This is a genomic window from Glaciimonas sp. Gout2 (assembly GCF_035018905.1).
In the GTDB taxonomy this organism is placed as follows: domain Bacteria; phylum Pseudomonadota; class Gammaproteobacteria; order Burkholderiales; family Burkholderiaceae_D; genus Glaciimonas.
This window is the reverse complement of the sequence record NZ_JASJXA010000023.1, coordinates 1-57,671: the sequence shown is the minus strand read 5'-3', so window position 1 is coordinate 57,671 and position 57,671 is coordinate 1. Positions and strand designations below refer to the sequence as shown.

The window sequence follows — 57,671 nt, the reverse complement described above, 5'->3', positions numbered from 1 at the left end:
TACACGCTTTGCTGCATGGAAAATCTACATATTAAGCAGCAATAGAACTTTTCGCCACACCGTGCGCTTCCGGCGAAGGGTGATCAAACTCCTTGATTAACTGCTGCTCTTTCACCTTTGCTGCGGCTAAATGCCGATCCTTAACATGCCCATAACCCCGAATTTCTTCAGGAATACTGGCAATCGCCACTGCGCTTGCCAGATTTTCCGATGTCAATCGGGGAAGCAACGCGTCGATCGTTTGACGATAATGCGTGATCAGATCGCGTTCTTCTTTACGTTCTGCTGTGTAGCCAAAAATATCCAGCTTGCTGCCACGCAGAAATTTACACTTTGCCAGTACGCCAAATGCACGCATCATCCAAGGGCCAAATTCCTGCTTGATCAAATGTCCGTTGGCATCATGCTTGGCAAATAGCGGAGGCGCGAGATGGAATTTAATCTTGTAATCGCCTTCAAACATCCCAGCAATTTTTTGACTAAAGGCACCATCGGTATACAACCGTGCGACCTCATACTCATCTTTATAGGCCATCAATTTAAACAGATAGTTAGCGACGGCCATGCTTAAGCGTGACGACTGTGATGATCCCCGACTTCCGCCATTTAGCTGCAATTGATGCTCAGCCTGCTGAACGCGTCCAACAAAGGTCCGATATTGCTCTGCGTAAGCAGCATCTTGATATGCAGTCAAAAATGCCACCCGGCGCGATATCACATCGTCCAACGTTGGGGCCCGCTTAAACGCGATCACTTGCGCCGGACTATCGTTGATACGCGTACGCTGATCAAGGCCAATCGGATCACACGCTGCCGTGCGGCCCCATAAGAACGCTTGTTTATTAAACGCAACTTGTAGCGCGTTCAATTCAATCGCCTGCAACAACGACGCCTCGGTCAGCGGCACCCAGCCTTTTTGCCATGCGTAACCCAACATAAACATGTTGGTCGCAATTCCATCACCCATCAACACCGTCGCGATGCGACCTGCATCGATAAACTCAACGCGATCATTACCGCAAGCTGCACGAATATCTTTCTCGGCGGCTGCATCCGGTGACTGCCAGTCCGGATTTTTTACAAATGCTGCCGTGGGCGTACGCGTGGCATTGATCGCTGCAAACGTGCGTCCTTCGCCCATCCGCGACAAAGCATCTCGGCTAGCGGTCACAATTGCATCGCACCCGATAACGAGATCAGCATCGCCGGTACCGACACGGGTCGAATGCAAATCGTCGGGATGATCGGCCAGCCGCACATGCGACATCACCGGTCCACCTTTTTGTGCCAGACCACTCATGTCCAGTACCGAGCAACCTTTACCTTCAACGTGGGCGGCCATCGCCAGAATCTGTCCGATAGTGACCACGCCGGTACCACCGATTCCTGTGACCAGAATGCCGTAGGGCTTTGTCGTTGTTGGCAATATTGGCGTCGGCAAACTCGCGACCGCTTCCACCGTTTGCTTTGCAGAATCGGTTGCTAAAGGTTTGGCGACAAGCTTGGCCGGTTTCTTCAAATTGCCGCCTTCAACAGTAACGAAGCTCGGACAAAAACCAGTGACACAAGAAAAATCCTTATTGCAGGATGATTGATTAATCTGACGCTTACGACCAAACTCGGTTTCGAGCGGTTCAACCGACAGACAATTGGACTGCACACTACAATCACCGCAACCTTCGCAGACTGCCTCATTGATCACTGCACGTTTGGCTGGATCTGGATACTCGTTGCGTTTCCGGCGGCGGCGCTTTTCTGACGCGCAGGTTTGATCGTAAATCATGGCAGACGCACCGACAATTTCCCGCAACTCACGTTGCACCGCATCCAATTCGCTGCGATGCCGGATAGTCACGCCAGGTGCCCAATTGGTTGATGACGGATATTTATCCGGTTCATCGGTCACAACAATGATCGGTGATACGCCTTCGGCGGCGATTTGGCGTGAAATCATCGCTGGGTCAAGCGGCCCGTCAAACGCCTGACCGCCCGTCATCGCGACCGCATCGTTATATAAAATTTTATAGGTGATATTTACTTTGGCCGCGACCGAGGCCCGGATCGCTAACAACCCTGAGTGGAAATACGTACCATCGCCGAGATTGGCGAAAACGTGTTTTTCGCTGGTGAACGGCGCTTGACCAATCCAGTTGACGCCTTCGCCGCCCATGTGCGTGAAGGTGGATGTTTCGCGATCCATCCACAACACCATGTAATGGCAACCGATACCGGCCAACCCACGACTACCTTCTGGTAATTTTGTCGAGGTATTGTGCGGACAGCCAGAACAAAAATGCGGCACGCGATCTTTGTTAGGGTCAGGCTTGCTGCTGATATTAAGCAGCGCTTCTTTCGCTTCCAGATAAGCCACCCGCTCCTTAACGCGCTGTTCAACTGGATGACCGGCAAAGTATTTTGAAATCCGCGTGGCTATCGCACGCGCAATTTGCGCCGGATTCAACTCATAGGTTGCAGGCAACAACCAATCACCGTGACCCGCGCCATGATTGCTCCATTCGCCGGTGTCATCAAATTTTCCGACCACGCGCGGACGCACATCATCGCGCCAGTTGTACAACTCTTCTTTCAATTGATACTCTAAAATTTGGCGCTTTTCTTCGACCACCAGAATCTCTTCAAGACCTTGCGCAAATTCGCGCACACCTTCGGCTTCCAGCGGCCAGGTCATACCGACCTTGAACAATCGAATGCCGATATCGCGTGCAATTCCCTCATCAATCCCCAGATCGGCGAGCGCCTGCCTCGTATCAAGATAGGATTTACCAGCGGTAATGATACCGATTCGGGCGCGCGGACTATCCCAGATAATTTTATTGAGCTTGTTGGCGCGTGCATACGCCAGCGCGGCGTACCATTTGAAATTGTTCATGCGGGCTTCCTGACCCAACACGGTATCCGGAAGGCGTATATTTAAGCCATCCGCAGGCATTTCAAAATCCGTTGGCAATACGATTTTCACGCGATCAGGATCAAGCTCAACCGAAGCACCCGACTCAACCACATCGGTCACGCATTTCATTGATACCCACAGCCCGGTATAACGGCTCATGGCCCAGCCATGCATACCGTAATCGAGATATTCTTGCACCGATGATGGGTATAAAACAGGAATCCCGCATGCCTTCAGAATATGTTCACTTTGATGGGCGGTCGTGGACGATTTTGCTGCATGATCATCGCCTGCCAGGACAAGTACGCCACCATATTTCGAGGTGCCCGCCATATTGGCGTGTTTGAAAACGTCGCCGCAGCGATCTACACCCGGACCTTTGCCGTACCACAACCCAAATACGCCATCATATTGCGCACCGGGAAACAAATTGACTTGCTGCGTGCCCCATATACTAGTGGCAGCGAGATCTTCGTTCATGCCAGGATGAAATTTAACGTTGTGTCCGTCGAGATATTTTTTTGCCTTGGCCGCCATCAAATCGACGCCGCCTAATGGCGACCCGCGATAACCGGTAATGTATCCGGCGGTATTTAGGCCAGCCAAAACGTCGCGCTGATGTTGCAACATCGGCAACCGCACGATCGCTTGCGTGCCGGTCATAAACGCCCGTCCGCGCTCAAGCGTGAATTTGTCGTCTAGCGATATGGGAACAGAATGGGAGATGGAAACATCGCCAGATTCAGGGGGAGTCGCTAAAGGCGAGTCAGTGGTCAGCAATTCTGCTGTTAGTGGTGCGTTCATTCAGTCTCCGTGCCAAAAATTATGTTTTTGATTGCACTACGCCTGTGTATGTATCTTTGTAAGGATCTGGATAAAGATCATGTACACGCACAAGCATGATTAAAACGTCTTCGCCTTATGAGCGAATCATTCTTTATGTGCATTAATTTTGCTGCATTTCCATGATAAGCCAAGTTTCGTCCTGATGCACTATAGGGGCTACGAGATTGCGGAGTATTACGGCCAATAATACTGGTCCAAAGAAAACTTGGCATATGGTAACAACTGTAACAAGGCGTAAGTCCCGTGGAAAACATCAAGTGTTAAGGGTGTAATGATGTCTTGTTTGGAGCGGCTGATGACCTCCCCTGGACCGGTCGCTTCGGATAAACCTCCCTCTAGTGTTCCCTTATTCACTAGTTACGGATTCTGCCCACCGCGGCAGAATCCGTTTTTTTTGTCCATGGTTTTGCAATCCGCGATGCCTTTTTAAGCGCTTTATAACGCCGTTAAGTTAGTTATGCGGCAGATTAGTTTCACCCATTTGTAACGCATTCGCTGGCAGCGGCTCCATAGAGGCTATCCCTTGATAAAGTGGCAAGAAATCTGGTGCCGTTTCATCAAATAACTGCTGAAAATCACGAATGACGAAATAGGTTTCCTGATACGAATCGATTTTGTATAAGGTGCGCATAATCCGTTCCAGGTCGAACGGAATCCGCCTTGCAGCAGGGTTGGTCAGGCTGTGTTCAATCTCTCCACCAGACGACAAAATACCCGCGCCATACACACGCAAACCTGACGGGCTCTCGATCAAACCAAATTCAATCGTGTACCAGTACAACCGTGCCAACATTGCCAGACCATCGACTTTTAAAGCTTTCAAACCGCCTTTGCCATACTCTTGCAAATGGTCGGCAAAAATAGGATTAAACAGCAACGGCACATGGCCAAAAAAATCATGAAAAACATCCGGCTCAACAATATAGTCAAACTCTTCTGGCTCGCGCAGCCACACGGTCACGGGAAAGCGGCGGTTTGCCAAATGATCAAAAAAAGTGTGATCAGGGATCAGTCCCGGCACGGCTACCAAACACCAGCCGGTTGCCTTCAATAACAGTGCTGACGTGTCCTCAAAACGCGGAATGCCATCGCCAATATTCAAACGTTCCAGACTCTCGATAAAGACGTCACACGCACGTCCCGGGATGAGCTTGGCCTGACGCTGGTACAGGCGTCGCCAGAGCGCATGTTGTTCCGGTGTATAGGCGTCCCAATCCTGCTGAACCACGTAGTTGGCATCGATTTTTCGGTAGTCGCCGCGAAGGCCCACTCCGTCTGACTTTTCAGCAACTGTTGCAAAAAAATCTGCTGTATTTACGCCATGATCTGGCTTCGCGTCTGCCGTCACGTTTGCTTTATTGCTGACCGCATTAATTAGTGCGTCATCATCCGCACTGGCCACGCTCAGGACATCATTGTTTGCACGTGTGTTCATCATCAGTTCCTAAAAATCATTGGATATCGGTATCCATTATTAACTCAATGCGGCGGGGTTACAGTCACGTCCTTAAGCACGCCTCGCTTGATTTGATCCAGCTCAATGGACTCAAACAGCGCCCGGAAATTTCCCTCACCAAAACCTTGATCCCCCTTACGCTGAATAATCTCAAAAAAAATCGGCCCGATCACATTTTGCGTAAATATCTGCAACAGCAACTCTCGCTCAGTGGCATTACTGGTGCCATCAATCAGAATGCGCAAACGTTTCAAATCATCCAGTCGTTCACCGTGCGCAGGCAAGCGCCGGTCCACAATATCGTAATAGGTTTCTATCGTGTCCTGAAACGCGACATCGCGAACTTTCATGTCGGTAATACTGGTATAAATATCATCCGTTCCCAGCGCAATGTGTTGAATCCCTTCACCATGATACAGGTCAAGATATTCTGCTATTTGTGATTTATCGTCGGACGATTCGTTAATCGGAATGCGAATTTTTCCGCAAGGCGAGGTCATCGCTTTGGACTTCAATCCGGTTAACTTACCTTCAATATCGAAATATCGCACTTCGCGAAAGTTGAACAAATTCTCGTAAAAATCCGCCCATTCTTTCATACGACCGCGATGCACGTTATGCGTCAAATGATCGATGTATGTCAAACCACATCCGGTCTGCTTTGTTTCCGCGCCAGGGATGGCAATGAAATCGACGTCGTAAATACTGATATCGCCAATTCCGCCTGTGGTGTTCTTGCCGTGCCAACGGTCCACGAAATAAATCAAGGAATCGCCCACGCCTTTGATTGCAGGGATATTTAACTCCATCGGGCCGGTGCGATTGTCAAAACCCCATGCGCCCAGTTCCAGCGCGCGCTTATAAGCAAAGGCGGCATCCTTGACGCGTAACGCAATCGCGCAAACCGACGGTCCATGCTGACGTGCAAAACGCTGTGCGAAAGAATCCTGCTCGGCATTGATTATAAAATTAATGTCACCTTGACGATACAAGGTGACGGCTTTATGGCGGTGGCGGGCAATCGCTGTGAAGCCCATTTTTTCAAACAACGCCGCCATCGCTGCGGGATCTGGTGCTGCATATTCGATAAATTCAAAGCCATCGGTCCCCATAGGATTATCCCAAGGTTGAAATTCCATGCCTGTCTCCTCAATGCGTTATTGATCTGATAAGTGACGTGAACCTGACTTGAATGCCTCGAACAGCCCGCATAAACGGTATTTTGATTTTACAAACAAAAATGCTATCCACGTCGCGTCTATCGCTACTCCTACATCCAAGTATAAGTGGACGGGGCTAGCAGATAATTGCAAATAAGCTGTAAAATCTTTAATTACAGCACTAATATTGCTCAAATTATTCAATTCAAGGTATTTTATGGCTGCGATAAACTTTGATAAAACTGATCGTAAAATTCTGGCAATTTTGCAGGAGGATGGACGCCTCACCAATCAAGAGGTCGCTGAACGCGTAAACCTGTCGCCCTCCCCTTGCTTGAGACGTATCAAACGTCTGGAAGAGGCGGGCGTCATTCGCCAATATGTCGCATTACTCGCACCGGAAAAAATTGGATTAGGTTTACTAGCTTACGTTAATGTCCGACTGGAAAAACATGGCGCTTCGCAACCCAGCGGCAGTCGCCCCAATACGCCCATTACGCATTCCCCACGGGATGATTTTTCGGCGTCGGTAACGCATTGGCCAGAAGTCGTAGCCTGTTACGCGATGACTGGTGAAATGGATTATTTGTTGCGGGTGCACGTTGAAGACATGACGCATTTTTCGCGCTTCATGATGGAGACGCTGCTGCGCCATCCGGCGGTGTTAGATGTTAAATCGAGCTTCGCACTACAGCGATTAAAGGATACGACTGCATTACCACTGCTTTAATATTATTTTTCATTTACGACAATTGAACTCGGTCTTGCCAGGCTTACCGGGCTTACACTATTTACGCTTGAAACCCGGCAAATTGCCCAGCCACTTCAACGCAGCGCGCACGTTCGCTTTTAAGGTGTAATCAAGCGTCGCCACCTGCTCTTGCATGGCCTCTTGAATAACCGTCGCTGGACTGGCCGGTAATAACTTGAGATAAGCGTCAGCCTCGCCATAATCGCGATGAATCGTCATCCCGGCTTTTTTTGCAATATGCATCATGACCTTGTTGGACGACAGGCAATGCACATATAACGTATCGATATCGGCATTCCGGCAATGAATCGCAGCACGCTCAAACAAGCGCGTACCAACGCCCATGCCGCGTGCAATCGTCGATACCGAGACACCAAACTCGGCGACCCGCTCTTTGGTGGTGGCGGCGCGCATGGATGGCAACGCTTCTCGTGGAGCAAATGCCAGATGACCCGCGCCGAGCAATCGTAATTTGCGGTCGTACACGCCAAAAATAGTATCGCGATCAAAATCTAAACCCTCGACATAACGCGTCACCAATGTATCCGGCAATACTGAGCCAAACCGCAATAGCCGATCGCCGCTATCCAACGCTAAAAAGTGACGCAACAATCGCTTGCGCGCATGCCGCGACAACTCCTTCACATAGATGGTGGGTCTTGGCATTTTGACGATTACTGGATTATCCGCAGCACTCATGAGGTTTCTGGATCCGTGGTGTGTGGCGGTTTCGGCAAGGTTGGTCTCGCCAACAATATTGTCGCTTCTACCGCAGCAGTCCGCGCAGCGTGTAGCGCGTCCGGTATACGTTGCGGCGCATGCGCGAAGCCACCAGCAATTTCACCGGCATTCACCGATTGCGCCGCACGCAATACCGCTTGCAGGAACGGCTTTTGTGGAAATGGTAGGTCTCCATAACCGGTTCTGCCGCGATAGTCGCATTCTGTTGCATCGAGCATAGCAAGAAATCGCTGTGGCTTACGAAACGCATCACAACGCCCGAATAAAGTAACAATGGTCTTCGCCCGTAACGCGAAAGCACGGCCAATGTTGCCGTGTTCGCGCGTGGTCATAACTGCCAGATCGCGTACTTCGCTCTGCACCTTCAAGCGCTTACAAACCTGCTCAACCAACTTCACACCGAGACCTTCATGCCCATGATGGCTTGGCCATTCAGAGACTGGCGTCACACCCTTACCAAGATCATGCATCAAAGCCGCAAAGCGCACTGGCAATGGCATGTTTTCTTTGGCAGCCATATCAATCACCATCATGACGTGCTTGCCGGTATCAATTTCAGGATGATATTTTTCCGGCTGCGGAACACCCCAAAGAACATTGAGTTCAGGTAAGATTCTTGCCAATGCGCCGCACCCGCGCAACACCTCGAACATGCGTGACGGACACGCGTCCATCAACCCGCGTGATAACTCTTGCCACACCCGTTCCGGTACCAAAGCATCCACTTCCCCCGCGCCCACCATTTGCTGCATCAGCGCGTTAGTTTCGGGGGCGACTGAAAATTCGGTAAATCGTGCAGCAAATCTGGCGACGCGCAGGATGCGCACCGGATCTTCTGCAAATGCATCCGACACGTGGCGAAATATCCGCGCCTGCAAATCTGCTTGTCCACCAAAAGGATCAACTATCGCGCCATCGTCACCACGGGCGATCGCGTTGATCGTCAGATCGCGGCGGATTAAATCTTGCTCAAGCGTGACGTCAGGGTCGGCGTGAAATACAAACCCCTTATAACCGGGTGCAGTCTTACGCTCGGTCCGCGCCAGCGCATATTCTTCCTGCGTATCGGGATGCAAAAAGACCGGAAAATCTTTTCCTACCGGGCGAAAACGGCGCGCCAACATCTCTTCCGGCGTGGCACCAACCACTACGAAATCGCGGTCTTTAATCGCAAGACCAAGTAACTCATCGCGCACCGCGCCACCCACTACAAATATTTTCATCGTCGATATAGTGCAACTGCATAAACTGAATGCCGAACAAACTCAAAAAAAGCTTCAGATAACATGTACATCAAGGATGGAACCGCCATCATCAACCGTGGTCCGGCAAGACTTCCGGCTCTTCGATTGCTTCACGCACCCATTGAGCAACAGCAGGATGCGCTTGTACGCGCTCAACATAGGCTTGCAACGCTGGCGCCAACGAAACACCAAAGATGCGAAACCGCATGACCACTGGCGCGAAAAAAGCATCCGCAATTGAAAAATCGCCGAACAAGAAACGATGGTGACCGAACTCCGACAAACAGTCTTCCCATATCTCGCTAATCCGTCCAATGTCTCCTTGCGATTGCGGCGTGCGACCCTGACCCGGGTGACGGGCGCGAATATCCATCGACATCGCAGAACGAAGACCAGCAAAACCAGAATGCATCTCAGCACAAACCGACCTCGCAACTGCCCTTGCGGCGCTATCTTTTGGCCACATACCGGCTTCTGGAAACTGCTCCGCCAGATATTCGCAGATCGCCAGTGAATCCCAAATATGCAAATCGCCGACTATTAGCACGGGCACTTTCCCTGCCGCAGAATAGCGCGAAATATCGTTCGCCGTGGTCGGTTGATCCAATAAAATCCGGACTTCATTAAAGGGAACACCAAACGCCTTCAGAACGACCCAAGGACGCATCGACCAAGACGAATAATTTTTATTACCGATCACCAGCGTCATACCCGGCTTACCGGCATTTTTCAATACTTCAGACAAAGTAGCGTCGCGTTGTGTAGTTTGCATAGCTTATCTTTCAGCGTTGTTTACAAATAAAAATGTCCATATCGCCACCACCGTTCCTTAAGCTTATGGCAACGCCGATACTGTGATACCTTTCGGTGCCACACTTCCCAAACGCGCCTTCAGCGATTGCGGACGACCATCAAATAACGCCGCATAGTAAGTGGCATTGGAAAGCACATTTTTCACATAACCGCGCGTCTCATTAAATGGAATCGACTCAGCGAAGATAGCGCCTTCGACGCTACCGGGCAACGTTGCACGCCATGACCGCGGTCGTCCCGGACCGGCGTTATAGGCAGCGGTCGCCATGGGTAACGAGCCGTCCAGATCATTGAGGACCATGCTTAAATAATTGGTACCCAGCATGATGTTCGTATCGACATCGTTCACCTGATCCGCCGTAAAACCTGTCACGCCTACTTTTTTAGCCACATATCGTGCGGTTGCCGGCATCAACTGCATCAGACCCGATGCACCAACATGTGAACGCGCCGTTTTAACAAAACGCGACTCTTGGCGAATCACGCCATACACCCACGCCATATCCAATCCCAGCGCGCTTGTATTCGTGGTCATGATTTCGCGATGCGGCGAAGGAAAGCGTTGAGTGAAATCGACTTCGATTTTAGTCCGATCCGAGGTATTGACCATCCGATCCAGAACGTCACTCTGACGCGCAAACTCGGCCGCCGCCAATAACTGGCGATCAGTCATTTTTCGCAACTCCCAGTTCCATTCGCGCGTGCCTTCAAACCGCAGTCCCATATCGAAAAAGCGGAAGGCGCGCTGAAAACCAGCATTTTTTTGCATCGGTGCCAATTCGAGCGGTGTGATCACTGAAGGCGTTCCGATGACAACTATTTTTTTTCCCATCTCTTCCAGCGCCAATTGTCCGTAGAAATTGGTTTGATCTGCAATCGACTGAAATAGTTTTTGCGCTTGTTCGTTGCGTCCATCGGCCATCAACGAGCGGCCTAACCAATAAACCCAGGCCGGATCGTCGCGCAAGGGCAAAGGCATTGCTTCAATACTGCTTTTGACCAATTTCCAGTCACCCGCGCGCAGCGCCGAACGCACGCTCCATTGATACCCATCCTGAGAGAGCGGTGCGCCCTGTGCAGCTCGCCAATAATCCACGGCTCGCGGATCAAGCTTTAATGCCGCTGGCAACGCGATCTGCGACCAACCAAGTGAGCGTTCCGATGCCTTCAACTGATCGGCAGAAGCAGTCAATGCAGCAGCGGCTTGAGATGGATCATTTTTAGCTACGCGGCCTAACGCAATGATAAAAAGCTCATGCCCCACGCGGTCAGCACCCGGTCCGCGGGCGACAACAGACGCTGATCGATCAATCGCCTGCGCTATTTGCGCGTCAGTAGCGTCCATAAAGGGAGCCATCCGACGAGCCACGCCACCAAAACCGGACTCAACCGCCTGCCGCACCTGAAACCATAAATCGGTTTGCGTAAATTGAGCATTTTGCGCCAGCGTGCCGATTAAATCAGTGCAACCTTGCCCTAAATCCTTCGGCGTAATCAACAACGCACGCGCCTCATCGGCAACATTCACGCCTTTTAACGCTTTAGATGTCAGCGCGTAGCATTTAAGCTGAGTATCGTCGTCCAGTGCAAACAACGGATATTGTTGATCAAACGTATTCCAGATACCGGCCTTGCCGAGTTCAAGAAGCCAATCATTACGTAAGCGATCCGCAATCGCCGTACCGTCATAACGCGCCAAATATTCACGTATCTCTGGTTCCGGCGCGACCAAATCCTTGATGCGCGGTTTCAGACGATAATAGTCAACATACGAAGGGATGTCATAATTGCTTAACACAGACGCCAATGCATCCACTTTATCAGTCTTGTTGGCGCGCGAAGCATCGCGGAGGGCGAGAAACGTTGCATCCTGATCGCCAACGTTACTGACATTGCCAAGAGTGGTTGTGGAGTTCGTTTGTGCCGTGGCCGCTGGCACTATCGCCACCGATGCCGCAGCCGAAAACATTACACTAACTACCCATTTTGTTGCGAATTTTGCTCTATACATACCTTAACAACCCTCAATCTGCGAGTACCAATGACCAACCCAAGCATAGCATGTGATGCGTCTGATTCGGGCCATGAAAACGTTGCCGAAAAGGGACTTTTACGCATCGCGCTGCTGGCTGCGCGTAAAGCCATTTCAGCAGATCAGCGCCTAACGTTCGATACTGCCATTGGCGAACGGGTTATCGACTGGGCAACGGCCTTATCAGACGGCAATTCTGAAGTCACATCGGGCAGATTTCCGGTATCGGGCGTACTAGGCGTCTATTGGCCGATACGCGACGAACCGGATTTGCGACCAGCCTATAAGACATTGATCGCACGCGGTGTGCAGTTGGCGTTGCCAGTCGTCGTTGGCAAAAATGCGCCGCTTCAGTTCATCCGATGGCAACCAGGTGAAGCCATGATCAAAGACAGCTTTGGTGTGGCAATCCCGGCGAACGGAGAAGTAGTCATTCCAAGGGCGCTATTGATACCGTGCGTCGGCTTTAACGCGCAACGGCTACGCCTCGGTTATGGCGGTGGATTTTATGATCGCACCCTCGCAATAGAACCACGACCAATCGCACTTGGCATTGGCTATTCAGCTGGATTGGTGGGCTTTGATGGCGCGCATCACGATATCGCTTTGGACCGGATTTTTACGGAGAGCGCTTGCTTTTAAGAATGATTAATGTGTCAGAGAATGCGTTAAATAATACGTCAAATAACGCATTAGACTTTTTTCGGAACCGTACCCTCAAGGTTCTACCAAGAAGCCCAATCGCACGCTGGTGCGGAGCACAGCAGGTTCCGAAAAATTTACTTCAGGCGCTGCCAGATTGCAGTCGTAGCCGCAGCATTGTTAAGTGTGTAAAAATGCAAACCCGGTGCACCGCCAGCAAGCAAGCGCTCACATAACTGCGTCACCACATCAAGACCAAATGCGCGTATCGACTCGGTATCATCACCGTAAGCGGCAAGCTTTAGGCGAATCCAACGCGGAATCTCGGTACCGCACATATCCGAAAAACGCATTAACTGCGAATAGTTAGTAATGGGCATGATTCCGGCAATAACGGGCACAGTCGCGCCTAATTTTTGCGCTTCCTCTACAAACCGAAAATAGGCATCAGAGTTGTAAAAGTACTGCGTAATGGCACCGTTCGCGCCAGCTTTTACCTTGGCGGCAAATCGTTGCACATCGTCTTGCGGCGATTTTGCCTGCGGATGCATTTCGGGGTAAGCCGCCACTTCGATATGAAACCAATCGCCTGTTTCGATACGAATAAACTCGACTAACTCATTCGCATAACGAAATTCGCTTGATGAAAAATCCACGCCGCCGTAACCGCTCGGGGCATCTCCACGCAAGGCGACTAAGCGCTTAATACCGTTCTCTTTGTACTGCGTCAGGATGGCACGCAAGGATTCGCGAGAACTGCCCAGACAAGAAATATGCGGAGCGGCATCATGTCCCTCGCCACGAATCTCCAGTACGGTGTCAAGCGTTCCTTTTTGCGTTGAACCACCAGCGCCGAACGTGACCGAAAAATATTTCGGATGCAGTTCAGCCAGTTTTGCCCGCGTTACGCGTAGTTTCTCTGCGCCTTCTGGCGTCTTTGGTGGGAAAAATTCAATGCTGAAATTATGAGAAGACATTTAATTTTTTTTCAGTAACAAAGTAGACAAGGCCCACGAGACGATGCTGTACAAAATGGCGCCGCCAACTGCCGCCCAGAAACTGGCAACATGAAAGCCACCAACCAATTGCGCAACCACCCAAAACATCAAGCCGTTGATGATAAAAATGAACAAACCCAACGTCAATACCGTCGCTGGCAAAGTCAATACCAATAAAATTGGACGAATCAACGTGTTCACGAAACCCAGAATCAATGCAGCAACCAGCGCAGCACCAAAACTATCGACCGACACTGAATGCATCAAATATGGCACCGCCAGCAGCGCCAGCGCGTTAATTAACCACGTCACCAACAAACGCATTCATTTCTCCTATTTTGTAACTTGTATGATGCCTATATTCGCACAACCAATCAGGCCAATTACCCCGGCTGATTGCCAGTTCCACCCCCCAAACGACACGATTTGAAGCCGTCTGGTGTGAAAATCGGAATAGCTTGAAGCATCTCTTCGCTATTCCTTATCTGATATCAAAGCCAGCTTTAAAAAGTCATTCTTCTCGAGTGTCACCACTTAAATAATCAGGACAAATAAGACAAATAGCGATTTAACGCGTAGCGCAGAATTGTTCACACAGGCCGCTGATTTGGCCCTGTTTCGTCAATATTAATAACGATATTGTTCCGGCTTATAAGGGCCGGTTTGTTTCACGCCGATGTAGGCCGCTTGCTCTTCCGTGAGCACACTAAGTTGTGCATTCAGTTTTTGCAATTGCAAGCGTGCGACCTTTTCATCCAAATGCTTCGGCAACGTATAAACACCGATTGGATAAGCCTTCGTATTGGCGAATAATTCGATTTGCGCGATGGTTTGATTCGCAAACGACGAGCTCATTACATACGATGGATGGCCAGTACCGCAACCCAAATTGACCAAACGACCTTCAGCCAGCAAGATGATGCGTTTGCCGTCGGGAAAAATAACGTGATCGACTTGTGGCTTGATGTTTTCCCAAGTATATTTCTTCAATGCAGCGACTTCGATTTCGTTATCGAAATGGCCAATATTGCAGACAATCGCCTGATCTTTCATCTTCGCCATATGGTCGTGGGTGATGACGTGATAATTGCCAGTACAGGTAACAAAAATATCACCGTGCTCCGCCGCATAATCCATGGTCACAACGCGATAACCTTCCATCGCTGCTTGCAGCGCGCAGATTGGATCGATTTCTGTCACCCACACTTGGGCCGATAGCGCCCGCATTGCTTGCGCAGAACCTTTACCCACATCGCCATAACCGGCGATGACGGCAACTTTACCGGCAATCATGACGTCTGTTGCACGCTTGATACCGTCAACCAATGACTCACGGCAGCCATACAAGTTATCAAACTTTGACTTGGTGACTGAATCGTTAACGTTGATTGCAGGGAAAGCTAATTTGCCTTCCTTGTGCATTTGATACAAACGATGCACACCGGTTGTGGTTTCTTCGGTGACACCTTTAATTTGTGCCAAACGGGTCGAATACCATTGCGGTGACGTTGCCAGCTTTTTCTTGATGGCGTTGTAAAGGCAAATTTCTTCTTCCGAAGTAGGATCGCTCAACACTGACGCGTCTTTTTCTGCACGCGTGCCGAGATGCAACAACAAAGTAGCGTCGCCACCATCGTCGAGAATCATGTTGGCTTGCTCTTCGCCCGGCCATTCAAAAATGCGATGCGTGAATTCCCAATACTCATCCAGCGATTCGCCTTTAAAAGCGAATACCGGCGTTCCAGCGGCAGCAATTGCCGCGGCCGCGTGATCTTGGGTTGAGTAGATATTGCATGATGCCCAACGCACTTTGGCGCCAAGCGCTTCCAGCGTTTGAATCAACACTGCGGTTTGAATCGTCATGTGAATCGAACCGGTGATGCGTGCGCCTTTCAGCGGTTGCGCCGCCGCAAATTCTTGACGAATGGCGATCAGACCTGGCATTTCGGTCTCGGCTATGCGGATTTCTTTATCGCCCCAACCAGCCAAGCTGATATCGGCAACCACATAATCGGAAGAAACAAGAGTAGTAGGGATGGATTTCATTACAACGGCGTTCATCACGCCCTCCTTTCGTTAGAAAAAAAGTAACGTGAGCGCGGTTGCTTGTAGAGACGATACCAAGCCTGGCAGACTGTGTCTGTCGCAACGCTCCTTGGCACGAAGTCAGTATTCTAAATCAAATTGCCATTGCTTTCATGGCTTTGCGATTGGATCATGCCAAATGCGCAAAAATAAAGTTTATTGACACTTTTTGGAAAGGTGTCTGTAACAATTTTCAGTGCTTATTCGATACTTATTCAGTTCTCGCTGACTGTTTATTCGATATTTATTCGGTACTTAAAAAGAAAACAATCATTGTCTAGCCACCCTCAAACCCAGCCCATTTCGTAAAGTTCGCTTTTAATATAAGCGTAATAAACCGGTGCTGCCACCAATCCGGGCAAGCCGAACGCTGCTTCAGCCAGAACCATCATTAGCAACAATTCCCAGCTACGTGCATTAATTTGCGAACCGACAATCCGGGCGTTTAAAAAATATTCCAGCTTATGAACCACAATCAGAAATACCAGTGCGGCCAATGCAACGTATAAAGAAACTGACAATGCCACAACAACGATCACGGAATTCGAAATTAAGTTGCCGATTACAGGAAGTAATCCAGCCAAAAAAGTGACTACAATCATTGTTTTGGTCAATGGCAAATGGACGCCCGCCAAGCGTAATATCACCAGCAAAAAAATTGCCGTCAGGGTGGTATTGAGCAACGAGATCTTAATCTGCGCAAATACGATGCGACGAAAAGCGTCGGCCAGCAATCTTGCGCGTTCTAACAACTCAGAAGCCAAGGGCTGTAGTACCGGCAATGGATGTTCTGCAGTCATTGCGACCATCGCTCCCAATACCATACCAACCAACACATGAATAAAGACTTGTACCGCTTCTTTTCCCGCCAGCTTAAGTTCGCCGCTATGGGATTCTATAAATTCGGTGACCATTTGCCGAGTACCAACGATATCATCCGGCAAAAATCGTTGCAGTACCGTCGGCATCTGCGTACGCGCCTGATCGATGACATCCATCAACTTGGATTGAATGACCAACATGCGATCAGGTCCACCGTGGAAGAACGCTACCAAACCCAGAATAATGCCGGTGAGAACGCCAATAATAACCGTAGAAAGCAACACAACTGCTATAAGATGTGAGCGCTCACTGGTGAGGCGTCGCTCGATCAGTGGCGTCAATGAACGCACCAATTGATACACCAGCAATCCTGCCAATAACGCGGTCAGCATATGCAGCGTCAAGACCAAAACTAAGACCACAATCGCGATCAGCCAAGCAGCAATGCGAAAAGAAGACACCCCGCTTGTCACTGGACGGCGTCTGGGCGGCTGCATTTGAACGGCAGTCGTCTGTTTGGCGGAAGATTTGATTGCGGCCATGATAGGTAAAACCCGATAAGCACAAACTACAAAATGAAATATGCACGGCAAAGCGACCGATGCTGCTGAATGAATCTTGCAGAAGAAACAACTCAGTGTATCAAGTAGTTAGGTATCCGCAAAGCATCAATTAATCAGTATTTTGCGCCTGTTCTGAGGCAATTGGACGGTATAAATCAAAAACAAGACAACGCGAAAGCAGGACATCCAGCCGAAACGTTTCCGTTTTAGCCGAAGCCTACTTCCCGTCGATTCCGCGCTAGCTAACGCGAGTGATTAGCATAGGCGGTAAATGATGGCGTTACAAAATCGTCACGCTGCTACTATCGAAACACAATCAAATTGCTGCTTTGAGCGCCGCTGCTTTGTCAGTGCGTTCCCAGGTAAATTCTGGCTCTTCACGACCAAAGTGTCCGTATGCAGCAGTTTTTTCATAGATTGGACGTAACAGATCAAGCATTTGCACGATACCTTTTGGACGCAGGTCAAAATGCTCCAATACCAGCTGGGCCAGTTTTTCATCGCTGATCTTGCCAGTTCCGAACGTCGTTACCATCACGGAGGTCGGTTTAGCAATACCAATCGCATATGACACCTGAATTTGGCAACGCGTCGCCAAACCGGCTGCAACGATATTTTTGGCGACATAACGGCCAGCGTAGGCGGCAGAACGATCGACCTTTGATGGATCCTTGCCCGAAAAAGCGCCGCCGCCGTGCGGTGCGGCACCACCGTAAGTATCCACAATAATTTTACGACCAGTCAATCCACAATCCCCTTGCGGTCCACCGATGACGAACCGCCCCGTAGGATTGATTAGATAACGCGTGTTTTGTAGCCATTCTTTCGGCACGACTGGCTTGATAATTTCTTCGATGGCGGCTTCTTCAATAGCCCTGTGTTGCATTTCAGGCGCATGCTGTGTTGACAACACAATCGTGTCAATCGCAACGGGTACACCGTCAACATACTTCAGCGTCACCTGTGATTTTGCGTCCGGACGCAGCCATGGCAAACGCCCGTCTCTGCGCAATTGCGACTGGCGCTCAACAATCCGATGTGCGTAATAAATAGCGGCTGGCATCAGTTCCGGGGTTTCGTCACAAGCGTAACCAAACATCAAACCCTGATCGCCCGCGCCCTGATCCAGATCCAGTCCCTTGCCTTCATCAACACCTTGAGCGATGTCCGGCGATTGCTTGTCGTACGCCACCAGCACCGCGCAGCTTTTGTAATCGATACCGAAGTCAGCATTATCGTAACCGATGCGCTTGATGGTCTCACGTGCCACGTTGATGTAATCGACGTTAGCAAACGTTGTGACTTCACCGGCCAGAACAACCAGACCGGTATTAACCAATGTTTCGGCAGCAACGCGTCCATTTGGATCTTGCGCCAAAATGGCGTCCAGAATAGCATCGGAAATTTGATCCGCGACTTTGTCGGGATGTCCCTCAGAAACGGATTCAGAGGTGAAGAGGTATTCATGTGTCATAACAGGCTCCTGCCAGAAAGAAATACAGTGGTGACCGTGCCGCAGTCCTACTGTAGAGCCTGCGACGCTTTAGCGAAATTTGTATACCGCTTCGCAAGTTGTCTATTAACTCGGCGGGTGAAATCCTGTAAATCCGGCGAAACTGGCATGATCCAAATTAATGACTGATTTGGCTGGTCCAATTTCTTGCAACTCTTGCTACACATTGAATGTAACGCTAATAGAATAAGCGATTTATCGATTTGCTGCTTAAGTTGCTGCTTAAGTTAATGCTTAAGTTAATGCTTTTTAAGTTAGCTAACAAGCCGACGAATAAGCTAGTTGCATTAGCTAATTATTAAACACTAATATAAGTACATCAATGTATTTGTTTATCCTACGTATGTTATTTTACGCCTTTTACAACTTTTCGGCAAAACGCCCCTTCCCACCGTCCAATGCTTGTCAAACTCTTTCAACTTTTATCTAAATTACCGCTATTTGCGTTGCACGCAATCGGGTCTGCAGTCGGCTGGCTGGTATATTTATTATCGCCATCGTATCGACGCAAATTAAAGACTAACCTCCGACGTGCCGGTTATCAACGCCATTTGTCCCAAGCGATTCGCGAGTCCGGCAAAAGCATGTTTGAGCTTCCTTTTGTCTGGTGCGCGCCGCCAGAGAGAGTATTACGGACGGCAAGCATCGAAAATTGGGAACTGGCACAAGCTGCGCTTGACGCCAAAACCGGTGTGATTTTTTTGACGCCGCATCTGGGTTGTTTTGAAATTATTGCCCAGGCAATTGCAGCAAAAACACCGCTCACGGCTTTATACCGACCGCCACGCAAAGCCGCACTAAAACCCTTAATTGAAGGCGCGCGCGCACGACCAAACTTGCACCTCGCCCCGGCAAATCTAACGGGCGTGCGTGCGTTGTTAAAAGCCCTCAAAAAAGGCCAGGCCATCGGCTTGCTACCCGATCAGGTGCCACAAAACGGTGAAGGCGTCTGGGCTAATTTTTTTGGCAAAGCAGCTTACACGATGACTTTATCGGCCAAATTGCATCAAATGAGTGGTGCGCCCATTATTCTTTCGTATGCCGAACGCCTACCTTGTGGCCGTGGTTTTGTCATTCGGTTTGTGCCGTTTGAAGAAGAGTTAGGTGATACCCCAAAACAGCAAGCCCAAGCGATTAACATCGCCATGGAAAAACTGATCGCCCGTTGTCCATCGCAGTATATCTGGAGCTACAACCGCTATAAAACGCCGCCCGGCGTCAGCGCGCCAACTGACATAGCGCCCGATAATCTGGACCGTCCATGAGAGCGCTGATTTTCTTGTTATGGCTGACACATTGGCTGCCGCTCTGGATACTTGGCCCTCTTGGCGAAGCGTTAGGATCGTTGCTGTTCATCATCATGAAACCACGTCGCCACATTACGTTAATCAATCTGCGGTTGTGTTTTCCTGATATGCCAGAAGCAGACCGCGTCATATTGGCACGGCGCCATTTTCAAGCCTATTCACGCAGCGCTCTGGAACGCAGTGTGTTGTGGTGGGCTTCTGAAGCGCGCCTCAAACGACTGATAAAAATTGAATCTGACTTACCGCTCGACACACTCCGTGCAGGACCTACCATTTTGCTATGTCCGCACTTTGTCTGTCTAGAAATTCCAGGCATTGCGTTAGTACTCAACTCGTCGCTCTCGATTTGCACCATTTACTCTCGGCAACAAGATCCGTTGGTGGATGCTGCTTTGCTTAAAGGTCGGTCGCGTTTTCGCCCTGTCAAATTATTCACGCGCGAACAAGGTGTGAAACCAATCATCCGTGCGATGCGGGAGGGATTTCCCTTCATCATGTTGCCTGATATGGATTTTGGAACCAAAGATGCCGAATTTGTCCCATTCTTTGGCATTCCTGCAGCGACACTCACCGCACCCGCCAGAATTGCCGCCGCCACCAAAGCCAGCGTGGTTCCGATGATCGCGACGTACTTGCCGGGCTATAAAGGTTGGAAAGTTACCTTTTACCCGGCTTGGGAAAACTATCCAGGCAACGATGTCACGGAAGCGACCCGACGCATGAATGCATTTATTGAAGAGCGGATACTCGAAGCGCCAGCAGAGTACTTTTGGGCGCATAAGCGCTTTAAAACCAGACCGCAGGGCGAACCTGGGCCTTATTAATCAAATGAAGAAAACCAAGTTTGAACTTTTAATGCTAAATAACGTAACGAGACAAAAAAACTGGCAACTTTACAGAAGCGTCGTGTTGCGCACTTTCTCTCTTACCGCCCTATAATCACACCATGAAACTCAAATTCACAAAAATGCACGGCGCGGGTAACGATTTCATTGTCATTGATGCGATTAATCAGCATATCGATTTCACACAAGTCCAATGGCAAGCACTAGCTGACCGTCGCTTTGGAGTCGGTGCCGATCAGATGTTGGTCGTTGAAAAACCCCAAGCGGCGGGCGTTGATTTCCGTTACCGCATTTACAATGCTGATGGCGGAGAAGTTGAGCAGTGCGGGAACGGTGCGCGCGCGTTCGTCAAATTTGTTACTGAAAAAGGTCTCACCCAAAAGCGCTCCATCAAAGTAGAAACCATGTGCGGCGTGATCGAGCCAATGCTGGAAGACGATGGCTCTATTACTGTTGACATGGGCTCTCCTGTTTTAGCGCCGTCCGACGTACCTTTTGACGCAAGCGCTCTACAAGGCGAACGCCAAGGTACGGACACGTTGTGGCCACTCGAAATCAACGGCAAGTTAATCCTGTTTTCAGTTGTATCGATGGGTAATCCACATGCGATTCAGGTCGTCAGCGATACTGAGGCCACGCCGGTTCTTGTGGATGGTCCTATCATTGAGCATCATCCGCGGTTTCCAAAACGCGTCAACGCTGGGTTCATGCAAATTGTTGATCGCCATCAGATCAAGTTGCGCGTGTATGAACGCGGTGCGGGCGAAACTTTAGCTTGTGGCACTGGCGCGTGCGCTGCGGTTGTCGCGGGTATTCAACGTGGGTTGCTGGATTCACCGGTAGCAGTCTGCACTCACGGCGGCGATCTATCTATCGCATGGAATGGCATTGGACAACCGGTCAGACTCACCGGTCCCGCCGTGACCGTGTTCGAAGGTGAAATAGATATCGATGCAGGCCGAACGTAAAAACGAACGTATCTACGAACGTAGCCAGGAAGGTGCGCGTTGTAAAAAATTAAACCCAATAACTTCCTAACTACTTATTGCTGATTACTCATTACTTTACAACGCAAATTTTCTCGTTAATTTTTAATTAAGCCAAAAACTAAGTACTTAAGCATAGCGTTTGGCCGCGGCGCGCTATTTGGGCGCCCGTATTTAAATACGCAATCTTAGTTGCTCAGTTGGTTAGACGTTTCAGCGAACTCTTCACCATCTTCGGTCGCTGTATCGGCATCCGTCATCTCCAAACCCGGCAGTGCTGTCTTAAAACGATACAAGCGTTGCCGATAATTTCCCTCTGGACCATGCGGGCCACAATCGACATCCTCGAACAATCGCGCCAGCCGATTCAATGCCTGACGCTCGTCGCCCGTCTCAATTAACACCAACCGCCGCTTACTGCGAGCGTAAGACGTACGGATATCCACCACCAGACAGTGACCGCAATCAGCTTGATTTAAATCCAGCAACAAAGCCTCTGGCCGACTTAATCCAAATAACAAGGCGAGTTCAATACGCGCCGCGAGAAAAGGATGACCGGCGACCAACTCACGCGTCAGTTGTTGTTTCGCGCTCACGGCCCACGCCATAGGACGCGCGCGGTCAGCAATCTTGGTCAGCAACGTTTGGGCCTCAATACTGCCTTGCGTCGCTGCTTTTTGCAGCCAATAAACCGCTTGAACATCGTTCGTTAACTTTTCACGACGATTGCGCCACGCACTGACGCCACATTCCAGCTGCGCTGCACGATGCCCCATTTCAGCCGCATGCTCCAGATGGCGTTGCATATCAACCAAATTACGTTGAGAAAATTCAGACTTCAAATATATTCGTGACAACGCATACCAAGCTTCGGATAATCCCCGCTCGCCCGCATGTGTCAGCCAACGTATCGCTTTTTTATAATTGGCCGACCCAGCACCAACAATGATGCGTCCGCCATCGCTATCCATCCGCGCATACCAAAGCCCCAAATCGAGCTGAGCAGATTTGTCGTCAGCCGAGGCCGCCAACTCTAAAAATTGCTGGACCTCGTTAGCATCAAATCCAGTAGTCATCATCAGTGCGCGGGCACAGCGCGTTAACAACAACAGATTTGCCTCACCCACACGCCTCGCCAAAGACTCGGAAGGAGCATGCAATTGTGCCAATTCGCCACCATATTGCTGCGCGACGGCACGTGCCAACGGTAAGCCGCGTTCTAAAAACGCCGTCCAGTCGCGCTTTTCCCAGGCTATCTGCGCCAGCGAATGTTGTGCTTGCATGATTCCGGCGTCAGCTGCGCGGGCGGTCCAGGACAGCGTCGCACCGGTCGCTTCAGCGCCGGATACTGGCGCCCGATGGGCAACTTCACCGGTCAATTCATCAGCCCCGTTCATTTGGCTGGAACGCGAAGCATTACTTGAGCGACTCGGCAGACCAACATGTGCACCACCCGTCATTTTACCGGCGTTACTATCGGCTTCTGCAGCGTGCGAATTGACAAGCGCGGCGGCCGTTTGATCGATCCTCGCCGCGTGCTGCGCTAATAGCCATTGGGCCTCGGGAATATCGGCATGCGCCGCTGCCTCCAGTGCCTGTAAAGCTTTAGGCTTATAAGCCTCTAAAGCAGCCCGTTCATCGATTGGAATGTTGATGTCCAATACCAATTGCGCTAAAACCAATCCGGCCTGCATCACGCCTGCGTCAAACGCGCGCTCATACCAAGCGCATAAATCTAGCGGGTTGGTAGCACCACGGGCGACATCAAGCTGAATATACGTCCCGATTAAGATCCAAGCCTCTACCTCTTGCTGTTGCGCAGCACGATCCAACCAATGTAATGCAGTCGGAAAGCTCTGTGGCAAACCGTTCCCGCCAAAGAGGTAGCGTTGACCGAGCGCGAGCTGGGCCGCCGCCTGTCCAGCACGCGCAGCCCTAATAATTGCTAAGTCTTCCCGTTTAGCCATAAACACCCATCATGCAAAAGCGTAAATTATCCCCGATAAATGAAGAATCCTTTATTTGATAACAAAATAGAATAAAGTTCGCAGCTTTAATACAACAAAGTGATATTTCTTTAATTTTAACGATCCGGCAAAACGGCCCAGTCAACCAATATAGAAAACATTACACCAACTTAGCGCAATATCGGCGATTAGTGTTCTATTTATGATTAACGTCGGATAAGTTACAAAATATAGCAGCAGAATAAATTTTTGCAATTTATTGGCTAAAGAGCCTTCCTCGATTTATGGATAAGAAACATCGTGGCGAGGTTTTCCAGATGCGCTTAACAAGTCAGCCTTTGATATAAAGAAGTAACTAGACAACAAGTAGCAAGTCCTATGTCGTAATTCGTATCAATAGCGGCTTATTACTGGTAAAAAACGGTCACCCGACAAGGCTCTCGCCGTCCATCAATCCGAAAAGAAAATTATCATGTAATACAAGTACAAGAAATCGTAGTGTTTTGTCAGCACAATGCAATGTAATACATGCAAAATTACCAATGCATAGCAGAAGATTACCGATTTAGTACAACGATAGGTCGCCGCTTGTGTGTCACAAAAATACAACACAAACACCAACACCTGACAATTTCGACAAATTTATAGCACTACATAAGACCAAAGCGCCAGAGTAGACAGCCGGACCCATTAATGTTCACCCATCCGACAGATGTACGGATCCTTAAGCAGGCTTTTCCAAATAAAGGACGTCAAATGAAGAAATCACTAATCGCACTGGCCGTACTAGGCGCAATCGCAGGTGCAGCACAAGCTCAAAGCTCAGTAACAATCTACGGTATCGTTGATACTGGCGTCACTTACACAAACAAAGCACTGAACACTACTACTGGTAAAACTGGTAGCAAGTTTGCTGTCAACTCCGGCATCGTCCAAGGTTCACGTCTGGGTTTCAAAGGCGTTGAAGATCTGGGCGGCGGTTTGAAAGCAGTTTTCCAATTGGAAACTGGCTTCGCTAATGACACTGGTGCATTGCAAGGCGACAAAGGTTCGACAAATCTGTTCCGTCGTAAATCTGTTGTTGGTCTGAGCAGCGATGCATTCGGTACAGTTCTGTTGGGTCGTCAGACTGATATTCTGGATGACGTTAGCCAATGGACTTCGGTTCAAGATTTCGGTGGCGTAACTGGCGCGGTTGGCCACAATCTGGACCGTTTGGAAGGTGTACGTACCCAGAATTCGATCCGTTACAACACGACAAACCTGTCTGGTTTCACTGCTAGCGCGATCTACGGTTTCGGCGAAACTGCTGGTCAAACTACTGCTGGTCAATCTTTCGGTATCGGTGGTCAATACGCGAACGGCCCACTCGGCCTGTACGCTGCTTACTACCAGTCGAAAAAAGGCGCCACATCTAGCGATACTTCTTTGACTAACAGTGCTCCAGTATTTTCTGGCAATGCCGGCGATACAGCTCTGAAAGTGTTCAGCTTAGGTGCTAGTTACCAAGTTGGTCCTGCACGTTTGTACGGTAACTGGTCACGTGTTAAGCAGCCATTGGCTACTAGCTCAACAGCGGCTGTTCCTGTCGGTGGTTCGTTGGCTTCGGCGTTCGCTATCGGCGGCATCAACAACAGCAAAGCTGACATCTTTGAATTGGGTACTAACTATTCTTTGACAGCACCTTTGCATTTGTTGGCTAGCGTTCAATACAGCAACTTGACTTTCGTTGATGCTGGTTCGCCAAAAGGCAAACTGACACAAGTCAACTTGGGTACTGATTACTTCTTGTCGAAGCGTACTGACTTGTATGCATTTGCTTCATACCTGCGCGCTAAAAACGCTGTCAACCCAGGCGTTGAAGGCGACACAACTGGAAACACAGGTAACCAAACTGCTGTTACTGTTGGTATCCGTCACAAGTTCTAATGTAATTTAGTCATATCTGCGGTAACGCGGAAATGTCTGCTTAGTTAGAAATACAAAAGGCCCACATGAAAAATCATGTGGGCCTTTTGTTATTTTCGGGATCAAAAAAATTTTTGCTGAGGCATTAGTTATGGTTCATCGCCATAGTGATGATATTCTTGCTCACTCAACTCTCTACTCTCAATATTCAATCGCACACTATGAGCAGCCAACTGGATCCCGATACCGTCGCAGAATATCTTGCAGAAACGCCACATTTCTTTGTGGAGCATGCTGAGTTGCTCGGCAAAATCAAATTGACCAGCCCTTTGCTTGGTCGCGCCATCTCCCTGCAAGAGCGTCAGATGGAAATATTGCGGGAAAAAATAAAGGTGCAAGATCTTCGCCTCGCCGACATGGCAAGAAATGCGCAAGAAAATGACGGCATCGCGGACAAATTACAAGTATGGTCACGTAGCCTGCTTCTAGCCCGAAATGATGTCGATATGCCCCATACGCTTATCGCCGGGCTACAGACGATCTTCAACGTACCTCAAGCCACCATGCGGCTGTGGAACGTTGCTGATGAATTTTCGCATACGTGGTTTGCTGCGCCAGCATCTGCCGATTCAAAGCTTTTTGCAAATGGCTTGCGCGTCCCTTTTTGTGGGTCCAATAATGATTTTGAAGCGGCTTCCTGGCTTGATCATCCAACTGAAACACAATCAATCGCCATGCTGCCATTACGACGCGATCCTGCATCCGGCACTTTCGGATTGTTAGTCTTAAGCTCGCCGGACCCGGAGCGTTTTAGTGCCGACATGGCAACCGACTTCCTGAGTAAGATAGGCGACACCGCCAGCGCAGCGCTGGCCTGTCTACTGCACTGATCGATCCAATACCATGTCGAGTGACGATAATGTGTCCTCTGAACTGTTAACGTCTTCATCGGACGTTAACAGGTATCTGGATAATCTGCGCTATGGTCGAAAATTGTCGCCGCATACAGTCAGTAGCTATGCGCGAGATCTTTCGGAGTTAATAGCGCTGAGTCGCGCACTCCATAACGCTTCTGAAGATGCCAATCCAGACCTTGCGACTCTCAGCCATGCACATATTCGAAAATTTGCCGCACAACTCCATTCTCGCGGCCTCAATGCGCGTTCAATCGCACGCAAACTTTCGGCCTGGCGCGGGTTTTATAGTTGGTTAAGTGAACATACTACGCTTTCCAGCAATCCCGTCGACGGCGTCAAAGCACCAAAGCGTGGAAAACCACTACCAAAAGCACTCAATGCCGATGACACCATACGGCTGGTGGCCAGCGCCAATCCTCTCAATTCGCACGGCCCGACCTTGTCGGCATGCAATCGCGCCATGTTCGAGTTGTTATATTCGAGTGGGCTGCGGGTCTCCGAGCTAGCTGGGCTCGACATTCGCTACACGAATGAAGCAGGACATGTTTCGTCCGGCTGGATCGATTGGGACGCGGAAGAAGTCAGGGTAACCGGCAAAGGCAATAAGCAGCGATCAGTCCCAGTGGGACAACCGGCATTGCAAGCTATCGCAGACTGGCTGCCTTTACGCATGACATTGGTAAAAGAGAATGCGGCAAAGCTGAACAACACCTTCGCACTTTTTTTAACTGAGCGCGGTAGCCGTGTATCACCGCGAGTGATTCAACTTCGCTTGAAAGCCCATGCGCGGACGCTCAACCTCCCGACTGACGTTCATCCACATGTATTACGCCATTCGTTTGCCTCCCACGTTTTACAAAGTTCCGGCGATTTACGCGCGGTACAAGAGATGCTAGGCCATGCATCAATCGCCTCGACCCAAGTCTATACGTCACTTGATTTTCAGCGCCTTGCGCAAGTCTATGACGCCGCCCATCCTCGCGCCAAAAAAGTCCCAAAAGAATAATTTGCGATCTAATCGATAGTTGATTTGATTTCGCCTGGCGAGAGAACTAAGCTGCCCTCACTCAAAAAATCAACTCAATTGCAACTCAATTGCAATTTGGGGCATAATCGATCTTTACCAACGATTACTCCACCTGTTCTCGCATGACCGCTGACATCAAAGTTAAATCTGGGACGAAAAACTCTCCAGCCGCACACCACACCGCGCTGCCTTCACAAGCGGCTAAGCTAGCGGAGGGGCAGTTGCGACTATCGTCAGTGCGCATCACGACTGCGCGAGTAAAAGTGCTGACCGCCTTGCTGGAAGCGCGCTGCGCTGTGTCACATCAAGATATGCAGGATTTATTTGCAGAGTTAGATCGGGTGACCTTATATCGCGCACTTGATTGTCTGACCGATGCGGGCCTGGCCCACAAAATTGCTGGCGATGACCGCGTTTTTCTCTATAGCGCTGGCGCTGAACATACCGAGTCCACCTCAGCCCATTCAGCGCTGCACGCGCAGCATCAACATGGGCATTTTAAATGCACCCGCTGTGCAAAAGTTTTTTGCCTGGATGGTAGCGGTGAGGCAGGATTTTTGGGCGACGTACTGGCGCCAGTCCTAACGGACGCAACAACAAAACCTAGAGAAACGGCAACTACCGCATCGCCTGCGTTGCTGCGTCAGCATTTGCAGCAAGCCCTGCAGGGGTCGCTCGGCAAAGGTTTTGAAGGGCATGACATTGAATTAACGATCAAAGGCTGGTGCGCCGATTGCGCCCACTAGACCGATCTGGTCCATGGGCCCGTTGCTCCCACCATGTAGAAAAACTTAGAACATTAAGCCTGCATCCAACAGGTGATCGACTCCATACGGCACCATCATTACGACACAACCAAGCCGCCCTTCCATTTCCACTTCAGCTCACTGACGCTTAAAAAACATCATGGCACTTATACCGACAACTATCCTTACCGGCTTTCTTGGCGCAGGTAAAACTACACTACTCAACCGTATTCTGCAGCAACCGCACGGTCACAAAATCGCCGTCATAGAGAACGAGTTCGGCCAGGAAAATATCGATAATGAGATTTTGGTGCAAGATAGCACCGAACAAATCATCGAGATGAACAACGGTTGTATTTGCTGCACCGTTCGCGGTGATCTGATCATCGCCTTAAGTTCACTAGCCCGTCGCCGTGACGCCGGAGAGTTACATTTCGATCATGTGATCATCGAAACCACCGGAATGGCTAACCCGGGGCCCGTTGCACAAACCTTCTTCGTTGACGAGGAAGTAGCGCTTCACTTTATGCTCGATGCAATCGTCACCGTCGTTGATGCAAAACATGCGATGCAGCAACTTGATCAGCAAGAAGAGGCCCAACGTCAGGTGGGCTTCGCTGACAAACTGCTATTATCAAAAACAGATTTGGTCAGCGAGGCTGAAGTGAACGCACTGACTGCGCGCTTGAAACGCATCAACCCGCGCGCCGCAATAGTCGAACTTGATCCGGCGCATACGCCAATTGCCGAAATCCTCGATATCCGCGGCTTCAATCTGAACGCAAAACTAGAAATCGATCCTGACTTTCTGGCAGCCGAAGAGGCCCCCGGTGATCACCATGATCACGACCATAGCGGCGATGAATGCGAACACCCTTCGCATCAAGAAGGCCATGCACATGATGCGAAAAATGAAAGTCACGCACACAATCATCATCACCCACATCATGACGATGATATTGCAGCCTTTGTTTTTAAAAGCGAGCGACCTTTTGAAGCGGCGCGACTCGAAGAATTCCTTGATGGGATGATTCAGGTATATGGACCGCGCATGCTGCGCTACAAAGGCATATTATTTATGGATGGCGCTGATAGGAAAGTTGTCTTTCAGGGAGTGCACCAGATTATGGGCAGTGATGTCGGTGGAAAATGGGATGAGGGCGAAATCCCTTCCAGTAAAATGGTCTTCATAGGTAAAAAGCTACCTAAAGACATCTTTATTCGCGGTTTGGAGCAATGTCTGGTATAAAGTATGGCAGTTTTGCACGCAAGAAATAGTGTGGTGATAGTGCAAACTGGCATTGATGATTGCAGCCAGATCATGCAATAAAATGAAAAGAATATTGAAGAACCTGCATAGCAATTACCACATTTGAAAGAACCTGAACGCTTTGAGGTCAAACCTGTTGTAGAATCCCTGATCAAGTAAGAAATAATGATCGTGATGACAACAAAAGCGATTCAATGTTGAAGTAAGCTTCCCAGCATTTGACCGCTAGTGATTGCCTCAAAGAAAAGAATTCCCCGCGGCCAGATTCAGTACGAGAAACATTGAGGGCATTACAAATATCTTACCCTCACGTACTGAGTTAACGGATAAAATTGACATATACGTCGTATCGAAAGTACCCGAAGTGGCTACCAAAATAACCAACCCCACCCCCGATGCCCCTTTATTAACCGAAGCGCAACTCGTTACGATGAGCGAAGCGGATTACATGAATGCGGCACAACTGGCTTTCTTCAGAGCGCGTCTAAAACAGCTGGAAGTTGATCTGCTGAAAAACGCCGGAGAAACTACTGAACACCTGCGCGAAACAGTGCTTGTACCCGACCCTGCTGATCGTGCCACGATAGAAGAAGAACACGCACTGGAACTGCGAACACGTGATCGTGAGCGCAAATTATTGAAGAAAGTGCAACAATCAATCGCCTCAATCGATGCCGGTGAGTATGGCTGGTGCGAAGAAACCGGCGAGCCCATTGGCATCCCCCGTTTGTTGGCAAGACCTACCGCGACTTTGTCACTAGAAGCGCAGCAACGGCGTGAACTGAAACAAAAGCTATACGGGGATTAATTCTCTGGCCGACTCAATCGACTTCGATCCCCTCGCCCCGCAATGCTGCATTGTCTATTCTAAAATAGGCACGCCATCCTTTATGCATTGCGGGGAATCCATTATCAGCGCATAGTGACTTCAACCACCAGACTTTCCCCGTTGCAATTTTAACGGTGGTTATGCCACGACTAACATTAGTTATCTTCCCACATAGGCCTTAAAAGCCTTGATGTTTGCTTAATAGCGGCCTTAACGCGCGCTAAACAGAGACGCTTGTGCATCATGGTTCTCATCCTATCTACAAAGTAATTGACCTTAAGTCGCTTTAGATAAGAATCTATTCCTTCGTATAGTTAAAAGTTATCACACCTTATCCTTAGCCAAAAAAATGTTGTTGCAAGAGCGCCATCCAATAAAAGATCACTCGCCCCGAGCACAACGGAAAAGCATTACGTTCAGTGATTTTATTTAAAATATTAATGCACCATTTTAAATATTTTTTGCCATCGCCCGGCATTTACAAATCAACCGAGCCGTGTCAAATATAAGCTTTTACCTAAAAATGGGGCAGCAAGCACTATTTCTACATACATATCCGACTACACTATAAAGATAGCCGCTCGATTTACCTCCTTATCAACGACCATCAATTCATCAGCTAGGATCAATGTGGGGATTTTCTCGATTTTTAGCAAACAAGCTCGTCAAAACGCCAAAGCCGCTGCAGATATAGCGGCTGCCCAGAGCACCGTTTCAATTCAGCCCGCCAGCAATAGGACGCCTGAACAAGGGATCGAGACGCCTCGACCAAACGCACCACCGCCCAATTCCACCGCAATGAAAATCGATGCAATCGAGTCGGAGATGTCCTCAGAATTCGTCTATCCCACGACGATTCTAAATACCATGCTGTCCGATACTGCCAAAAATAAAAAAATAGTGAGTGCCCAGAATGACCAAAACGCTCCCGGGACGACCCGAAAAAAAGATTCTTTAGCAGCGGACACTAAGGTTGGGACTATTCAGGTCGCGATTTCAGACACGCCAGCGGTGGTTGAAGAGGCAGCATTGCTATTCGCCAGCTCACAATCCGAAATCGCGGAGCAGCTACTTGAACAAGCAATAGAGGGAGACGATCTAGGGGGAGCTACTGCCAGTGTGTGGTGGATGTTACTGGATCTTTACCGGATCGATAATAAACAACAGCAATTCGATGACCTGTCAGTTAATTATGCGCATAAATTTGAGAGTTCTCCCCCCGCTTGGGACGAGCAACTCACACTTAACCCCCACACCGATTTACAAGTCCAAGATCTTGCTATCGCAGCAGTATCGTTCTCGGGCAAGCTTGACGCAAATGTCACCAAGTACCTGGAGCGGGCTCAGAAACTGGCGGTAAGTCATCCTGCTTTAAGACTGGAATTCACCCGTATAACCTCCGTCGACGCGATCGGCTGCGGGCTTTTGTTGCGGACATTAAGGAAACTTCAAAAATCCGGTATCGATCTCATTTTGGTCGCTCCCAACCAACTTACCGAAGCTATTCGATCTATTCTTTGCATTGGTCGCCGTGATGAAACTGCAGCTCCGTGGTTACTATTGCTGGAAATTTTGCATTTATTAAATAATGAGCAAGCTTTCGAAGACGTTAGCATCGATTACAGTATTACATTTGAAGTATCTCCTCCACCTTTCATCGCACCAAAATCTAAAGTCCTTGTTGCTCTAGACAAAAATACGCTAAACCAGCAATCGATAAAGAGTCGAGAACACTTTCTGATGCCGATTTTGATCGAAGGACGGGTTGATGAACTTTTGCTAAAGATTAAAACGTACGCGATTAACCACAATCCGACGCTTATAGACTGTTCCCGCCTGATACGCATAGATTTTAATGCCGCCGGGCAATTAATGAATGGGCTATTGCCTATCATTGAACAAGGCCGAAAAATCGAGCTTCACGAGGTAAACCATCTAGTGGCAGCGCTATTTAAGGTTATGGGACTTCAAGACGTCATCAGCATTTCTACGCGCAAGAATTAAAAGTAGGTCTGATATCTGGCAATCGGTCCTGCTTATAGATAGTTCATGATACTTATAAAGAAGTACACACAGTACCGAAAGGTTTTCAAACGTGCAACGCTGTAGCAACACAGCAATCGTCTCGGATTACCGTTCCCTCAAGTATTGTTTTAAAGTTAGTAAGTTGATGCGTAACAACGCATGCGCTTTAAAATATGCAACAGCGACTACGTCACGCACATTTAATTACGTGAAGATAAATCATCCACAAAGTTAAGTGACTTTAATTTGCGCCAACCGGTGCTTGTAATCACGCACGCCGCCCCCATTTTTTTAAATACACGCGGGATTGTCTGAGTTGTATCCTACGGTAATGAATATATGCGAAGACGTCCGACATCCGGACGCCGCATAGTTGGTCCGATTCGTGCAGTTCGTCCAACTGCCACACGTGCGGTCCGCTTTTTTTAGGCAAGTAAAATGGAACAATTTCATGGCACCACCATCCTCTCCGTACGACGCGGAAATAGCGTTGCGCTTGGTGGAGATGGCCAGGTAACTCTCGGCAACGTCGTGATGAAAGGCACTGCACGCAAAGTGCGCACACTTTATCAAGGTAAAGTACTGGTCGGTTTTGCCGGTGGAACCGCAGATGCTTTTACGCTGTTGGATTTATTTGAGGCTAAACTGGAAAAGCATCAAGGCAATCTGATGCGCGCCTCGGTAGACTTAGCTAAAGAATGGCGCACTGATCGCATGCTGCGTCGCCTGGAAGCGATGCTGCTCACAGCGGATAGGGATACCACACTGGTTATTACCGGCAATGGCGATGTACTTGAACCCACAGATGGAATTGGGGCAATTGGCTCCGGAGGCGTGTTCGCACAGTCCGCAGCCAAAGCGCTGCAAGAGAACACAACACTATCACCTGCCGAAGTAGTCAAAAAATCCCTTGTGATTGCTGGCGATCTTTGTATTTATACCAATCAATCGCACATCATAGAAACCCTTAATTAATTGTACGAATTTAATCCTGCAAAAAATGCGCCCGACACCTGATGGTCGTCCATAAACTGACCTTAACCAGCGCGCATTTAGCAACGAACCGGACCACCTCGGAACCGAAAAAATATGAATATGAATATGACTCCGCAAGAGATCGTCTCTGAACTCGATAAACATGTCGTCGGGCAGGACAAAGCCAAGCGTGCAGTAGCGATTGCGCTGCGCAACCGCTGGCGTCGTCAGCAAGTCGCCGAGCCATTGCGCCACGAAATCACCCCAAAAAACATTTTGATGATTGGGCCCACCGGCGTTGGTAAAACAGAAATTGCCCGCCGCTTGGCCAAATTAGCAAATGCGCCCTTCATTAAGGTTGAAGCAACCAAATTCACCGAGGTCGGCTACGTTGGTCGCGACGTCGAGACAATCATTCGGGATCTGATTGATATCGGCATCAAACAAACCCGTGAATCTGAAATGCGTAAGCTTCGATCACGTGCAGAAGACGCAGCGGAAGACCGTATCATCGATATTTTGGTCCCACCGGCGCGTGATTTTGGGTTTCATCCAGAGCAAGATGCACCACTGGAAATTGATGCAAAAGATAAGGGCAACAACACCCGCCAGACCTTTCGCAAACGTCTGCGAGAAGGCTCGCTCGATGACCGCGAGATTGAAATTGAATTGGCCGAAAGTGCGCCACAGATGGAAATCATGGCGCCGCCAGGTATGGAAGAAATGACTGAGCAGATCAAGTCGATGTTCTCCGGAATGGGTAATAACCGTAAAAAAAGTCGCAAGGTCAAAATCAAGGAAGCGCTGAAAATTCTAGTCGAAGAAGAAGCCGCAAAACTGCTTAACGAAGATGAACTAAAGCAAAAAGCTATCTTTAACGTTGAGCAAAACGGTATTGTATTTTTGGACGAGATTGATAAGATCGCGACCCGCTCTCAAAATGGCGGTGCAGACGTGTCGCGTGCCGGTGTGCAGCGCGATTTGTTACCGTTAGTCGAGGGAACAACTGTCAATACCAAGTACGGAATGATCAAAACCGATCATATATTGTTCATCGCGTCGGGGGCTTTCCATCTGGCAAAGCCATCGGATTTGATCCCCGAATTGCAAGGACGTTTCCCGATTCGGGTCGAACTCGACTCACTATCAATTGCCGATTTTGAGCGCATTCTGACCGGCACCGATGCTTGCCTGACTGCGCAATATGAAGCATTGCTGGCGACCGAAGGCGTCACGTTGGAGTTTGTAGCAGAAGGTATCAAGCGTATGGCTGAAATAGCGTTTTCGGTCAACGAGAAAACAGAAAATATCGGCGCTCGTCGATTGCATACAGTCATGGAAAAAATGCTGGAAGAAATTTCTTACGCGGCGACCAATACCAGTGAAAAAACGCTAACGATTGATGCAGCTTATGTTGATTTACGTCTTGGTGCACTGGCTGTGAACGAAGATTTATCAAGGTATGTGCTGTAAGCAAACGTAGATGTGCAACGATGTCGACAGGTTTATCGCATGCAGCCCGCACGCAATGCGTCTTCACACTAACGTCATCGTCAATAGAAACCGGAGTCAGTGGAGTGAATTGCGGATAAACCGTCTTTCACTCCGTTTTTTTGATTTAAGCCGATTCTTCGCGAGGTGTGCGTGCCAACATCAACTCCACCATCGCACCCGGTTCATCGCCGTCAAACAACACGCCGGCAACGGCGTTTGTAATCGGCATATCCACTCCTAGTTCCTGCGCTAAGGCCCGCACCGCTGACGCGCAACGGACTCCCTCCGCAACGTGGCCTAACTCTGCCACGACAGTCTCCAGGCTTTTACCGGAGGCTAATCCGAGGCCGACTTTACGGTTGCGCGAAAGATCGCCGGTGCAAGTAAGGATCAAATCACCGAGGCCAGACAAACCCATAAAGGTTTCGCTGCGGCCACCCAAGGCGATGCCAAGTCGCGTAATTTCTGCCAGTCCACGGGTGATTAATGCTGCCCGCGCATTCAGACCAAGCTGAAGACCGTCGGCTACACCTGTGGCAATTGCCATAATATTTTTAACCGCACCACCGACTTCGACGCCGACCATGTCATCAGTCGAATACACGCGGATATTGCAACCATGCACCGCCGCAACTACGCGCTCTGAAAGACCAGCATCGTCAGTTGCTATCGCCAGCGCACAAGGAAGACCGCGTGCCACTTCCTGGGCAAACGAAGGTCCTGAGAGCGCTCCCGCTGGAATCGCATCCCCCAACACCTGGCGCACAATTTGATGCGGCAGCAATCGCGTTTTCTCTTCAAAACCTTTACATAGCCAGACAATATTTGGTAACGGTAGGCCGCGTAATTGCTCCGCCAGAGAACGTAATCCGGCCACAGAAGAAGCGACGATCAATAAACTGTCGTTCACGTCCGTATTCGTCGACACATGCGTGATCGCCTCCGCAAAATCAGCTGTGACGATTACATTAGATGGCAATGAAAAACTAGGTAGATAAGTCACATTCTCGCGCTGCATTGCGGCGGCGGCAATCACTGCCTCATTCCGCCCCCATAACAAAACGTTGTGACGTTGCGCTAATGCGATAGCCAATGCGGTACCCCATGCACCAGCGCCGAGGATCGTGATATTCATTGGATTGGATTCAGCGGACACAAAAGGCCGATCATAGAGTAAAAAATGCGGAAAGAATAATCATGCTGTTGATTGGTGCGGCAGCCGATGCTGCGGCAGCCGATGCTGCGGCAGCCGATGCTGCGGCGCCGTTGCTGTGGTGTTACCACCGCTACGACGACCGCCGTGACTACGATTACCGCGGTATAGGATGCCGTAGCATTAACCCATCTGTCGGCGAATGCGCAACTAATCAACTAAGAAAGAAGATCGACCAGCCCGACCAAACAGGCAAGCCCACAAAAATAACAAGTGTTAGATAGTCAACTCAACTACCCCAAACATCGGTCGCTTTTATGAATCCGCTCTGACCATCGCGATGCCGCACTTTCACCCAACCGGATGCAACGGGCTCGACCAATTCGAGCAACACGCCTTTATCGGCGCTGAATACCTGGGCGGCGGTATCACTTGGATTCGCCCTGATCTTGGCGTTAGCGACCTTGATTTGTAAATTACGCTTGCCGATTAGTCCAGCCGACTGCACCCATGACAAATCGCCACTGGCGTCACGCACCTTGGTCCAATCGCCATAAGTCAATACGACTTCGACTGGCATGCCACGTGGTGCGATAGCTACGCGCCGACCTTTTTCAGAGGGAGCATCGTACAGAATGACAGGAACCGCACCAACCGCCTTGAAGTCGAGCGCTTGCGCTACGTTGACTGCGCCAAACGCTAATACCGACGCCACTAATGACGTCATTACCATACCGGTCGCGCGTACAAGTTTCATTCCATCGTCTCCACTTACTACCTTACTACTAACGCGCGAGGAAACCTTCAACATGGAAGCGTCCTGGCGCAATTGGTAAATCATCAGTACTCGCCGCCTGGAATAATTGATCGGCGGCGAAATCGGCATTAGACGACTATTAATTAATCGCGTTGCTACCATCTACAGTAATGCTGTCTTTGCTTCCCTGTTGCTCAGCAAGTGCTTGTGTACGCTGTTGATAAAACACTTCGAAGTTGATTTCAGCCAGATGGATCGGCGGGAAACCAGCACGGGTAATGGCGTCAGCGATATTTGCACGCAGGTACGGATAAACGATATTTGGGCAACCGATGCCCAATAATGGATCTAATTGTTCTGCTGGAATATTACGCACTTCAAAAATACCGGCTTGCTTGCCTTCAACCAGAAAAGCAACTTTATCCTTGATCTTGGCGGTAACGGTAATCGTCACAGTCGATTCAAAAATTCCCTCAGCCAATGCTTCTGCACCGACATCAACAGCAACTTCTATCTGTGGCGCGTCTTGCTCCAGAAAAATAGCTGGCGAGTTCGGTTGCTCAAGCGACAAATCTTTCAGATATACACGTTGAATCTGAAAAACTGGCTGATCATTGGACTCGGTAATTTCAGTTTGTTTAATTTCGTCGGCCATAAAACTCTTTCAGTAAATTTAAAAAGGGACAGAATTTCCATCCATAGACTGGGTTAGGACTCACGCAGAATTGTCCCAGCAAAGCAGACCGACGAGAAAACGACGGTAGCAATGCTCAGATAGCTAGCGGCATAACAACGCTAACACTGCTGAGACGATTTTACGTAAGTCCTGTGGGTATAACAAAAATTAAAAACCGTCTAACATTTACAGTATCGCCCAATCAAACATGTTCAATGAGAACATGCTTCAGTGTGCGTAGAGCCTGATGCATATTGCTCATAGCTCCAATGCCGGGCAAGTTGTCTGACATTGGCAATGATCACATCAGGCAATAAAATATTAAATAGGTTCCGAAGTACCCTGTAGCAAAGTTTGCAACTTGCCCGCTTGATCCAGTGCGTTCAAATCGTCAAAGCCACCGACGTGCGTATCGCCGATATAAATTTGAGGAACGGTACGACGTCCGGTTTTTTTCATCATTTCATCGCGTTGCTGCGGATCGAGGTCAATACGAACCTTCTCGATATTCGTAACACCGCGCGCGTTCAACAATTGTTCGGCACGCATACAATACGGACAAACAGCAGTGCTATACATTAAGACGTGAGCAGTCATTGGGTTCTCTTTTTTACGTTATTTGATGGTCGGCAGACCTTGGGTATGCCAGGTTGCAATACCACCGTCGAGACTGTAGACCTGCTGAAAACCTGCTTTGGCCAATTGCGCAGTCGCTTTTGATGATTGCGTTCCGCTCTGACAGACTACAATTACGTTCTTAGCCTTGAATTTTTCTATTTCCACCAAGCGGGTGGTGAGATCTTTCAGCGGAATATTTTTAGAGTCGATAAGATGACCAGCAGAATAGCCTTCAGCGTCACGTACGTCCAACACCAAAGTCTTACCTTGGTTGATGAGTTGCGTTGCTTGTAATGTTGTTACTTTGTTGCCGCGTCGTTGTAGCAAGGGCAAAATCAGTGCTCCGCCTGACAAAATGACCAATCCAAGCACAAAAATATTATCAATCAAGAATTTCACAGTGATCCAATGGTATTAGTTAATCCCGACATTATAAAATAGAAGCGGAAGCACCATCCAGTTCGTATTGGTTTGCATGCATTGATTTTCTTGAATTTCCCTTTTTTCACTACTTTTTACCTTACTATGTATAAAATTGTACTAATGCGCCACGGCGAATCTACCTGGAACCTGGCTAACCGCTTCACCGGCTGGGTTGACGTTGACCTGACCGAAAAAGGCGTGACCGAAGCCAGGCAAGCAGGAAAACTACTCAAAGAAGCTGGATTAAGCTTCGATCTGGCATATACCTCGGTACTCAAGCGCGCCATCCGCACTTTATGGGGCACACTCGACGAAATGGATTTGATGTGGCTTCCGGTGAAACACGACTGGCGTTTAAATGAACGTCACTACGGCGCGCTACAAGGGCTAAATAAAGCTGAAACGGCTGCTAAATATGGCGACGAACAGGTAATGGTATGGCGCCGCAGCTATGACACACCACCGCTCAAACTGGATGAAAACGATCCGCGCGCATCGTTCGACGATCCACGCTACGCTGGTCTGAAGCGTGAAGAAATCCCGCTCACAGAATGCCTCAAGGATACGGTTGCACGCGTTTTGCCAGCGTGGAATGACAGCATCGCACCCGCCATTCTAAGCGGCAAGCGCATCATCATCTCGGCGCACGGCAATAGTCTGCGCGCGCTGATTAAAATGCTGGACGGTATCAGCGACGACGATATCGTCGGCCTGAATGTGCCAAATGGTCAGCCACTCGTCTATGAACTTGATGCTGATTTGAAACCGATCAAGAGCTACTATCTGGGCGACCAGGACGCCATCGCTGCAGCGATGCACGCAGTTGCCAATCAGGGGAAAGCGAAATAAATATCGCCCTGATGAGATGGATCCATGCGCCCCGGGCAACCGGGTGCGGCATGCGCGAACGTGCACATGCATGTGCACGGCAAGTAACAACGCCAAAGCTGTCGCTCGCTATGGCGTTTTTTGCCGCACTGACTATTGGCATGACGGCGATACCCGTCGTCGATGCCGCGGCCGCACCAACACCAAAGATCACCGAACGCAGCAAACAAAAAGAGGTCGCCGAAACTGAGCGCGACGAACTACAGCAAAAATTGACTGCGTTAAAAAGCGATATCGACAAGACCGAGACGGCAAAAGGCGATGCCGCCGACGCATTGGCCGATTCTGAAGCCGCTATTTCGAAAGCAAACCGCGCCCTGTTCGACCTCTCTGGCGAACAATCGCAGACGCAGTCGACGCTCAATGACTTATCAAAAAAACACCAAGAATTAAGTAAAACAGTCGCTGCCCAACAAAACCAGATGGCCATTCTGTTACGCCGACAATACATAGCCGGGAATGAAGATCGTATCAAATTACTACTTTCGGGCGACAATCCGAACAAAATCAACCGCGAATTGCAATACATGGGCTACGTGTCAAAAGCCCAGGCTAAGTTGATTGAGGCGCTCCGCATTAACTTGCAGGCCATCGAGGCAAATCAGGCGGCTACGCAAAACGCCAAAAATGAACTCGACGAAATCGCTCTTGAGCAAAAGAATCAAAAAATCGTCCTCGAAAAAGAAAAAAACACCCGAGCAATGCTGTTGACGCAACTTTCCAGCAAACTGATCGCCCAACGCCAGGAGGTCGGCAAGACCGCCCGTGACGAACAGCGTCTGGCAGGGCTAGTCGACAAGTTGGCAGTGTTAATCGAGGCACAAAAGAAAGCCGAGGCCGCCCTTCGTGAAAAGCGCCGTCAAGAGCAACTAGCCAGAGCGCAAGCCGCCGCCCAGGCTGCTGCATTAGCAAAAGCCCAGGCACTGGCACTGAAGCAAGCACAAGCCGCACGCGCGCAAGAGCTGAAACAACAACGGCAACGTGCTGCTTTGACCCAAAAGCAAAACGCCGCGCAAACGAGCCAGCAAGCACGAGTTGGGGAGCAACATACGCCACTAGTAAAAACTCCTGCCTTTACCCCCGATCCGATTGATGACGATCAACCGCCTGCACAAGTGGCGCTAGCAGCAATACCAGCGAATGCTGCACCAATAGCACCGATAGCGCCAATAGTGCACAATGATGAAACTCCTGAAGCCAGTTCGCCGGACCCGTCCTATGGCAAACCGTTTGCGTCCTTACGTGGACTGTTGCGCCAACCCGTACATGGTGAGCTGGCCAATCGTTTTGGTAGTAAGCGCGGCGATGGCCCTCCCTCCCGAGGCATATTTATACGCGCACCGGAAGGAACGCAAGTCAAGGCCGTGGCTGCGGGCCGGGTCGTATTTGCGGACTGGTTACGCGGCTTTGGCAACTTGATCATTCTTGATCATGGCAACGAATACATGACCATTTATGGCAACAATCAGGCACTATTAAAGCGGCCTGGGGATATTATTAAAGCCGGAGATGTCATTGCGAATGCAGGTAACAGCGGCGGCAACGAACAATCAGGTTTATACTTTGAAATTCGGCATCAGGGCCGTGCGTTTGACCCCAGCAGTTGGGTAACTATTAGGTGAAACATGGGAAGTAAGCTAAAGAATATCAGCCTAATCGGTTTAGGCGTAGTTGCTGGCATAGCCGCTTCGATCCAATTCGATGCCATTGCGCAGAAAAGTGCGACAGCGCCGCTGCCACTTGAAGAGGTACGGCAACTGGCCGACGTTTTCGGACTCATCAAGTCTGACTATGTAGAGCCGGTGGACGACAAAAAACTGCTGACCGAAGCCATTTCCGGCATGGTCGCGTCGCTGGATCCGCATTCCTCGTATCTGGACAAAAAAGGTTACAGAGAACTGCGTGAGATGACGCAGGGGAAATTTGTTGGTATCGGCATTGAAGTCGGGATGGAAGAAGGTTACGTCAAAGTAATTTCACCGATCGAAGATTCTCCAGCCTACCGCGCTGGCATCAAGGCCGGTGATCTAATCACACGTCTCGATGCGACCCCAGTCAAGGGAATGACGCTGGATCAGGCAGTCAAGCGCATGCGCGGCGAGCCAAATACCAAAATCAAGCTGACAATCGCCCGTAAAGATGAAGACAAGCCGATTGTCATCACCATCACGCGCCAGGAAATCCGCGTACAAAGCGTCAAGGCTAAAGTAGTTGAGCCGGGTTATGGCTGGGTGCGTATTACACAATTCCAGGAACCGACCGTCAACGACATGGCCAAGAAAATCGAAGCCATGTACGCCGAGGATCCAAAAATGAAAGGGTTGGTGCTGGACTTACGCAACGATCCGGGTGGTGTTTTGCCGGGTGCGATCGGCGTTTCTGCCGCTTTCTTGCCGAAAGATGTGGTCGTCGTCACCACCAATGGCCAGTTACCAAGTTCGAAAGCAACCTTTTACGCAAAGCCAGAGTTTTACGCCTCCGGCCCTGGCCTGGACGGATTAGCAAAGTTGCCCGATGCGGTTAAAAAGATTCCGTTGGTGGTTCTCGTCAATACGGGTTCTGCTTCAGCATCTGAAATCGTGGCCGGCGCATTGCAAGATTACAAACGCGCTACCATCATGGGGTCGCAAACCTTTGGCAAAGGCTCAGTGCAATCCATCGTCGCCTTGCCGCCGGACCGCCTCACTGCTGTCAAGTTGACGACTGCACGTTATTACACGCCGAATGGCCGCTCGATTCAAGCCAAAGGTATCGTGCCAGACATGATGGTTGATGAATATGCTGACGGTGATCTGCTCAAAGGTTTGCGCGTGCGTGAGGCAGACTTGACCAAGCATTTGACTAACGACAAAGACAAAGAAGCTGAGGCTGCTGCCGCACCAAAAGCCGATGAACTGGAAGAAGATCAGCGCCTGATTGCCCTTTCCAAAAAACGTAAGCCCTTAGAATTTGGCTCAAAAGATGACTTCCAACTAGCACAGGCATTGAATTTCTTAAAGGGCTTACCGGTACAATTAGCAAAAGTGCAACCGACTCCTGACCTGGAAAAAGATGCTACTTCGGGCAAAGTCGACAAGAAAGATGTAAAAAAAGACGGCGTCAAAAAAGACGATAAAAAATAATCGTCCGAAAAGCTAGGTCTATCGCTCACTAATCAACGAAACAACTAAAGCCGCATCGAGATTGATGCGGCTTTTTTCCTTTTCTGCTTAGTGAGATTAGCAACACCTGGCGCCTTATCCCCATCACAAAACGATAGCTCATACCATGAACGATCAACAACTGCTGCGTTACTCCCGTCATATCTTGCTTGACGACATCGATATTGAGGGTCAGGAAAAATTGTTGGCAGCGCATGCAGTCATCATTGGTACAGGCGGTTTAGGCTCGCCTGCGGCGCTTTATCTTGCCTCCGCCGGCGTCGGGACCATTACGTTAGTGGATAATGACACCGTCGATTTGACTAACTTGCAACGACAAATCCTGCATACAACTGATCGTATTGGTCAGCCCAAAGTAGCATCAGGGAAAACTGCACTCACGCAAATAAATCCCGATATCAATGTCATTTGCGTAGCTGAACGTGCGGATCAAACATACTTGGGCGAGCTGATCAGAAATGCCGATGTCGTTCTTGATTGTAGCGATAATTTTGTGACCCGCCAGGCGATCAACCGTGTCTGTGTTTTGCATAACGTGCCGCTAGTTTCCGGCGCGGCAATTCAGTTTGATGGCCAGATAAGTGTGTTTGATCCACGCTCGGCAAGTTCGCCCTGTTATGCATGTTTATTCCCACCAGATAGTGAGTTTGAAGAGGTTCAGTGCTCTACGATGGGGGTATTTGCGCCATTGGTTGGCATTATTGGGAGTATGCAAGCAGCTGAGGCGTTGAAGTTGATCGTTGGGATTGGCAGTTCGTTGGCCGGGCAACTATTGATGCTGGATGCCCGGACGATGGAGTGGCATCGTATTGGTGTGGGACGGAATGCGCACTGTCCGGTGTGCGCCGGACTTTAAATTCTTGTGTACGAAATCTGATATGAATGATTCGCTCAACTAACTCACGCAACATCAGATGCTGTTCTGCCAATGCACTAAACGGTATAACCGTGGACAGATCAGGTTGTCGTTATTCAAAACGGTTGGCGCTTATCAGTTAGCGATCGATAAGCGGTTCGGCGTCAGGCTAGCAAGCGCCTGACGCCGACCATTCTTCAGGCGGTCTGCAGTGTCCTTGGCGTATTTACTGCTGATTCAGCCGCACTCAACCCGCGCAAAGCCCGAAGCCCGCTTATCGTCGATGCGCACGCTCTTGCGACTTCTGCGCCTTTGACCAGGAAATGGTCAAAGAAGAATTTTTGATGCTCTTCGCCTGAATGGAAATGATGCGGGGTCAGGACAGCAGAAAGAACCGGTACGCCCGTTTCCAATTGCACTTGCATCAGCCCTGAAATCACCGCTTCGGCGACAAACTCATGACGATAAATACCGCCATCGACCACCAAACCAGCGGCGACTACAGCGGCATAATTCCCACTATTGGCCAGCACCTTGGCGTGTAATGGAATTTCAAAAGCACCGGCGACTTCGAAAAAATCGAGACTCGACTCTTCGTAGCCCTGATTAATCATTTCAGAAATAAAGGACAGACGACATTGGTCGACGATGTCACGATGCCAACCGGCCTGAATGAAAGCGACGCGCTGAACCGTTTGTGCTTTTGATGTTGAAAAGGCGAATTGCTGCAGCATTTGAATACTCCTGTTTTTAGATGATGCATAAAAAAACAGGGCGTTTTGGATTGATAGGGATTAACAAGGTATGCAAAAGCACCACCCAAAACCAGTTCGCCACCGATTACGGAGCCGTCATCAACATCTATATTGCATGTCAATGTCAGCAACGACCACCTATTTTGAACAAGCTCTACACTGCATCCCGCTCTCTCTTTATCCGGACTATAACCGTCGGCCCCGGAATCAAACCGGGTCTGCTGACCTTCTCAAAGGGGCGAATTATCGGCCTCTTTAACAAGCGCTCGCGGGCTAAACACATTGCGTGCCATTACCGCCGGAGGGGAATTTCACCCCGCCCTGAGAACGTATACGATTATCCGTGTTTTTACACCCAGAACAACCGAAACAAGAATTTATCATATTTGTGAAATTAATGCATTGCAGGTTGATTTTTCGGTACGTTTAGTTGTCAGAGTGAGCAATTTCTGCACTCCATAAGTCATGGAGCCATTCTAAACCGGCTTTTTTGCCAGTCCCAAATAAGCCGCGATGACCTTAGAATCGCTCGCCAACTGAGCCGCTGGCCCCTCCATAACCATATCCCCGGTTTCCAAAACGTAGCCATAGTCGGCTACTTGCAACGCCGCACGCGCGTTTTGCTCGACCAGCAAGATTGCCACCCCGGTTTGCTTCAACCGCACGATGATGTGAAAAATTTCCTTCACGATCAGCGGCGCCAGACCTAAACTCGGTTCGTCCAGCATCAACAGTTGCGGTTTAGCCATCAATGCGCGCCCTACCGCCAGCATCTGACGCTCGCCGCCAGACAACGTGCCAGCCTGTTGCTTGCGTCGTTCCTGCAGGCGCGGAAACAGATCATAGACTACCGATAGTTGATCCGCGTATCCTTTTTCTCGTGCTTTATAACGCCGATAACTCCCGAGCAACAAATTGTCTTCTACACTCATGCTGGCAAATAACTCGCGCTTCTCCGGCACCAGACTCATACCGCTGGCCACTCGCTCTTCAATCGAAACGCCCTGCATGTCATGCCCTAAAAAACGCACTTTGCCACGTGCACTGCCGTTATTTGGCATGGCACCGGCAATGGCGTTGAGCATGGTTGATTTACCCGCGCCATTGGGGCCAATGACGGTGACGATCTGACCAGCACCGACTCGCAAAGTAGCGCCATGCAACGCCTCAACTTTGCCATAGGCAACGTGCAAATCGCTGACTTCCAAAACCGGTGCGGAAATAGGATTACTTGCTGGATTAGTCATCGATCCCTCCCAGATAGGCTTCCAGCACCGCAGGGTGTTGTTGGACTTCTGCGGGAAGGCCTTCGGCAATCTTGGTACCAAACTCCATCACTACCAGACGATCCGTCAGTGTCATCACAAAATCCATATCATGCTCGACCAACAAAATACTCATACCTTCCGCTTTCAGTTTGCGCAACAATGCGGCCAGTGCCTGTTTTTCCTGATAGCGCAAACCCGCAGCCGGTTCATCCAGCAGCAACAACGTCGGATCGCAGCACAGCGCGCGGGCAATCTCCAGGATACGTTGCTGTCCCAGCGCCAGACTGCCGGCTTCTTCGTACAGTAAATCACCTAAACCCACCCGTTCAAGTTGCCGTTTAGCCTCGAATAGCAAGCCGCTTTCTTCCGCTTTATTGAGCCGCAACATGCCGGTTAGCACACCCACGACATCACCGGTTTCACCGCGTAAATGTGCACCTATCGCAGCGTTTTCCAGAACTGTCATCGTCGGCAACAAACGCACATGCTGGAACGTACGAGCAATACCTCGCCGCACGATTTGGCGCGATGGTAAACCGGCGATTTGACGCAACTCACCAAATGACCGGAATTTAATCGCGCCACTAGTCAATGGCAAAACGCCGGTGACGAGATTAAACATCGTTGATTTACCTGCGCCATTGGGACCGATCAGCCCGACGATTTCTCCCGCTGCGACGTTAAAGCACATGTCATTCACCGCCACCAAACCTCCGAACTCCTTGCGCGCACCATCAACCTCCAGCAAGATTTCACCGTGCGGTGGCTTGAGGCGCATAGTCAATGCCGTAGCAGCATCAGGCGCAATAACGGTTTGTTTTTGCGGCAATAATTTACGTAAATAAGGCCACAATCCATCGCGTGCACGCTGCAATAACAACACCATCAAAAGGCCAAAAACGATGGTCTCAAAATTACCGTTTGATCCCAATAACTTGGGCAGCCACGATTGCAACTGGTCCTTCAATAGCGTCAACAACGTCGAACCAAGAATGGCGCCCCATACGTAACCGGCCCCACCAACGACAGCCATAAACAAATATTCGATACCGGCATTCAGACCAAATGGCGTCGGATTAACTGCGCGTTGCAGATGCGCGTACAACCAGCCAGAGACACTTGCCAGCAATGCCGCCAACACAAAAATAACGATCTTGACCCACGCTGTATTGACGCCCATCGCCTCCGCCATTACTCCGCCGCCATTGAGTGCCCGGATCGCGCGTCCCAAGCGCGAATGCAACAAGTTTTGCATCCCCAATAAGGCCAGCAGAAGCATCGCCCAAATCAGGTAATACATCTTGCGCCCGGTATCAAGCGTCATGCCGAACAGGTCGATTGGGGGTATGCTATTCAAACCGTCATACTTTCCGAGAAAATCCAGATTCCCAAATAGATAGAATAGCGATAGCGCCCAGGCGATGGTTCCGAGTGGTAGATAATGGCCAGACAAACGCATCGTGATAGCGCCAATACTGAAGGCAGCGATCATCGTTACGATCAGCCCAACCAACAAACCGATCCAGGGCGACACACCAAACCGTGTACTCAGATAAGCGGTGGTATAAGCACCCAGACCGACAAAAGCCGCCTGACCAAAAGACGTCAAACCACCCACGCCAGTCAACAGAACCAGACCCAACGCGACGATAGAATACAAGCCGATATAGTTGGCTAGCGTGATCCAATATTCCGGTGTCGGCAAAACCGGCAACAGCGCAACCAGAAGGACGAAGATCGACACCAGGATCAAAGACCATTGAAAGGGTCGCAAAGTTGGCTCAATGCGCATTATTGATCTCCCTCATCAACGTGCTTGCTCGTCAGCGAACGCCACAACAAGACCGGAATAATCAATGTAAATACGATGACTTCTTTGAACGCGCTGGCCCAGAATGACGAATAAGACTCAAGCAAACCAACCAACAAAGCACCGGCGGCGGCAATCGGATAACTTCCCAGACCGCCAATAATCGCGCCGACAAATCCTTTCAGCCCGATCAGGAACCCGCTGTCGTAATAAATTGTCGTCAGTGGCGCAATTAAAATGCCACACAATGCGCCCAATCCCGCCGCCAGCGTAAAGGCCAACCGTCCCGCTTGCGTCGTCCCGATACCAACCAGCCGCGCACCAAGACGATTCACCGCTGTCGCCCGCAGCGCTTTGCCCGACAAGGTGCGCTCAAAATACACATAGAGCGCCAGAATCAGCACAACAGATACACCAATGATGACTGTACTCTGGCCGGTGATCGCCAGACCGCCTATTTCAAAGCGCGCATCCGAAAATGGCAACGTGCGCGAACCTTCAGCGCCAAACATTAACAAGCCGATCCCCATCAACGCATAATGGACAGCGACCGAAACGATCAGCAAAACCAACGTACTGGCCTCGGCTAAAGGCTGGAACGCCAGTCGATAAATCATCGGGCCCATCGGAACTACGATCAATAGCGTCAACAAAACCTGACACACCATCGGCAAACTGGCATGCCCGTAGTAGCGCGTCAGCGCGTAGATCGCGACGGGAAGAAAAACAAATTTAAGAGCGGCAACCGGGATACTTCGTTTTGCCTTCAGACGCGACTCAGCCGTACTGATAATGGCCCAGACTTCTTGCACAAAACTAAGGCAGCCTAATGCCACCAGCAAGGTTGCCGATAGCGGAAATTTATCCGCCTGCAACGCCGCCATCGTCAAGGCACCAAAGGCAACGAACTCACCCTGCGGGATAAAAATCACCCTTGTCACCGAAAAGACCAACACTAACGCAAGCGCCAGCAACGCATAAATAGCGCCGCTAGTAATGCCGTCCTGCGCCAGGATCACGGCAATTGAACCGTCCATAGTTTTACCTAAATACGTACTAAAAAGAGTACTGCAAAGGAAGCCTGAATACGTACTCAACGACGTACTCAGCGATGTACAACATGCGTGCTTAAAATGAGATTGCCGCTGGCGGAGGAGCTTGTGGAGCTTCTGGCAGCGGCAACAATAACGAGTAAAAAGCAGAAGCTATTTCAACTACTTCGCCGCGCCGAGCAGTTTCCATTTGCCGCCAACGACTTCCACCATCACCCGCGAACGCTGGTCGTAGCCGACGTGATCGGTTGGACTCATATTCACGATGCCGTGAGAAACCGCCAGATTTTTGATGGCTTCGATACCATCCCGTAAACCAGCGCGAAATTCTTTGGTGCCCGGTTTGCCTTTGGTCAGTGCAAAAGGCGTTGCTGCCGCCAAAAGCTGGCCCGCGTCCCATGCATGTCCACCAAAAGTTGAGACACTGCCGACGCCATACGCTTTTTCATAAGCGGCGCGATAGGCCATTGACGATTTTTTAACCGGATTACTATCTGGTAATTGCTCCGCCACCAGCAGCGGTCCGGCTGGCAAGAAGGTGCCCTCGCAATCCTTGCCGCAAACGCGCAGGAAATCGTTATTCGCAACGCCATGCGTTTGATAGATTTTGCCCTTGTATCCGCGCTCTTTTAATGTTTTTTGTGGCAATGCGGCTGGCGTGCCAGCGCCCGCGATCAATACTGCATCCGGGTTGGCGCTAAGAATTTTCAGCACTTGTCCGGTCACCGAAGTATCCGGGCGAGAAAAACGCTCACTGGCGACGATCTTGATCTTGCGCATTTCGGCGAATTTTGAAAATTCGCGATACCAGCCTTCGCCGTAGGCGTCCGAAAATCCAATGAAAGCGACGGTTTTAACGCCTGCGTCCACCATGTGAGCGACGATCGCGGTCGCCATATGTGAGTCATTTTGCGGTGATTTAAATATCCAGCGACGCTTAGCATCAACCGGCTCAACTAACGAAGCCGAAGCTGCCATCGAAATCATCGGTGTACCGGACTCGGCAGCAACATCACTCATCGCCAGCGAATTAGGAGTTGTAGTGGAACCGACCAGCAAATCGACCTTATCTTCAGTCACCAGTTTGCGTGCGTTTTTCACAGCAGTTGTGGTATCGGTAGCATCGTCCAATACGATGTATTCTACTTTTTGCCCTGCGATTTCCTTCGGCAACAAAGCAAAGGTATTTTTTTCCGGTATACCTAGCGAAGCAGCAGGTCCGGTCGCAGAAACACTGACACCGACCTTAATTTGTGCGAAAGCACCTGTAACGTTAGCGCTTAGTGTCAGCGCAACCGCTGATGAAAGGGCGATTCTTAGCCATACTTTTTTCATTCAAAGACTCCTTTTATGATGATCGGCTTTTTTACGAGCCGGTTGTCGCGTTATAGTCGCGCTGTTTTTTTGAGACTTACCCGTTGTGTCCCCAACCATACTTCGACGCTTCTGGCTCGTTCGCACCCGATACCAGCATTAACGTCGCGCTATTACACCAAAATTAAGGCGATTTGCTGCGCTGCGTCCTCGCACGGCTTTTGCTTAAAGCGAGTCTTGGCAAAACGTTGCCAGCGTCCCAGCACAAAACTGGTCAATATATTGGCACGGATAGTCGCTTCCTGCTCGTTAGCCTCACCTTGACTGGCAGCGATCCTCAATGCTTGCTTCAACGACATTTCAATGCGATCCACAAACTGATTCATTCGCAGCTGCAATCGCTCATCTTCATTAATAAGGGCGTCGCCGATAATGACACGTGTCATGCCAGGATTAGTTTCGGCAAAATTGAGCAACATTAAAGCCACCGCTTGGGCTTGCAACAAACCCTTCTCCTGCTGTTCGGTAATTTGATTGATCAGGCCAAAAACACTAGTCTCAATGAACTCAATCAAACCCTCAAACATTTGTGCCTTGCTGGCGAAATGGCGATACAACGCCGCTTCCGACACCGCCAGTTTTGCGGCCAAAGCAGCAGTGGTGATCTTCTCACCCTTGGGTTGTTCGAGCATCGTTGCCAACGTTTGAAGAATCTGTAGCTTACGTTCGCCAGGTTTATTTGTTGCCATATCTTATTTTCGTATCAGTCTGATCTGTTAATCATTAAGTCCAACCAAAAAACCGCTTAGATGTTGTATCTCATTGTCGTACCGTCGCACTACCTGCGTCGGTACGACCAATCTGAACGGGGTTTTATTCGCACTTAGCGCAGCCGATGAAGGTTATTTGCCAGTCGCCGCACGGATTTTACTTTGACATCGACGTAACGGGTGCGCTTTGTCAGATTTGGGTGCATCAACTGCCCGCTCTGGGTCGAAATTTTGGCCGTTTTGGACAAATACCCTGTCACCCACACCGTCCGCATGCCGATCCGCTTGGCCGTTCTCAAATTAGCCAACGTATCTTCCACCAAAATACAACGATGAGCGGCGATTCCTTCCCGTGCGATCAACTTACGCAATAAATGTGGTGACGGCTTTGGCCGGAGTTGCCGATGCACGTGCATGGACTCAATTGAGATGTGTTTGCCAAATTGACGGTGCAGCCCCAAATGACGCATAACATCATGGGAATAACGTTGTGGTGCATTGGTTAATAATATTTTTCGACCGGGCAAACGTTTCAGCAGACTAATCAGACCACGTTCAGCACGGATCATGCCGTAAAGATCGTCAAAACGATGTGCTTCCCGCAAAAAGTCCTCAGCGCGCACGCCATGATGCTTGACCATTCCCAGCAACGTGGCACCATAACGTATCCAATAGTCAGTCCGCACCGCATTGACGGTCGCCGCATCCGCATCGACCCCGTCCGTCCCCAGTGCACGCGCAATGAAGCGATTCATATTGTCATTGATCGCCGGAAAAAAGGCGTGCGAAGCGTTATGTAGCGTGTTGTCCAGGTCGAACAGCCAGACCGGTGTAGTATTTGCCAACATCATTTGTCACCAGGTTTTGTTAACGTTATGGCTGCCATGCGTAAAATGTTGCCTCTTAAACAAATAAAGAGACTCTGACACTACGCTCGTAAAGGTCAGTCTAGCCACCAACAAAGTCATGCCGGCAGTAACGATACAATATGTCGAAAACCTTCAAACGCCGTTAAATAAAACGCATCAGGGAGAACGTGTGCTGCGCCAGATTATAGTCAGTTTGAGTGATCGGTTTAAAAAGGTTTGCGGCTTTGCTGGGCCGTGTATCGGCCGAACGCGTGCGTGGTATCGCCGCCCGCATTACTTGGTTCCTTTTTTCCTCGCTGGATTTTATGTAGCATCCACCTTCGCCAGGGACATCGACACCAAAGCGGCCACCCCGCCAACCAAGGCTGTTCGTCAAGGCGGCGCATTATTTAAGATTCAACGCGACGGCCATACCGCCTATTTATTTGGCACCATCCACGTCGGCAGCGCGGATTTTTTCCCGCTCGCACCACAAGTCATGAGGGCTTTAGATCAATCGTCACGCGTGGCCATTGAAATCGACACCAGCGACACGGCGACGCTCAACCGACTCATTCAACACTATGCGTTATATCCCAATGACAGCTCATCCACGCAAGATATACCGGCCGCTTTGACGCAACAAGTGCACGCATTGCTAGAAAAGTACCATATGGCGCCAACCGACGTCCTTCGGATGAAGCCTTGGCTATTGGCGACCATGCTGACGACAGAAGAATACGCCAGAAATGGCTTCCCGAAGGAACAAGGCGTCGACAACTATCTTTCCAATTATGCGCAGACGCACAACAAACCGTTGATAGGCCTGGAAAGTGTCGAATATCAGTTGTCTTTACTAGGTAACTTGTCCGTCGCAGATCAAAACCGTTTTTTACAAGATACGGTCGACGATCTGGATGATCCGATCCGCGCAAGAAAAGCGCTTGATCTGGTGGCATTGTGGCGTAGCGGCGATTTGGTCGGATTAGAAAAACTGCTAAAAGAAATGACTAGTGACGATACCTTCACCGGTCAATTTATACAACGCGCGCTATTGGACGGACGCAATCCTGCATTAGCCGATGCCTTCGAGAAGCTGCTCAAGTCAAACAAAACCGCATTCGCCGGTATTGGCATGTTGCATCTAGTCGGCCAGACGAGCGTGCAAGCGCTGCTGCGTGAACGCGGGTATAGCGTGCAGCGAACTTACTAATTGCTATATTCACTGCTATTGGTATTGGTAGCGCTAAAGTAAGCCAGTTTGCGTAGAAGTTGACGCGCTATCAACAAGATCGCAACGTTCAACCATCTGCGAGAACTGATACTAAACATCACCACAGCCAGACAAGATCAACCTTGTGTGGTGATGAGGCTCGCCTCAGACTTTGAGATACCAGGTCACAGCATTACCCGCGGCGTTAATTTTTGATCCGGCCATGATATTCCCGGCCTCCAATCGCACCGTTTTGCCTTGCATATGCGGTGCATGCCAGTTACCGGTTATTGGACACACATCACCCGGATAAGCTTTATGATCTGTAAATATCTGCGGCGCGACCGGCGGTCTGGTTTTCAGATAGTCCGCTTCCTCAGCGGGAATCGTGCCATCCAGATAGCGCTTGTCTTCCCACAGCAAACGCCACCAGACTTCTTCCCACGTGTCCGTGCCTTCCAATTGATATTCGGTGGCAACCGCACCTGCTAAAAAATAATTAGGGCAACCGACTTTTGCAGCCATTTTCGCCGGATCGGTATTTTTGAAGATCGGCATGATAAACCATGGCTCCCAGATACCGTCAGTGGGAATGGTCCCGCCGGTGAAGATTTGATCCTGATGGTTATGGTTATACGGCGGGCATGATGGAAGATATTCCGGGAAGATACGAGGGATCGGCCATTCGGGTTCGAAGAAGAGGGTTTCATAGGTCCATTTCTGGGACTGACGTAGGCTATTCATGTCAACTAAATGGAAAGGCACGTAGTTTTTACACTCAAATACCGTGATGCCCTGAGTAAAGTTGATAACTGAAGCGTTCATGACGTCCTTTACAAAGGCGGTGTGGTTGCTCGGATGAATGCTGTTTCCGGGATATTCATTGGTCATCCCTAAAGCAATATAAAAAGGATCGTAATACACACCTTTTTCATCTGCATATCGACCAAATAATTGGCCTATAAAACTTGGAAGCGAAAGCGTTTCATATGCTTCGGTCTTATGAGGCGTGGACCGAAGTAGCGCCAGCCCTTGCTCCATAGGTATCATCTGGCGCAGGAATTCTTTGTATTCGTATTCGTGCCGAGTCTGATAAAAGTCAGCGTCCGGATCGTTTTGTAAGGCAGGCGAAAGGTTCTTGAGTTGCTTCAAAAACGCATCCAAAAAACCTTGATACCGCAATCGAGCCTGATCGATAAAAGTAAAACTGGTATATTTTTTGAGTAAGTAAAACGCTTGATCCCGTACCAGTGGTTCCTGCTCCGGGGTCATGGTTAATCGGTTTTGCATATTATTTCCCTATCTCTTAGTTATTTGTTTGCTTACCCGCCGTAGCCGCACCGCGTAATAGATAGCCTTCCTGGACGATCTTGGCAGAGCGATAATTTTGACAAAAAGGACAACTCAGGACGACGATTTATGTGGATTCAGGCCTGTCATCGTCGGGATTACGGTAACTTTCATCGATGTGATATTTACCCTCGGCGCGAATTTTCTGTTCGGCGATGGGGCGCATGGTTTTCAGCTGTTGGCGGGTTGGCGGATAAAGTTCTCTCCAGCGCAATCGTTCGTTTCCTTGAAAATGACTCCGCTCCCACGCATTTCTGGTTTCAAATTCCAGGGAAATTAAGTAAGCGCCTGGCTTATCGGGATCGACCTCCATACCTCTCTGAAAAGATACGTCCAGGTACACACCGTTGGCATAAAAATTCCAGTGAGCATAATTCCTGATCCACATCCATTCCTGAAAGGTGGGCATATAGTCGGGATCGATGGGGTAACTACTTTCGACCATCTGGGAATACGCCAATGCGTCTCGCCCGCTAATACGTGGGAAAGCAACCCGAATCTGCCGCTTCCAACCTGCTTTTTGTATAGTCTTGAGTAGCGCGTAAAACTGTCTTTGGGCTTCGGGATGAAGTACCGTTGCTTCTGACATGCCAACTCCCAGTGAAAAATTTTCAATTCCCTCCTCTGGCGTATCGCCCGGCACTGCTACCCCGGTGAGGCCAAGCACAAAGGGAACAGTGAAGCTATAAGCACCATTATCAATATGCACGTTACCTAGTGATTGTTGATAAGGGATTCGCGTCCAGTCAATGTTGTAAAACACCACCTCGCCATTCACATTCTTATCATTAACCTCTAATTTTCTTGGATACATTTTTGCCAAGTCCTGCCCTTGTTGACCTAAGCGTATCGTGATATCTGTTTGTGCCATGTCGACCTTTTGGGGGAATAATTTACGCGTTATAGAGTTGATAAGAGATAGATTTATCCGCACTGGGTTTGGACCGCCCAACCACACCATGCATACGACGAATGGGAGAAGCACGGTGAATATTAAAATCGATTTCTGTATTAACTTTGTCCAGATTGGCGGCCATTGGCGACGGTCGTTATCGCGCATGCTGCGTGATACGATCATCAGGGATCATTGAATTCATTGCGCTGCTATCGATTCCAAAAAAAAGAACATTTTAGGTAGGTGATTTATGTGGATTCAGGCCTGTCATCGTCGGGATTACGGTAACTTTCATCGATATGATATTTACCATCGGCGCGAATTTTCTGCTCGGCGATGGGGCGCATGGTTTTCAGCTGTTGGCGGGTTGGCGGGTAGAGTTCTCTCCAGCGCCGTCTTCTTTCTTCGCCCTGAAAATGCGCTCGCTCCCACGCATTTCTGGTTTCAAATTCCAGTGAAATTAAGTAAGCGCCTAGCTTGTTAGGATCGACTTCCATACCTCTCTGAAAAGACACGTCCAGGTAAACGCCATTGGCATAAAAATTCCAGTGAGCATAATTCCTGATCCACATCCATTCCTGAAAGGTCGGCATATAGTCTGGATCAATCGGATAAAGGCTCTCGACCATCTGGGAATACACCAATGCGTCACGCCCACTGATACGGGGATAATGAGTAGGAATATGGCGCTTCCAGCCTGAATTTTGTATGGTCTTGAGTAGCGCGTAAAACTGTCTTTGGGCTTCGGGATGAAGCACCGTTGCTTCTGACATGCCAACACCCAGTGAAAAATTTTCAATTCCCTCCTCTGGCGTATCGCCCGGCACTGCTACCCCGGTGAGGCCAAGCACAAAGGGAACAGTGAAGCTATAAGCACCATTATCAATATGCACGTTACCTAGTGATTGTTGATAAGGGATTCGCGTCCAGTCAATGTTGTAAAACACCACCTCGCCATTCACATTCTTATCATTAACCTCTAATTTTCTTGGATACATTTTTGCCAAGTCCTGCCCTTGTTGACCTAAGCGTATCGTGATATCTGTTTGTGCCATGTCGACCTTTTGGTGTAATAACTGATTTTGTATAGAATTGATGAGGGGCGGATGCAAACACGCCACGCACACCACGCAGGCAAATAACATGCCGCACATTACAATCGATCTGCGCCGTGCTTTGCTCACGATGGCGGCATCTCATTGAGATAAATAATCGTATCCGGCAAGCTGACCCACTCTGCCATGGCGGAGAGTTCCTCCTCCATAAAAGGTGCGCGCTTTTGCATCAAGCCATGAAATTGCTTGGCCACTGCCACAATCCATTTCATACGACTGTCTTCGTTCTCCAATACCGTATTTTTTGGTGCGGTCGATTTCAAGGTAGGATCATCGGTGCTGCACGCACGGGTGAATACCAGTTCCAATTTCGGCGTTGCCCACTGCACGTATGGCTGTCGCTGGAACTCAAGCCAGCAGGAAAAATAAGGATCGTCATAAATGAGCGATTGCAGGATCTTGCGTTGTTCGTGGTTGGCAACCAGCATCAGATGCTCAAGTTGCTTTTTCGGCTTATCTAATTCTATTGCCGACTCAAACTCCATCATTTTGTCAAACGCCTGATCGATCTCTGGCGTGATGGGCAAATTCCGCAATGTCGCCATCGCCTCATCATGCCAGGGCAATTTCTTCATTTGCGCTGTTACCGTTGGGACCAATTCATCGACTTTGGCTCGGGCGGAGGCGCATTGTTTAAAACTCGGCGATTCCATTGCCCAGTAAGCATGGGTAGCGGCGATATCCATAAATAACCAGAAATTGCCTTTAGCCAGCCCTTGATGGATTACGGGGATCATTTTCACGCGTGATAATTCGAGCGAACAGGCAACGGTTTTGCTGGCAAAAGCTGCCAGCGCGGCCCAGTAGAAGCGGCCTTTTTTTTCTGGCTGGCTAAATTTTTCTTGCTCAAGATAAAGCCGCGCATAGGTCGCTGAAATGCGTCGTGCGCGCACAACATAGCTGTCAATCAGATGATATTCCTGCGTTTTTGGTTTGTGATTACACATCCGCAGATAGGCAAATTGTGTCGCTCGCGACCACATGACTGGGCATGTGCAGATTAAGTCGACACAACTATTCGGTATCTTGTTGGTAGTGCCGATGACGAAGGTATCTGCCATGTTATTTATTCCTTGTTGTCATTGCTGGTGTCGATGGTGGGAAAATGAAGGTCGAATTTGAGCGATTGTGTTTGCTTGGTATGGACTGATGGCGTGGTACCTTTTTCTGCGGTTTCAGAGAAATGTCCGTCTTCTTCCTGCAGTCGATAGTCCGCGCCGGGCTGCGGTAAGCCAGTCATGCCGAGCACCCGAAAAGTTTCGTCGTAGACGTCGACTGCGGGAAGGCCGGTGACATTGACGCCAAAACTTTTGGGACCGATTACCTCTTTGCTTGCCGCGCGTATCAGATACGCGCCACTGGTTCCGCTCTCAATCCCATTGGCGTTGTATTTGGTATAGCTGCCGCCGCCATTGATCATGACTTCTTCGGTAGCATTGATGACGATACGGTTGGCGGTGTGGGTAATATTGAGTTTGGCTAAAATGTTGAGGCTGCTCTTTAATGCCTTCACATCGATGTCGGCGCTGCTGGCGATCATTTTCATACCCGCGTTGTAGGCAAACAGGCGGATGCCGTTACGCACATTGGCTATAAGCCGTTGTCCTACCGACAAACTCATATCCTGTCCGCTGGTGATCGCCACATGTTCACCGCTGGCAATGTGGGTCGATTGCGGTGTCGTGGTGGCGATTCCCGCTGGACTGGCGAGTATCAGATGCGGTGCGGTTAATTCGGGAAAGCTGCCTTCTTTGACGTTGCCGTTGTTTCCGTTGTTGCCGCCGGTCCCTTGAATCGCGTCGTTCTGATCGGTGAGTGAAGTGGTGACCGCTTTGTGCTCATCGGCTTCAAGCGCACCATGTTGCTGCGCCAGTTC

The 57,671-nt window shown here is 49.6% G+C and carries 50 protein-coding genes and 2 riboswitches; of the genes, 20 read left to right on the top strand and 30 right to left on the bottom strand.

What is annotated here, in order from left to right; all coding sequences use genetic code 11:
- Window positions 1-31: 31 nt before the first annotated feature.
- The 3 genes from QN379_RS15525 to hppD form a co-directional block, all read right to left on the bottom strand.
- On the bottom strand, window positions 32-3,715 hold the full coding sequence (locus QN379_RS15525) for an indolepyruvate ferredoxin oxidoreductase family protein (protein WP_323507020.1): 3,684 nt from the start codon (window positions 3,713-3,715) through the stop codon (window positions 32-34).
- Between the two features lie 493 nt (window positions 3,716-4,208).
- Entirely contained in the window at window positions 4,209-5,192 is a 984-nt protein-coding gene (gene phhA / locus QN379_RS15520) for a phenylalanine 4-monooxygenase (protein WP_323507019.1), read from the bottom strand.
- A 44-nt stretch (window positions 5,193-5,236) separates the two neighbouring features.
- Window positions 5,237-6,352, bottom strand: a complete 1,116-nt coding sequence (gene hppD / locus QN379_RS15515; RefSeq protein ID WP_322235181.1) for a 4-hydroxyphenylpyruvate dioxygenase — start codon at window positions 6,350-6,352, stop codon at window positions 5,237-5,239.
- Between the two features lie 238 nt (window positions 6,353-6,590).
- Here hppD and QN379_RS15510 point away from each other — a divergent pair, with 238 nt between their 5' ends.
- The gene (locus QN379_RS15510; protein WP_323507018.1) at window positions 6,591-7,103 is read left to right on the top strand and encodes an Lrp/AsnC family transcriptional regulator; all 513 of its coding nucleotides are present in this window, start codon (window positions 6,591-6,593) and stop codon (window positions 7,101-7,103) included.
- A 57-nt stretch (window positions 7,104-7,160) separates the two neighbouring features.
- On the opposite strand, the gene QN379_RS15505 is transcribed toward QN379_RS15510, so the two are convergent.
- The 4 genes from QN379_RS15505 to QN379_RS15490 all read right to left on the bottom strand — a co-directional run bounded on the left by QN379_RS15505 (window position 7,161) and on the right by QN379_RS15490 (window position 11,933).
- On the bottom strand, window positions 7,161-7,823 hold the full coding sequence (locus QN379_RS15505) for a GNAT family N-acetyltransferase (RefSeq protein WP_323507017.1): 663 nt from the start codon (window positions 7,821-7,823) through the stop codon (window positions 7,161-7,163).
- Window positions 7,820-9,088 (bottom strand): multifunctional CCA addition/repair protein, encoded by a 1,269-nt coding sequence (locus tag QN379_RS15500; protein WP_322235172.1) that lies wholly within the window; start codon window positions 9,086-9,088, stop codon window positions 7,820-7,822. Before QN379_RS15500 ends, QN379_RS15505 begins: the two co-directional genes overlap by 4 nt.
- A gap of 91 nt (window positions 9,089-9,179) precedes the next feature.
- Window positions 9,180-9,881, bottom strand: coding sequence for a glutathione S-transferase family protein (locus tag QN379_RS15495; RefSeq protein ID WP_323507016.1), 702 nt, complete (start codon window positions 9,879-9,881; stop codon window positions 9,180-9,182).
- Between the two features lie 63 nt (window positions 9,882-9,944).
- On the bottom strand, window positions 9,945-11,933 hold the full coding sequence (locus QN379_RS15490; RefSeq protein WP_323507015.1) for a lytic transglycosylase domain-containing protein: 1,989 nt from the start codon (window positions 11,931-11,933) through the stop codon (window positions 9,945-9,947).
- Between the two features lie 30 nt (window positions 11,934-11,963).
- On the opposite strand from QN379_RS15490, the gene QN379_RS15485 reads away from it, so the two are divergent.
- Window positions 11,964-12,596, top strand: a complete 633-nt coding sequence (locus tag QN379_RS15485) for a 5-formyltetrahydrofolate cyclo-ligase (RefSeq protein WP_322235163.1) — start codon at window positions 11,964-11,966, stop codon at window positions 12,594-12,596.
- 137 nt (window positions 12,597-12,733) lie between these two features.
- On the opposite strand, the gene metF is transcribed toward QN379_RS15485, so the two are convergent.
- From metF to metK, 5 genes are all read right to left on the bottom strand, one after another.
- On the bottom strand, window positions 12,734-13,573 hold the full coding sequence (gene metF, locus QN379_RS15480) for a methylenetetrahydrofolate reductase [NAD(P)H] (RefSeq protein ID WP_322235160.1): 840 nt from the start codon (window positions 13,571-13,573) through the stop codon (window positions 12,734-12,736).
- Window positions 13,574-13,918 carry a phage holin family protein gene (locus QN379_RS15475; RefSeq protein WP_322235158.1) on the bottom strand — a complete coding sequence of 115 codons (345 nt, stop codon included), beginning with the start codon at window positions 13,916-13,918 and terminating at the stop codon, window positions 13,574-13,576.
- 303 nt (window positions 13,919-14,221) lie between these two features.
- Complete coding sequence (gene ahcY / locus QN379_RS15470; RefSeq protein WP_416186799.1) at window positions 14,222-15,655, bottom strand: adenosylhomocysteinase; 1,434 nt, start codon at window positions 15,653-15,655, stop codon at window positions 14,222-14,224.
- Between the two features lie 26 nt (window positions 15,656-15,681).
- Window positions 15,682-15,757, bottom strand: a riboswitch (S-adenosyl-L-homocysteine riboswitch).
- Between the two features lie 209 nt (window positions 15,758-15,966).
- A complete protein-coding gene (locus QN379_RS15465) occupies window positions 15,967-17,043 on the bottom strand; it encodes an AI-2E family transporter (protein ID WP_322235155.1) in 1,077 nt (358 codons plus the stop codon).
- Between the two features lie 337 nt (window positions 17,044-17,380).
- Window positions 17,381-18,538 carry a methionine adenosyltransferase gene (gene metK, locus QN379_RS15460; protein ID WP_322235153.1) on the bottom strand — a complete coding sequence of 386 codons (1,158 nt, stop codon included), beginning with the start codon at window positions 18,536-18,538 and terminating at the stop codon, window positions 17,381-17,383.
- 437 nt (window positions 18,539-18,975) lie between these two features.
- Here metK and QN379_RS15455 point away from each other — a divergent pair, with 437 nt between their 5' ends.
- The 3 genes from QN379_RS15455 to dapF all read left to right on the top strand — a co-directional run bounded on the left by QN379_RS15455 (window position 18,976) and on the right by dapF (window position 21,697).
- Window positions 18,976-19,842 (top strand): lysophospholipid acyltransferase family protein, encoded by an 867-nt coding sequence (locus tag QN379_RS15455; RefSeq protein WP_323507014.1) that lies wholly within the window; start codon window positions 18,976-18,978, stop codon window positions 19,840-19,842.
- The gene (locus tag QN379_RS15450; protein WP_323507013.1) at window positions 19,839-20,708 is read left to right on the top strand and encodes a lipid A biosynthesis acyltransferase; all 870 of its coding nucleotides are present in this window, start codon (window positions 19,839-19,841) and stop codon (window positions 20,706-20,708) included. Before QN379_RS15455 ends, QN379_RS15450 begins: the two co-directional genes overlap by 4 nt.
- Before the next feature lie 122 nt (window positions 20,709-20,830).
- Window positions 20,831-21,697 carry a diaminopimelate epimerase gene (gene dapF, locus QN379_RS15445; RefSeq protein ID WP_322235146.1) on the top strand — a complete coding sequence of 289 codons (867 nt, stop codon included), beginning with the start codon at window positions 20,831-20,833 and terminating at the stop codon, window positions 21,695-21,697.
- 206 nt (window positions 21,698-21,903) lie between these two features.
- Here dapF and QN379_RS15440 read toward each other — a convergent pair whose 3' ends face one another.
- Window positions 21,904-23,682, bottom strand: coding sequence for a tetratricopeptide repeat protein (locus tag QN379_RS15440; protein ID WP_322235144.1), 1,779 nt, complete (start codon window positions 23,680-23,682; stop codon window positions 21,904-21,906).
- Between the two features lie 756 nt (window positions 23,683-24,438).
- Here QN379_RS15440 and QN379_RS15435 point away from each other — a divergent pair.
- The 9 genes from QN379_RS15435 to hslU all read left to right on the top strand — a co-directional run bounded on the left by QN379_RS15435 (window position 24,439) and on the right by hslU (window position 34,852).
- Window positions 24,439-25,611, top strand: a complete 1,173-nt coding sequence (locus QN379_RS15435) for a porin (protein ID WP_322235141.1) — start codon at window positions 24,439-24,441, stop codon at window positions 25,609-25,611.
- Between the two features lie 200 nt (window positions 25,612-25,811).
- On the top strand, window positions 25,812-26,480 hold the full coding sequence (locus QN379_RS15430; protein ID WP_322235139.1) for a DUF484 family protein: 669 nt from the start codon (window positions 25,812-25,814) through the stop codon (window positions 26,478-26,480).
- 13 nt (window positions 26,481-26,493) lie between these two features.
- Window positions 26,494-27,513, top strand: a complete 1,020-nt coding sequence (gene xerC / locus QN379_RS15425) for a tyrosine recombinase XerC (protein WP_323507012.1) — start codon at window positions 26,494-26,496, stop codon at window positions 27,511-27,513.
- A gap of 143 nt (window positions 27,514-27,656) precedes the next feature.
- Complete coding sequence (locus QN379_RS15420; RefSeq protein ID WP_322235134.1) at window positions 27,657-28,280, top strand: transcriptional repressor; 624 nt, start codon at window positions 27,657-27,659, stop codon at window positions 28,278-28,280.
- Between the two features lie 160 nt (window positions 28,281-28,440).
- Window positions 28,441-29,529: a GTP-binding protein gene (locus tag QN379_RS15415; protein WP_323507011.1), complete on the top strand. Its 1,089-nt coding sequence runs from the start codon at window positions 28,441-28,443 to the stop codon at window positions 29,527-29,529.
- A gap of 451 nt (window positions 29,530-29,980) precedes the next feature.
- Complete coding sequence (gene dksA, locus QN379_RS15410) at window positions 29,981-30,358, top strand: RNA polymerase-binding protein DksA (protein WP_322240372.1); 378 nt, start codon at window positions 29,981-29,983, stop codon at window positions 30,356-30,358.
- Between the two features lie 651 nt (window positions 30,359-31,009).
- Window positions 31,010-32,383 (top strand): STAS domain-containing protein, encoded by a 1,374-nt coding sequence (locus tag QN379_RS15405; protein WP_322235129.1) that lies wholly within the window; start codon window positions 31,010-31,012, stop codon window positions 32,381-32,383.
- A 459-nt stretch (window positions 32,384-32,842) separates the two neighbouring features.
- Window positions 32,843-33,379 (top strand): ATP-dependent protease subunit HslV, encoded by a 537-nt coding sequence (hslV, locus tag QN379_RS15400; RefSeq protein WP_322235127.1) that lies wholly within the window; start codon window positions 32,843-32,845, stop codon window positions 33,377-33,379.
- A 120-nt stretch (window positions 33,380-33,499) separates the two neighbouring features.
- Window positions 33,500-34,852: an ATP-dependent protease ATPase subunit HslU gene (hslU, locus tag QN379_RS15395; protein ID WP_322240369.1), complete on the top strand. Its 1,353-nt coding sequence runs from the start codon at window positions 33,500-33,502 to the stop codon at window positions 34,850-34,852.
- Between the two features lie 145 nt (window positions 34,853-34,997).
- On the opposite strand, the gene QN379_RS15390 is transcribed toward hslU, so the two are convergent.
- Window positions 34,998-36,008, bottom strand: coding sequence for an NAD(P)H-dependent glycerol-3-phosphate dehydrogenase (locus tag QN379_RS15390; protein WP_323507010.1), 1,011 nt, complete (start codon window positions 36,006-36,008; stop codon window positions 34,998-35,000).
- Between QN379_RS15390 and QN379_RS15385 the strand changes: the two genes are divergently transcribed.
- Window positions 36,008-36,310: a hypothetical protein gene (locus tag QN379_RS15385; RefSeq protein WP_323507009.1), complete on the top strand. Its 303-nt coding sequence runs from the start codon at window positions 36,008-36,010 to the stop codon at window positions 36,308-36,310. The genes QN379_RS15390 and QN379_RS15385 overlap by 1 nt on opposite strands.
- Before the next feature lie 5 nt (window positions 36,311-36,315).
- Here the strand turns inward: QN379_RS15385 and QN379_RS15380 are convergent, their stop codons facing one another.
- The 4 genes from QN379_RS15380 to QN379_RS15365 all read right to left on the bottom strand — a co-directional run bounded on the left by QN379_RS15380 (window position 36,316) and on the right by QN379_RS15365 (window position 38,476).
- A complete protein-coding gene (locus QN379_RS15380) occupies window positions 36,316-36,759 on the bottom strand; it encodes an SH3 domain-containing protein (RefSeq protein WP_323507028.1) in 444 nt (147 codons plus the stop codon).
- Window positions 36,760-36,922: 163 nt separating this feature from the next.
- The gene (secB, locus tag QN379_RS15375; RefSeq protein ID WP_322235118.1) at window positions 36,923-37,438 is read right to left on the bottom strand and encodes a protein-export chaperone SecB; all 516 of its coding nucleotides are present in this window, start codon (window positions 37,436-37,438) and stop codon (window positions 36,923-36,925) included.
- A gap of 342 nt (window positions 37,439-37,780) precedes the next feature.
- The gene (grxC, locus tag QN379_RS15370) at window positions 37,781-38,056 is read right to left on the bottom strand and encodes a glutaredoxin 3 (protein ID WP_322235115.1); all 276 of its coding nucleotides are present in this window, start codon (window positions 38,054-38,056) and stop codon (window positions 37,781-37,783) included.
- Between the two features lie 18 nt (window positions 38,057-38,074).
- Window positions 38,075-38,476, bottom strand: coding sequence for a rhodanese-like domain-containing protein (locus QN379_RS15365; RefSeq protein WP_322235112.1), 402 nt, complete (start codon window positions 38,474-38,476; stop codon window positions 38,075-38,077).
- A 126-nt stretch (window positions 38,477-38,602) separates the two neighbouring features.
- Between QN379_RS15365 and gpmA the strand changes: the two genes are divergently transcribed.
- The 4 genes from gpmA (at window position 38,603) to QN379_RS15345 (ending at window position 43,405) form a co-directional block, all read left to right on the top strand.
- Entirely contained in the window at window positions 38,603-39,349 is a 747-nt protein-coding gene (gene gpmA, locus QN379_RS15360) for a 2,3-diphosphoglycerate-dependent phosphoglycerate mutase (RefSeq protein ID WP_322235109.1), read from the top strand.
- Between the two features lie 140 nt (window positions 39,350-39,489).
- Entirely contained in the window at window positions 39,490-41,010 is a 1,521-nt protein-coding gene (locus tag QN379_RS15355; protein WP_322240365.1) for a murein hydrolase activator EnvC family protein, read from the top strand.
- A 3-nt stretch (window positions 41,011-41,013) separates the two neighbouring features.
- The gene (locus tag QN379_RS15350) at window positions 41,014-42,510 is read left to right on the top strand and encodes a S41 family peptidase (RefSeq protein ID WP_322235106.1); all 1,497 of its coding nucleotides are present in this window, start codon (window positions 41,014-41,016) and stop codon (window positions 42,508-42,510) included.
- A 145-nt stretch (window positions 42,511-42,655) separates the two neighbouring features.
- The gene (locus QN379_RS15345) at window positions 42,656-43,405 is read left to right on the top strand and encodes a molybdopterin-synthase adenylyltransferase MoeB (RefSeq protein ID WP_323507008.1); all 750 of its coding nucleotides are present in this window, start codon (window positions 42,656-42,658) and stop codon (window positions 43,403-43,405) included.
- A gap of 197 nt (window positions 43,406-43,602) precedes the next feature.
- Here the strand turns inward: QN379_RS15345 and QN379_RS15340 are convergent, their stop codons facing one another.
- The 7 genes from QN379_RS15340 to QN379_RS15310 form a co-directional block, all read right to left on the bottom strand.
- On the bottom strand, window positions 43,603-44,139 hold the full coding sequence (locus tag QN379_RS15340) for a 6,7-dimethyl-8-ribityllumazine synthase (RefSeq protein ID WP_322235101.1): 537 nt from the start codon (window positions 44,137-44,139) through the stop codon (window positions 43,603-43,605).
- Window positions 44,140-44,324: 185 nt separating this feature from the next.
- Window positions 44,325-44,493, bottom strand: a riboswitch (FMN riboswitch).
- A 143-nt stretch (window positions 44,494-44,636) separates the two neighbouring features.
- Complete coding sequence (locus tag QN379_RS15335; RefSeq protein WP_323507007.1) at window positions 44,637-45,407, bottom strand: ABC transporter ATP-binding protein; 771 nt, start codon at window positions 45,405-45,407, stop codon at window positions 44,637-44,639.
- Entirely contained in the window at window positions 45,400-47,220 is a 1,821-nt protein-coding gene (locus tag QN379_RS15330) for a branched-chain amino acid ABC transporter ATP-binding protein/permease (protein ID WP_323507006.1), read from the bottom strand. Before QN379_RS15330 ends, QN379_RS15335 begins: the two co-directional genes overlap by 8 nt.
- The gene (locus tag QN379_RS15325) at window positions 47,220-48,275 is read right to left on the bottom strand and encodes a branched-chain amino acid ABC transporter permease (protein ID WP_322235093.1); all 1,056 of its coding nucleotides are present in this window, start codon (window positions 48,273-48,275) and stop codon (window positions 47,220-47,222) included. The genes QN379_RS15330 and QN379_RS15325 overlap by 1 nt, the downstream gene beginning before the upstream one ends.
- A gap of 177 nt (window positions 48,276-48,452) precedes the next feature.
- A complete protein-coding gene (locus QN379_RS15320) occupies window positions 48,453-49,625 on the bottom strand; it encodes an ABC transporter substrate-binding protein (protein WP_322235090.1) in 1,173 nt (390 codons plus the stop codon).
- A 152-nt stretch (window positions 49,626-49,777) separates the two neighbouring features.
- The gene (gene slmA, locus QN379_RS15315) at window positions 49,778-50,353 is read right to left on the bottom strand and encodes a nucleoid occlusion factor SlmA (protein ID WP_322235087.1); all 576 of its coding nucleotides are present in this window, start codon (window positions 50,351-50,353) and stop codon (window positions 49,778-49,780) included.
- Between the two features lie 134 nt (window positions 50,354-50,487).
- A complete protein-coding gene (locus tag QN379_RS15310; protein ID WP_322240363.1) occupies window positions 50,488-51,222 on the bottom strand; it encodes a pyrimidine 5'-nucleotidase in 735 nt (244 codons plus the stop codon).
- Window positions 51,223-51,412: 190 nt separating this feature from the next.
- Here QN379_RS15310 and QN379_RS15305 point away from each other — a divergent pair, with 190 nt between their 5' ends.
- Window positions 51,413-52,435 carry a TraB/GumN family protein gene (locus QN379_RS15305; RefSeq protein WP_323507005.1) on the top strand — a complete coding sequence of 341 codons (1,023 nt, stop codon included), beginning with the start codon at window positions 51,413-51,415 and terminating at the stop codon, window positions 52,433-52,435.
- A gap of 165 nt (window positions 52,436-52,600) precedes the next feature.
- Here QN379_RS15305 and QN379_RS15300 read toward each other — a convergent pair whose 3' ends face one another.
- The 5 genes from QN379_RS15300 to QN379_RS15280 form a co-directional block, all read right to left on the bottom strand.
- Entirely contained in the window at window positions 52,601-53,725 is a 1,125-nt protein-coding gene (locus tag QN379_RS15300) for an Imm72 family immunity protein (protein WP_323507004.1), read from the bottom strand.
- Between the two features lie 127 nt (window positions 53,726-53,852).
- Window positions 53,853-54,656: a hypothetical protein gene (locus QN379_RS15295; RefSeq protein ID WP_323507003.1), complete on the bottom strand. Its 804-nt coding sequence runs from the start codon at window positions 54,654-54,656 to the stop codon at window positions 53,853-53,855.
- 272 nt (window positions 54,657-54,928) lie between these two features.
- Entirely contained in the window at window positions 54,929-55,735 is an 807-nt protein-coding gene (locus QN379_RS15290; protein ID WP_323507002.1) for a hypothetical protein, read from the bottom strand.
- Window positions 55,736-55,860: 125 nt separating this feature from the next.
- Window positions 55,861-56,856 carry a DUF2515 family protein gene (locus QN379_RS15285; RefSeq protein WP_323507000.1) on the bottom strand — a complete coding sequence of 332 codons (996 nt, stop codon included), beginning with the start codon at window positions 56,854-56,856 and terminating at the stop codon, window positions 55,861-55,863.
- Between the two features lie 5 nt (window positions 56,857-56,861).
- On the bottom strand, window positions 56,862-57,671 hold an 810-nt coding region (locus QN379_RS15280; RefSeq protein ID WP_323506999.1), incomplete at its 5' end, for a DUF2345 domain-containing protein.

Bases quoted from the DNA above. Each gene is read 5' to 3' on its own strand.
- QN379_RS15525 (WP_323507020.1), bottom strand. From the start codon at position 3,715: ATGAACGCACCACTAACAGCAGAATTGCTGACCACTGACTCGCCTTTA.
- phhA (WP_323507019.1), bottom strand. From the start codon at position 5,192: ATGAACACACGTGCAAACAATGATGTCCTGAGCGTGGCCAGTGCGGAT.
- hppD (WP_322235181.1), bottom strand. From the start codon at position 6,352: ATGGAATTTCAACCTTGGGATAATCCTATGGGGACCGATGGCTTTGAA.
- QN379_RS15510 (WP_323507018.1), top strand. From the start codon at position 6,591: ATGGCTGCGATAAACTTTGATAAAACTGATCGTAAAATTCTGGCAATT.
- QN379_RS15505 (WP_323507017.1), bottom strand. From the start codon at position 7,823: ATGAGTGCTGCGGATAATCCAGTAATCGTCAAAATGCCAAGACCCACC.
- QN379_RS15500 (WP_322235172.1), bottom strand. From the start codon at position 9,088: ATGAAAATATTTGTAGTGGGTGGCGCGGTGCGCGATGAGTTACTTGGT.
- QN379_RS15495 (WP_323507016.1), bottom strand. From the start codon at position 9,881: ATGCAAACTACACAACGCGACGCTACTTTGTCTGAAGTATTGAAAAAT.
- QN379_RS15490 (WP_323507015.1), bottom strand. From the start codon at position 11,933: ATGTATAGAGCAAAATTCGCAACAAAATGGGTAGTTAGTGTAATGTTT.
- QN379_RS15485 (WP_322235163.1), top strand. From the start codon at position 11,964: ATGACCAACCCAAGCATAGCATGTGATGCGTCTGATTCGGGCCATGAA.
- metF (WP_322235160.1), bottom strand. From the start codon at position 13,573: ATGTCTTCTCATAATTTCAGCATTGAATTTTTCCCACCAAAGACGCCA.
- QN379_RS15475 (WP_322235158.1), bottom strand. From the start codon at position 13,918: ATGCGTTTGTTGGTGACGTGGTTAATTAACGCGCTGGCGCTGCTGGCG.
- ahcY (WP_416186799.1), bottom strand. From the start codon at position 15,655: ATGAACGCCGTTGTAATGAAATCCATCCCTACTACTCTTGTTTCTTCC.
- QN379_RS15465 (WP_322235155.1), bottom strand. From the start codon at position 17,043: ATGGCCGCAATCAAATCTTCCGCCAAACAGACGACTGCCGTTCAAATG.
- metK (WP_322235153.1), bottom strand. From the start codon at position 18,538: ATGACACATGAATACCTCTTCACCTCTGAATCCGTTTCTGAGGGACAT.
- QN379_RS15455 (WP_323507014.1), top strand. From the start codon at position 18,976: ATGCTTGTCAAACTCTTTCAACTTTTATCTAAATTACCGCTATTTGCG.
- QN379_RS15450 (WP_323507013.1), top strand. From the start codon at position 19,839: ATGAGAGCGCTGATTTTCTTGTTATGGCTGACACATTGGCTGCCGCTC.
- dapF (WP_322235146.1), top strand. From the start codon at position 20,831: ATGAAACTCAAATTCACAAAAATGCACGGCGCGGGTAACGATTTCATT.
- QN379_RS15440 (WP_322235144.1), bottom strand. From the start codon at position 23,682: ATGGCTAAACGGGAAGACTTAGCAATTATTAGGGCTGCGCGTGCTGGA.
- QN379_RS15435 (WP_322235141.1), top strand. From the start codon at position 24,439: ATGAAGAAATCACTAATCGCACTGGCCGTACTAGGCGCAATCGCAGGT.
- QN379_RS15430 (WP_322235139.1), top strand. From the start codon at position 25,812: ATGAGCAGCCAACTGGATCCCGATACCGTCGCAGAATATCTTGCAGAA.
- xerC (WP_323507012.1), top strand. From the start codon at position 26,494: ATGTCGAGTGACGATAATGTGTCCTCTGAACTGTTAACGTCTTCATCG.
- QN379_RS15420 (WP_322235134.1), top strand. From the start codon at position 27,657: ATGACCGCTGACATCAAAGTTAAATCTGGGACGAAAAACTCTCCAGCC.
- QN379_RS15415 (WP_323507011.1), top strand. From the start codon at position 28,441: ATGGCACTTATACCGACAACTATCCTTACCGGCTTTCTTGGCGCAGGT.
- dksA (WP_322240372.1), top strand. From the start codon at position 29,981: ATGAGCGAAGCGGATTACATGAATGCGGCACAACTGGCTTTCTTCAGA.
- hslV (WP_322235127.1), top strand. From the start codon at position 32,843: ATGGAACAATTTCATGGCACCACCATCCTCTCCGTACGACGCGGAAAT.
- hslU (WP_322240369.1), top strand. From the start codon at position 33,500: ATGAATATGACTCCGCAAGAGATCGTCTCTGAACTCGATAAACATGTC.
- QN379_RS15390 (WP_323507010.1), bottom strand. From the start codon at position 36,008: ATGAATATCACGATCCTCGGCGCTGGTGCATGGGGTACCGCATTGGCT.
- QN379_RS15380 (WP_323507028.1), bottom strand. From the start codon at position 36,759: ATGGTAATGACGTCATTAGTGGCGTCGGTATTAGCGTTTGGCGCAGTC.
- secB (WP_322235118.1), bottom strand. From the start codon at position 37,438: ATGGCCGACGAAATTAAACAAACTGAAATTACCGAGTCCAATGATCAG.
- grxC (WP_322235115.1), bottom strand. From the start codon at position 38,056: ATGACTGCTCACGTCTTAATGTATAGCACTGCTGTTTGTCCGTATTGT.
- gpmA (WP_322235109.1), top strand. From the start codon at position 38,603: ATGTATAAAATTGTACTAATGCGCCACGGCGAATCTACCTGGAACCTG.
- QN379_RS15355 (WP_322240365.1), top strand. From the start codon at position 39,490: ATGACGGCGATACCCGTCGTCGATGCCGCGGCCGCACCAACACCAAAG.
- QN379_RS15350 (WP_322235106.1), top strand. From the start codon at position 41,014: ATGGGAAGTAAGCTAAAGAATATCAGCCTAATCGGTTTAGGCGTAGTT.
- QN379_RS15345 (WP_323507008.1), top strand. From the start codon at position 42,656: ATGAACGATCAACAACTGCTGCGTTACTCCCGTCATATCTTGCTTGAC.
- QN379_RS15340 (WP_322235101.1), bottom strand. From the start codon at position 44,139: ATGCTGCAGCAATTCGCCTTTTCAACATCAAAAGCACAAACGGTTCAG.
- QN379_RS15335 (WP_323507007.1), bottom strand. From the start codon at position 45,407: ATGACTAATCCAGCAAGTAATCCTATTTCCGCACCGGTTTTGGAAGTC.
- QN379_RS15330 (WP_323507006.1), bottom strand. From the start codon at position 47,220: ATGCGCATTGAGCCAACTTTGCGACCCTTTCAATGGTCTTTGATCCTG.
- QN379_RS15325 (WP_322235093.1), bottom strand. From the start codon at position 48,275: ATGGACGGTTCAATTGCCGTGATCCTGGCGCAGGACGGCATTACTAGC.
- QN379_RS15320 (WP_322235090.1), bottom strand. From the start codon at position 49,625: ATGAAAAAAGTATGGCTAAGAATCGCCCTTTCATCAGCGGTTGCGCTG.
- slmA (WP_322235087.1), bottom strand. From the start codon at position 50,353: ATGGCAACAAATAAACCTGGCGAACGTAAGCTACAGATTCTTCAAACG.
- QN379_RS15310 (WP_322240363.1), bottom strand. From the start codon at position 51,222: ATGTTGGCAAATACTACACCGGTCTGGCTGTTCGACCTGGACAACACG.
- QN379_RS15300 (WP_323507004.1), bottom strand. From the start codon at position 53,725: ATGCAAAACCGATTAACCATGACCCCGGAGCAGGAACCACTGGTACGG.
- QN379_RS15295 (WP_323507003.1), bottom strand. From the start codon at position 54,656: ATGGCACAAACAGATATCACGATACGCTTAGGTCAACAAGGGCAGGAC.
- QN379_RS15290 (WP_323507002.1), bottom strand. From the start codon at position 55,735: ATGGCACAAACAGATATCACGATACGCTTAGGTCAACAAGGGCAGGAC.
- QN379_RS15285 (WP_323507000.1), bottom strand. From the start codon at position 56,856: ATGGCAGATACCTTCGTCATCGGCACTACCAACAAGATACCGAATAGT.